We start from the raw sequence: 56,165 nt of genomic DNA, 5'->3' as shown, positions 1-56,165 counted from the left end.
TGGGCGGTTCACGTCACCCAAATCCACCACACGCGGAAAGTGGCTGGCAATGTGCGGATCGTGGCTCACAAACACAATGGTGCTGCCTTGCACCGCTGCCTCTTGGAACAACAAGTTCAGGAAACCGTCACGGGTATCGGTATCCAGTGCCGAGGTCGGTTCATCCGCAATGATCAATTCAGGGCTGCCGATCAGGGCGCGGGCGACGGCGACGCGCTGTTGTTGCCCCACGCTCAGGTCAGTGACGGGGCGTTCCCACAATTGACGATCTAACCCCAGATGTTCCAGCAAGCGGTTAGTAGTGGCTTGCATATCCCCTGCTTGTTGTTTGCGCCGTTTGGAAAAATGGCAGGGTAACTGCACATTTTCCCGCACCGACAGATACGGCAAGAGGTTGAACTGCTGGAAGATCACGCCCATGTGATCGGCACGGAAACGGTCGCGGGCGGAATTGTCCATGCTGTGCAATGCTTGCCCCAGAATAGTCAAGCTACCGCTGGCAGGGCGCAAAATGCCTGCCAGCAGATTGAGAAATGTGGTTTTGCCGCTGCCGCTTGCGCCGCGAATAAACAGGTGTTCGCCTTGGGCAACGTGCAATTCGGCAATTGCCAGCGTGTCACGGGTTTGCCCTTGCCAGCGGTAGTGCAGGTTTTGCAGTTCGATCACGTTCATGGGGTTAGTTTGATGGTGTCATCCTTGTCCAGTTCCAGCGCGGATGCGCCCTTCTCCGTCACCCATTCCGCTTTGATGTGTTGGAAACCGTCGGGGAAAGCGGCGAAGAGTTTCACCGCCACTTCTTTCAGTTCGGCGGGTTGGGTGCAGGCGAATGACCAAGTAACATCCATATCGTTGTGGGCTTCACCAGCAGTCTCGGCGGTATTCCCTAACAAGGCGGAGATGACTTCGGCACTTTTGAGGGTGCAACCTGCTTCGGTATTCATGCTGAACAGTTCTGCCCCTGCTTCGAGCTTTTTCACCGCATCAGCAAGTTTTTGCTTGTCTTCATCGGTGGTGGCGGCGTGTTCAAAGCCGACGATATTGGCGGCGGGGGATTCGAGCATGATTTCCAGCCCTTCTGCTCCGGCGGCGAGGGATAGGGCGGCAGCACCGTGTTCGTGTGCGCCGTGTTCTTCGTGTTCATGCTTGTGGTCATCAGCGTAAAGGTTGCTGGTGGACAGTGCCAAGCACAGGCTTAGGAGGATGCTAGGGTAGTTCATATTATTCTCCAGAATGGGGTATTGGTTGGTTCACGGTTTGGGTAAACGAGGTCAGCAAGTTGCTGACAAACGCTTCGTCGAGGTCGGCGGTGATGAACACAAAACGGCTGCGCTGGTCAGCGTCAGGCCATGCGGGAAGTTCCACCGAGGGGTAAAACAGGTGCTGCACGGCGTGTAGGACGATGGGGCGACCGGGGTATTCTTGCACGTTGACGATGGCTTTCATGCGTAACAGGCGTGCGCTGCAAAATTCCACCAGCGTGTCGAGTGCTTCGGAGACACCTGCCCACGGCAAAGGCTGGTCGAATTGCAGGGAAAAGCTGCGGATGCGCCCGTCCGTGCCGCCGTGCGTGGGGGTGCTGGGGTTGAGAATGCTGGGCTGTTTGAGTGACAAACTCGCACTGACGACGCGGAAGTTTTCCGCCGCAAGCCATTGCTTGGCTTTGACGGGTTCGGACTGGTGGTAAGCACGGAGTTTGAACACATGGTCGGGGTCAACATCACCGTGCTGGACATGCACAATGGGGGCAGCGGGGTTGAGCGTTGCCAGTCGCGTTTCGAGCTGTTGGATCGTGGCAGCGTCGGCAAGGTCGGTTTTGGTCAGCAGCAAACGGTCAGCACCCGCGACTTGGCGCACCGCTTCAAAGTGTTGGTCGAGCTGTCCGTTGCCGAATACCGCATCCACCGTGGTCACAACCCCATCCAGATAATGGCGTTTGGCTACCCAGTCGGAACGTAGTAAGGTTTCGAGGATCGGGGTGGGGTCGGCAATGCCGGTGGTTTCGATGATAATGCGTTCGTAGGGGGGATTTTGCCGTCGCGCCGCCCCATCCACAGGTTTTTCAGGGTGGGGACGAGTGAACCCTGGATTTCGCAGCAAACGCAGCCGCCGGAAAGCAGTGCCATCGTGCCTTGGGTGTTATCGACGAGTTGGTGATCCAGCCCGATGCTGCCGAATTCGTTCATGATCACAGCGGTCAAGGGCGGCACACGTAGTAGGCGTTCCCAGAACGAGGGCTTAAGCAGATTATTGAGTACCGTGGTTTTGCCGCTGCCCAAAAAGCCGGTGAGCAGGGTGATCGGGATACGGACATCCACCGCGTCAGTCATGTTGGATTCTCATGCGAGCCTCTTTTGCAACAAAGTTGCAGGTGATTCTAGTGGGGGAATGACAGGCTTGCAATGGTTGTCTCAGTTAAACCGCGCTTGCGTGGCGGCAATTTTATCGACTAATTCCCAAACTTTAGGGGTGAGTAACTCAAACGATGTGTTCGGTGCCGTTTTCAGGTTCATGAATTCATACAGAATGTGTTCCAAGCGAATCGCCACCATCGAGCCTTGTTGCAGCCATTGCATGTGCCAAGTGGGGAAACGTTGCGTGCAGAGTGTGTCATCCACCACCACACGCCGGATAGTGTGGCGTTCATCGCGCTCAATACGTGCCATTAAAGCGGCGATAGCCTCGGCTTCACCTTCAAGGTATTGCATGAAACGCCCTTTGTCGTAGTACAAATAGCCGCTGATGCCTGCTTGTGCGTTGCGTTGCGTGGAATTTGCCGCGAGTGCGCCTAAGTCGGCGAGGGTAAAGGCATTCTTTGCGGTACTGCTGTAAACCAAGCCTCTCATGGGAGTGATGTCCTTTGTTTTTGTGTGCTCATACGGCGTAGTTTAGCGCTTTCTGGCGGCGATGAGTGCAGGTAACGGATAGTCTTTATTAATTTGATTGATAAAAATATATGAGAAAATATTCCTGAGTAAATCGCTTATAATCAAATGGCTAGGCCGGACCATCCATAAAAATAAGCGACACCCTGGCAAATAATTGACTAGAGAAACCTTAGGAGGAAACCATGAACATGAAGACCCGTATGCGGATCAGCGGCTTTGCCGTCTTCGCTTTATTCTCGGCAACCGCGTTGGCTGATGGTTTGGACGGCAACCGTTACGGACAAGATCGCCAATACCACTCAGAAATCAGCGCTGCACAAACTTACATCGCTTTACAGCATTATTTATGGCCTTACGACCCTGCTCAGCGGCAGCCAATGACCATTATTGATGTGCGTACCATTGAGGAATATATCGGCGGACACCCACCTGCTGCTTACAGCATTCCTTACCCGCACGTGTTTAATCGCGGCAAAGACCCCAACAAAGGTGAATACATTGCCCAGCCGAATGCTGAATTTGTCAAAGCGGTGGATGCGCTGGGTTTGCCGAAAGACAGTTTAATCGTGACGGTATGCCGCACCGGAAGCCGCAGTATCGGTGCCAGCAATTTGTTGGCAGCGGCGGGTTACACCAATGTGCGCAATATGTGGGATGGCTTTGTGGGGCTAACCCGCAAAAACACCTTGGGCGAAGAGCTTGACCTGAATAATGATGGCAAAGTTGACGGCAAAGACCCGTACAGCGGCGATTTGGACGGCTGGGCAAACTTCCAAGGCTTACCGATTGAAATGAGGCTGGATAATGAACGCTTGTTTGCGCCTTATGCAAATTTGTACCACACGGCGAAAGGCGAACGTTAAGTTAGCGTTTGCGTTTTTCCTGTCATTACTGCTGGTGACAGCATTCCCAGTGAATGCTGTTACTGCTGTTAAACAAGTTGATGAACTGGAACATCCGTGGGGCATGGTGTTTCTGCCCGATGGCGAGCTGTTGGTCAGTGAACGGGCAGGCAAATTGCGGCGCATTCAGGACAACAGTTTATTACCCAAGCCGGTGAGCGGTTTGCCTGAGATTGCGGAGCAAGGGCAAGGTGGCTTGTTGGGCTTGGCGTTACACCCGCAGTTTGCGCAAAACCGCTGGTTATATTTGGCGTATGCGGCTGAAGATGACGACGGTTACAGCACGCATTTGGCGCGTGGGCGTTATCAGGATGGCGCATTGACGCAAGTTGAGGTGTTGTTTGCCGCGACGCCACAATCGTTTGGCGGGCAGCATTTCGGCGGGCGGATAGCGTTTGATCGTGCGGGTTACGTTTACCTGACGCTGGGGGATCGGGGGGAGCGTGACAATTCACAGATGTTGGAAAATCATGCGGGTAGCGTGATTCGCTTGCACGATGATGGGCGAATTCCGGCGGATAATCCGTTCGTCAACACCGCTGGGGCGCAGCCGGAAATCTATACCTATGGGCATCGAAATGTGCAGGGCATTGCGTTACACCCCACCACCGGGCAGGTGTGGACGGGCGAACACGGCCCGCAAGGTGGCGATGAAATCAATATTCTGCACGCGGGCGCAAACTATGGCTGGCCGGTGATCACTTACGGCGAAGAATACGGCGGTGGCGAAGTCGGCGCTGGCTTAACCGAAAAGGCGGGCATGGAACAACCGGTACTGTACTGGACACCTTCGATTGCGCCCGCTGGCATGACGTTTTACACCGGGGACAAATACCCCGGCTGGCAAGGCAATTTGCTGGTCAGCGCCCTCAAGTTTGCACTGATTTCCCGCGTTACGCTGGATGGGAATCGCTATGTGGATGAGAATCGCTATGTGGATGAGGAACGTTTGCTGGAAGACGAAATCGGGCGGATTCGGGATATTCAGCAAGCGCCGGATGGGTATTTGTATGTGCTGACGGATGAGAGCGATGGGGCGTTGTATCGGTTGGAGCCGGGTTCATAAATATTCGTGCATATTCACCATGCCGCGTATGTACAGGAGTTCATGCGTGGTGATATTGCCGAATTCTTGGCGGATACCGACCAATACTTTTTCCGCATAGCGTGGCGTGATACCCGATGTGTGCGGAATGCTTTTCATCGGTCTGCCCGTCAGTACGTGTTTGAGCACCGTTTTTTGCGTGGCATTCAAGCTTTCCAATAAGGGCTGGATGAAAAAACGCAATGACTCTTTGGAATTGATCACCGAGGCGTGATAGTCGCTGGCGATGGTGAATAGCCGTGCCAAGTGCGTTTTTTTCAGTTTGAGGAAATGCGCCAAGTTAGCGTCTTTGTTGATGACCGAAATTCCCGCGATTGCAAATGTGCCGCGCAATGCGGGGACAGAAAGACCGTGTTGTATGCCAAAGTTTTGGCGGGCATCTTCGGTCACAGCGCGTTCGGCGGGGGTAACGTGACCGGCGTTAATTTCTTCCCACCAATCAATCGGTTTTTTCCAGTCTTGCAATGCCAAGCGCAGCACGAAATCACGGTTGCCGTAATTGTTCTCAAGGTAGTGGGCGACGAACGGGGCGAAACTGTCACTGTAGTGCAGCACGGGTTGCACGTCTTTGCTTAGGTACATGGGCTTGGGGTAAAACGAATACAGCACGCCGTCGAAACCCAAATCAGTGATGGTTTCGGTCAGCGTCGCGAAGGTTTCACCAAATAACGTGGAACAGGGTGTTGGGGGAGGAATTGGCTCAGTCATGAGGTTACGCCGTGACAGTAAACCTTAAGACTAATAGCAAATTTGCCTACGCTCGTCTATGTTGTTGATGATCTAACGTAATAATCTGAGATGCCTACTGGAAGTGTCCGCTTCTGGCGTAACTAATCCCTATTCCCTCCTCAACTGATATACTCCAACCATGTCATCACTTAACAGGTAAACACCCATGTCTACCATACAAATCACCTCGCAGGTTTCCACCGAAGACCTATTACATGGAGTGGAAAGCCTGCCGACCGAAGAACTTGAGCAGTTTGTTGCACGGGTACTGGCGCTGTGTGCCAGACGCAAAGCCAACAGCCTGAATGAACAGGAAAGCAAGTTGTTACAACTGATCAACCGCCCTGTTCCCGCCACCTTGCAAAGCCATTATGACCTGCTGGCACAGAAACAGCGGACAAATACGCTAAGCGCAGATGAATATGCTGAACTACTTCAAGTTATTGAGAAAATTGAAAATTTTGATGTTGAACGTGTTCAGCATCTCGTGACTTTGGCACAACTGCGTCAGGTATCGCTGGATAAGCTCATGCAAGATTTGGGTATACGGCAGCCCGATTATGTCTGAGTACATTTCTAAAATATTGCGGCTTGCGGTCGCGGAGCGGGCGAAGGGTTTGAAACAGTAAACTAGAAACTTCCACAAACTTGTACTAAACTATCCAAAATGGATAAGTTAATCACGATCAGCGAAGCAGCAGAACGGTTAGGCATCAGCCCGACGACCTTACGGCGTTGGGAGGAGTCCGGCAAACTGATACCGGAACGGACACAAGGCAACCAACGCCGCTACCGCCTTTCACAAATTGAACCCGCCACACACCTGCGCAAACAGGACAGAAAAACGCTCGCCTACGCCCGTGTTTCTAGCCACGACCAAAAAGACGATTTGGAACGCCAAAAGCAAGTGCTGGAACTCTATTGCGCCCAACAGGGTTGGACATTCGAGCTAATATCCGACCTTGGTTCAGGTATGAACTACTACAAAAAAGGGCTGAAACGCCTGCTGAATGAGATACTTATCGGCAACGTCGGGCGGCTAGTCATCACCCACAAAGACCGCCTGCTGCGCTTTGGGGCGGAACTGGTGTTTTCCATCTGTGAAGCCAAACAGGTGGAAGTGGTCATTGTGAATAAAGGTGAGGACACCACTTTTGAAGAAGACTTGGCAATCGATGTGCTGGAAATCATCACGGTTTTCTCAGCGCGGCTGTATGGCTCACGTTCGCGCAAAAACAAAAAGCTGCTGGACGGGGTAAAGAAAGCCGTGGAAGAATCGCAAGCATGATCATCAGCCACAAAATCCGCCTTGACCCCAGCAATAAGCAAGCCACGTACTTGGCGAAAGCAGCCGGTACAGCGCGGTTTGCCTACAACTGGGCATTGGCAGAATGGCAAACCCAATACGCCGCATGGAAAGACGATAACAGCCAGCCCAAACCCAACCAAATGGGCTTGCGCCGCCAGTTAAACGCCATCAAACGAGAGCAATTTCCGTGGATGCTGGAAGTGACCAAAAACGCGCCGCAAATGGCGATTATCCAATTGGGGCAGGCTTTCAATAACTTCTTTGCAGGGCGAGCCCAGTACCCGCAATTCAAAAAGAAAGGCAAAAGCCGCGACAGCTTCACCCTCACCAACGACCAGATCAGCCTTGACGATTGCCGCATCCGCATTCCCAACCTTGGGTTAGTGCGGATGCGGGAAACGTTACGCTTTTCCGGAAAAATCCTCTCTGCCACGATTTCCCGCACCGCTGACCAGTGGTTCGCCAGCATCACCGTGGATACCGCCTCAAACCACCTCCCGCCTGCTGAAAACCAAGGCGCAGTGGGTGTGGATTTGGGCGTATCCGCACTGGCAACCCTGTCAACGGGGGCAAAAGTGACTGGGGCAAAGCCGCATAAAGCCTTGCTTTCTCGCCTAAAACGGCTCTCACGCAGCCTGTCCCGCAAGGTCAAAGGCAGTGCCAACCGCCACAAGGCAAAACAAAAACTGGCAAAACTTCACGCACGTATCGCCAACATCCGCCAAGACAGTTTGCACCAACTCACTACGGATTTAACCCGCCGTTTCCACACCATTGGCATTGAAGACTTAAACGTATCGGGCATGGTGAAAAACCGCCATTTATCCCGTGCCATCAGTGACATGGGGTTTTTCGAGTTCCGGCGGCAACTGGAATACAAGGCGGGAATGCGGGGTGCGGTGGTCGTGGTGGCTGATCGGTTCTTTGCCTCCAGCAAGACCTGTTCTGCCCCCGGCTGTGGGCATAAAGTGAACAAGCTACCACTATCGGTACGTGAATGGACTTGCCCCGTATGTGGCGCAGTCCATGACCGTGACATCAACGCCGCCAATAATTTGGAAAAATACGCCGTGAGTTCCACGGTGTCTGCCTGTGGAGGGGAAGGCGCTGGTCTTGGGCGGAAGCCGAAGACGAAACCAGCCCCAATGAAGCAGGAATTTAACCGCAAACTTGACCTTGGTTAAGTTTGTATAAGTTTAAAGGAACGGCTTCTGCATAATATCCACCAAGTAAGCGTGCGCCGCCGACCACACAATCGTGCCGCCGATCACGAACAAACCCAGAACGTGGAATGCTTCTACCGCTAAATCCCCTACTTTTTCCAAAAAATGGCCTGCGTTACGTATTCTTTGCATGGTGCTACCTCCTCTGTGATAGTTAGGATTAAAGCACAACTATCCCTTGTGGGTTGCTCTATCTTGCAATAGAAAAATTCTATTGATATAGATAATTTTTATTATTGATTCCTTGACCTATCTCAAGCACTATCCATGTAATGCTGTATTTCAGTAATTCCTTATTTAGTTACGTACTGATATGACTACCCAAACAAACCAAGCAACCGAAATTAAAAGCACCACCTGTTACATGTGTGCCTGCCGCTGCGGCATCAATGTCCACCTCAAAAACGGTGAGGTGAAATACATTGAGGGCAACCCTGACCACCCGCTCAATAAGGGCGTGATCTGTGCCAAGGGTTCATCCGGCATTATGAAGCAGTATTCGCCTGCCCGCCTGACCACGCCGTTGCGCCGCAAAGCCAACGCGACCCGTGGCGAAGGGCAATTTGAAGCGATTACGTGGGAAGAAGCCTTCGATACCCTCGAAACCCGCCTGCGCCACATCCGCGCCACTGACCCGAAAAAGTTCGGGCTATTCACCGGACGTGACCAGATGCAAGCCCTCACCGGCTTGTTCGCCAAGCAATTCGGTACGCCGAACTACGCGGCACACGGTGGTTTCTGCTCCGTCAATATGGCGGCAGGCATGATTTACACCATCGGCGGTTCGTTCTGGGAATTCGGTGGCCCCGACCTGCACCACGCCAAATTGTTCGTGATGATCGGCACGGCGGAAGACCACCATTCCAATCCGCTGAAAATCGAGCTGGCAGAGTTCAAACGCAATGGTGGACGCATGATTGCGATCAACCCGGTGCGCACGGGCTACGCGGCGGTGGCGGATGAGTGGATTCCGATCCGCCCCGGCACCGACGGCGCATTGCTGTTAGCGATTACCCGCGAAATTATCGAGCAAGGTTTATACGACCGCGAGTTCGTGGTGAATTACACCAACGGCCCCGAACTGGTCAACCTTGACCCGAAAAACCGCGAATACGGCATGTTCTTGCGTTTTGAAGTACCGCCCGAAGAAGGCTGCTTCGACCCGCAAAACAAGCTGTGGTGGGATCGTGACCTGAACAAGCCGATTTCGACGCATACCCCCGGCGCTGACCCGTTTTTGACCGGCGAATTCAAGCTGAAAGACGGCACGCCGGTTAAGCCCGCGTTCCAATTGCTGCGCGAACGGGTCGAAAGTTATACCGCTGAATGGGCGGAAGACATTACCGGCATTCCGGCGGCGACCATCAAGCGCTTGGCGCATGAGATGGGCATTACGGCGCGTGACCAGAAAATCGAATTGCCGATTTCGTGGACAGACGTGTGGGGCAATGAGCACGATCACGTTACCGGCAATCCGGTCGCATTCCATGCGATGCGCGGCTTGGCGGCGCATTCCAACGGTTTCCAAAGCATTCGCGCCCTCAGCATTCTGATGTCCTTGTTGGGCACGATTGACCGCCCCGGTGGTTTCCGTCACAAAGCGCCGTATCCGCGCCCGATTCCGCCTTGCCCGAAAACAGGTACATCGCCGGATGCAGTGAAGCCGAATACCCCGCTGGATGGGATGCCGTTGGGCTGGCCTGCTGACCCGGATGATTTATTCGTCGATGACAAGGGCGAGCCGGTGCGGATCGACAAGGGTTTCTCGTGGGAATACCCGCTCTCCGTTCACGGTTTGATGCACAACGTTATTACCAACGCCTGGCGCGGCGACCCGTACAAGCTCGATACCTTGCTGATTTTCATGGCGAATATGGCATGGAACTCGTCGATGAACACCACCGAAGTCCGCGACATGCTCAAGGACAAGGATGAGAACGGCGAGTACAAAATCCCGTTCCTCGTGGTGTGCGATGCGTTCCATTCGGAAATGACCGCGTTTGCCGATTTGATTTTGCCGGATACCACGTATCTGGAACGCTACGATGTCATGTCGATGTTGGATCGTCCGATTTCTGAATACGACGGCCCAGTCGACTCCGTGCGGATTCCGATTTTGCCACCGACTGGGCAGTGCAAGCCGTTCCAGGAAGTGTTGATTGAGCTGGGTTCACGCTTAGGCTTCCCCGCGTTTACCGATGCGAAGGGCAAGCGTAAGTTCAAAGATTACCCCGATTTCATTGTCAATTTTGAAACTGCACCCGGCTCTGGCATTGGTTTCTTGAGCGGCTGGCGTGGGCAAAACGGTCAAAAGACCATGCGCGGCGAACCGAACCCGAATCAGTGGGAACAGTACGCCAAGAACAATTGTATGCACCATACCGTGATGCCGAAGTCGTACCAGTACATGCGGAACTGGAATGCAGGCTACCTGCAATGGGCGAAAGAGAACGGCATGGTACGCCACGCTGAACCGATCAATATTCACCTGTATTCCGAGGTGCTGCACAAATTCCGCCGTGCCGCGCAAGGCATTTCGCACGGCAAACAGCCGCCGGAACGTTTGCGTAAACGGGTGGAACGTTTCTTCGATGCGCTGCCGTTTTACCACGAGCCGCTCGAAAACGAGATGATCAATAAGCAAGACTTCCCGCTGAGTGCGTTGACGCAGCGTCCGATGGCGATGTATCACTCGTGGGATTCGCAGAATGCGTGGTTGCGCCAGATTCACGCGCACAACTATTTGCACATGCACCCCAGCGTCGGCGAAAAGTACGGCTTTGAAGACGGCGATTGGATTTGGGTGGAATCCACCCACGGGCGGGTGCGTTGCGAAGCGCGTTACTCGCAATCGGTCGAGCCAAACACGGTGTGGACCTGGAACGCGATTGGTAAAGCCTCTGGCGCGTGGGGTTTGGAAAAAGATGCCAACGAATGCACCCGTGGTTTTTTGCTGAATCACATTATCGGCGAAGAGCTGCCCAATCAGGCGGAAGGTGAACATATCTCCAATTCCGACCCGATCACCGGACAGGCGGCGTGGTTTGATGTGCGCGTCAAAGTCTACAAAGCGGATAAGAAAGACCAAGGTTCGACTTTCCCGCAATTCCCGACTCAGCCGCGTTACCCCGGCATGGCAAAGCCTGTGGGCAAGTGGCTGACCTTCGTGGGTGGTTCTGGCAAATTCAAGAACATGTTCAAAGGGGGTAAGTAAGATGACCCAGTTGGCTTTGGTGATTGACCTGAATGTGTGCGTCGGCTGTAGCGCCTGCGTCACGTCGTGCAAAGAATGGAACACCTCCAGCGAAGGCGGCGGTGGCATGGTGGACAAAAACCCGTATGGCAAAGACCCCACGGGTACGTTCTTTAACCGCGTGCAAACTTTTGAAGTGGGCGAATACCCCAACGTCGAAACGGTGCATTTCCCGAAAAGCTGTTTGCATTGCGAAGACCCGCCGTGCGTGCCAGTTTGCCCCACTGGTGCAAGCTACAAGCGCAAGGAAGACGGCATTGTGCTGGTCGATTACGACAAGTGCATCGGCTGCAAGTATTGTTCGTGGGCGTGCCCTTACGGTGCGCGGGAAATCGACGAAAAGCAGAAGGTGATGAAGAAGTGTACCTTGTGCGTGGATCGGATTTACGACACCAGCTTGCGCGAAGATCGTCGCAAACCGGCGTGTGTGTTGGCTTGCCCAACCAGTGCTCGGCTGTTTGGTGATGTGCATGACCCGATGTCGGAAGTGTCGGTGGCGATTAATGAACGTGGCGGTTATCAGTTGATGCCGGAATGGGGGACGCGCCCGTCTAACCATTACCTGCCTCGGCGCAAGATGAAATCTCAGGTGACTGAGGAATCGTTGAACCGTATTGATAACCCGTTGAAGAAAGAAGAACAGCGTGCGCCAGTCAGTAATGATCTGCCGTCGTTGGACGACTTCCTGTTCTAAGGAGATTGGATTTATGCATCCTGCTTTTTCGGTCATTTTTTTGACCACATTGATTGGTGCGGGTCAGGGCTTGTTTCTGGCACTGTACACGGGTCAGGTTTACAACACGTTTGGGGTGGTGGGTGATGCCATGTCGCCGCAAGCGTTGTACATTGCTGGCACGGTCATCGTGACGGTATTGATGGGCTTGGGTTTGTTTGCCTCGTTTTTCCATTTGGGAAGACCGGAGCGGGCGTGGCGAGCGGCGACCATGTGGCGGACTTCCTGGTTGGCGCGTGAAGTGATTGTGTTGCCTGCGTTTGCGGGCATGGCGTTCGTTTGGGGCGCGTTGCATTATTTGGGTATTGATCCGGTCATCGTTACCACGGGAACGGTGGAAATCAAACTGACGCTGTTGGTGGGTTTGGTGGCGGGTGTGCTGGCGTTCTTGCTGTATATTTGCACGGGAATGATTTATGCGGCGATTAAGTTCATTCAGGAATGGGCGACACCGTTGACGATTGTGAACTACACACTGTTGGGTTTGGCATCGGGGTTTTCGCTGGCGGCGGCGTTGAGTGCGCATTACTGTAGCACGCTGGTGGATGCGTATGCGTTGTGGGCGTTGGTGTTTACCTTGCTGGGCTTTGTGAGTCGTATGTTTGCGTTGCGCCGTAATGGTCGCCTCAAGTATAAGAGCACTGCTTGTACCGCGATTGGGGTACGTCATCCGAAGATTACCCAGATTTCACAGGGGGCAATGGGCGGCTCGTTCAATACCCGTGAGTTTTTCCACCATAAAAGCCTGCAATTCATGCAAGGGATCAAGGTGTTTTTCTTGATTATGGCGTTTATTGTGCCGGTGACGCTGGTGGTGATTGGCTGGTCGAATCAGTTTGCGGTGGTGTTGCTGGCGGCGGCGTTGATTCAGTACGTAGGTTTGCTGGCGGAACGCTGGTTCTTCTTCGCACAGGCGAATCATCCGCAGAATCTTTACTATCAGGCAACGTAAGTGGCTTGGTGGTGAGTGATGGTGAAAACGCCCGCTGATGCGGGCGTTTTTGTGGGTGGTTAAGCTAAAAACGCATTAACCAAGCTAAATTAGATGATATTTTATTACCTATAATCAATGTTTTGTGTTGATTTCAAGCTAAAAGTGCGCTAATTGCCAAGCTAATTTTGCAAAACCCATTTGGCATTTCCCCCTTTCCCTCCTTGATTCATGATCGTCTTCTCTTTGGTCATTTCTTGTAATAGGTTTCTGATTCTGTTTTTCTTTTGCGCGTACTCTAAAACATCAGGGAGCTTATCCAATAGCAGCCGCTCAATATCCGCAGGAGCAGCTTCTTTCCATTCCCGTAAATACTGAATGACTAGGCTTTTGTAATATACCTTATCGAATGCACGATGTCGGATATAGGCGGCTTTTCCTTCCGTAGCCTGCGCGACTGCGGCAGCAACATAGAGGTTGGGTCGCCGCCCTTCCACCAATTTGCGGTGCTTGAGCAGGCGAAATTGCTCATCTGTTAAGGCTTGCCCTTTTTGCAAACGGTCGAGTGCGACGACTTCGTGCAGCAGCAGGTCGGTATTGTTCAGCAAAGCACGGGTATAGTTTTCGTTCAAAATTTTGCCGTACAAACGCACCCGTACCCGTTGTGGATCATGCAAATCGTAATCAGGCAGCGGGAAAAAACGCTCCCGTTGTTTGTTGAATACCCGCCTGATGCCACTACCAATGGTGTCGATCATTTTGAGTTCCACCATTGCTTGGGCAAGAAACGGGTTGCGGTATTGGTCTGGCGGTGAATCGTGTTCAATCACCCATTCCACCGAATCAGGGAGGAATTTCCCCATTGGGTATCTTTTAAGACCCACGTCATTTGGGCTTGGGCAGGGGAAAGCCAGTGAACCGATTCAGGCCGCCCCAACAACAGAATTGCGGTGTTGGTAATGCGCCCTGCGATGGTGATTTTGGCTTTGTTGAGAAAGATCGTGTCATTCCAGCTATCGACCTGTTCAGCCAGATGTGGGTGTTTTTCTTGGTATTGCTGGCGGGCTTTCAGGATAGCTTGGGGCAGCAAATCATCCAAAGTGGCATCCGCGATGGTTTGGGCTGACCAGTCTGGGTGGGCAGGATGGCGGATACGCTCCAGCTCCGACAAAGACAACGGGGAGAGTGATTCATTTTCACGCCCGTAGAAATGACCTTCCCATGCGGTGGGTATTCCGGGCGGTGTGGGTGGAATTTCAAACATGACAACCCGACCTTGCGGGTGTTGCACTTCGTGAATTTCGGTAAAGGTTAACCTGCCGCTGGTTTTGTCGGCGATTTCCTTTTTGAGTTTATCCAATTGGGCGCGGTCGGGACGGTAGTTGCTGCCAACCACTTGATGGTGCGTGTTGATACCAAAAATCAACCAGCCTGCGCTTTGCCGGTTTAGGTTTGCCTCGTTGCTGAGAGCAGAAAAGTATTTACCCAATTTGGTGAAATCGAAATTCTCTTTGGCTTCCTTGAACTCCAGCCACTCGGTTTCTGCGGGGAGCGCCAGTAAACGGGAGAGTAATTGGAGAAGCTCTGCCTGTGTTTTCATGAGGGTTTCCTGTTCGTTTTATCATGGCTCTGACAGCTTGCTTATCATAACAGACAAGGAAAATGACTAACCTCTGATGTTTTGTCAGTGTAATGTTAGTATGCGCACGCACCCTTCCCGCAACACAACAGACAAGGTTAACCGTGGCAATAAAACCAACCATTTACAAAGCCAGAATTTCGTTATCGGATATGGAGCGCAATTACTACGATTCCCTGAATCTGACTATTGCGCAGCACCCCTCCGAAACGCTGGAGCGCATGATGGTGCGTATTTTGGCGTATTGCCTCAATGCTCAGGAAGGAATTGAGCTGACCAAAGGGCTGGAAGACGTGGAAGAACCCGCCATCTGGGTGCGCACGATGGATGAGCAAATCGCGCTGTGGATTGATTTGGGCGAACCCACGCCAGAACGGGTCAAAAAGGCGACGCATCGGGCGCGAGCGGTGCGTGTTTACAGCTTTAACAGCAAGTCGGATGTCTGGTGGTCACAAAATCTGAAGAAGTTTAGCCAGTTGGATGCGGCGTTTTACCGCTTCCCCGCAGAAGAGATTGAAGCGCTGGCGGCGTTGGTGAGCCGCACGATGGATTTGTCGATCACGATTACCGGCGATTCCGCCTATATCGCGGGTGATAAGGGTGAGGTCGAGGTTCATTGGGATGTGTTACAGGCTTAGTTTCTCTATGAAAGATCGACAGTCTCATGTTTGTAATAAAGGTTGATGAGGTTGTCGTGTTTAATCCGAAACTGACTACGCCGCTTGGTGACAGGTTTTGGGGATGAAGCTTTTTCCATCTTGATCGCGGGGTCATAGGAAATGGTTCCGTTTGCTATCGCTTTCAGGAACAGCAAGAAGTCGGTTTCTTCGCATAGCAAAACTTGGCAACCAAAGGCATATTCGGGGGGAGGAGTCCGAAATAGCGACGGAATATAAGCGGCTTGCGCGTGTTTGCGGTTCCAATGATCCAGCATACCGGTAAAGCTCCACGATGCAGCTATTTCTCCAGCTTGGGTTTCAAGACCAATACAGCCTGCCATATCGGTGATTTTCCCCGATTGCTGATCGTAACCATCTAAGATCAAACGTAAGCCTGTGTCGGCGTGGTAGGTGCGACCGATTGTATAAATGCCGCCAAAATTGATGCGGTCAACCTTGCCACTTTTGTCGGGATAGCCGAAGCGCCGCAGGAAATCAGGTACGCCGTTATCACAATAAACACCACCAGTGGGTTCTGGTGTCATCAGTGTGACGGGGCTTTTGGGCTTAAAAGAACGGAAGTCATTGACTCCATACTGTTTGATTTCCCATCCAAGGTAGTCGGGTTCTGAGTTACCATTCGGGGAAATGCCCAATTCTGCCTCTAACGTATAGCCGCCGCCATTTCTGGCACTGTAAGGTGTGATCACACCATCTTTCCCCAGTTTCTGTGAAGCTATCCAGTTTTTCTCACAAATTTCCTTCAAGGCTTCTAATAGCAGAACGCGGGTATTTTGCTTTTTATCAGGCGGGAATAGCTCAATAAGAACACTGCTGACGTTGACGTTATTGCTGGTAAGCGCATAAAGCTCCTTGCTCAACGGGTCATCCGGGGTAGCAGCGTAACCCAATACATCGCCGTTTGGGGTGATACCAAGGAACAATGTCCTGCCTTCATCGCGGGAAGCGATCACGTTTGAGGGGGCATGACGGCAACCTTTTAGAAGCCCAGACATGCGTACTTCTGGGTATTCGGGATACAGAATAAGTTGAGCATTCGGGGAAAGGTAACGTCCATTCTGATCGACCCAATAGAAGGTAACATCGGCTTTTGTGCGTGACGTTTTGCCTTTAGCTATATTGCTATCGTCTACGTAGAGGAAACCATGAGGAATAGTGTGCAAGGCAGAAAAGCCACCTCCAAGGTAGAACTGATTTTTTGAGTTATCGTTAGGCGCTAACTTTTTCGCATAGAAACGGATTGCTCCATGTGATTCCATGAGCTGTAAGAGCGAGTTGATTGATTCCATAGATGTTTCAGTTCTGGTATTTTCGTCTTGCGCCATAAGCTATACCCCTGTGCCAGCCGCTGTTTTATCCGTAAGTGCGGGAATCATTTCTACTGACAACATAGTCTGTCTCCATTACAAATAAAGGGGTTGAGTCATCCTGATTGATCCACATATCAGCCATCAGGGGTTTGTAAGTTTGTTGCATTATCCAAGGTTTCATCACGCGGGCAACTTCGCGGAAGACAGGCATCACCACTGAGTTGCCGAACTGTTTGTACGCCCGTGTATCCGACACCGGAATACGGAAACTGTCCGGGTAGCCCATCAGCCGCGCACATTCTCGCGGAGTGAGGCGGCGCGGGTTTTTGTTTTCACCTTGCCAGACCAGTATTTCCGAGCCGTCTTTGTAATAACGGGCGGAAAGGGTACGGGTCACGCTATTGGCATACGCCAGCCCAAAACCAAAGCCGTTACCCTTAGCCTTGTGCTTGTCAGAGTAATCTTGCAGGTATTTCCAGAGATTGTTGGTTAGGGTGTATTTGTCATGAATCTTGCGGTTGGCATGATCGAAATAGCGACCTTCGTCGTGTTCCAGTACAGGTTCGCTGCCATCGGTCTTGTGCAGGATGTTGCCTAGCGTGATACGCCCTTTGCCCGGCAGTTGCAGTGCATCCCAGCTAAATGCAGTTGGTTCGCGGAAACCGACAATGACCGTGCGTTCACGGTGCTGGGGTGTCCAGTGCTGCCCGTCAATGGTTGTCCAGTGAACCTGATAGCCCAGTTCCTCCCTCAGGGTATGCAGGATGATACGGAAGGTATTGCCCTTATCATGGGATTGCAGATTCTTGACGTTTTCCAGCAAGAATGCACCGGGGCGTTTGGCTTTGATGATGCGTGCCACGTCAAAAAACAGCGTGCCTTGAGTTTCATCCTCAAAACCGTGCGCCCGTCCAAGGGCATTTTTCTTCGAGACTCCCGCAATCGAAAACGGTTGGCAGGGGAAGCCAGCTAATAGTACGTCATGTGCCGGAATGTTCGCTTCGGGTATCGCGGTAATATCCCCGGCAATGGGTTGCCCATCGGCAAAGTTGGCGTGGTAGGTACGTTGGGCGTAAGCATCCCATTCACTGGTAAAGACGCAGCGCCCCCCGCTCAGCTCAAATGCCTTGCGAATGCCGCCAATTCCCGCGAACAGGTCGATGAAGGTGAAATCGGCACTGTCCGCAGGTTTGCCAAACGGCATTAACATCTGTTGCAGGCCGTACAGAATGCCATGTTTAGGCTCAGTTTCATGTTTTAGCCAGCGTCCGACAGTACTGGGGTTAACTCCCAGCTTTTCAGCAATCTCGGAATGATTGTAGTAATGCGCAGCCTCTTCAAGACACTGCAACACCGTTGACGCTCTGACTTCGTACATGATTGACTCCACGGGAAATTTTTTTGCATTTTATGATTATAGTTTCCCTTTAGCAATCAGTGGTTCGTTTTTAGTTCGCCATTTGGATTCACACTTAGGGCATCAGCCAAACTTGAGGTTTTGTTGTACGGGCATCCCCGCAGGCTGAACATCATGCTCACCACATAGCCGATTCAGAAAATCCACGAGTGACAAACCCAGTTCATACGCCATATTGCTGGGCACGGCATTGCCAATCTGCTTGTATTGCGAAGTCAACGCCCCCTTGAATTGCCAATCATCTGGGAAGGTTTGAATGCGGGCATATTCGCGCACGGTAAACGGACGGGTTTCTTCGGGGTGGCAACGTTCAGTCTGTTTTTGTGCGGGAGCGCAGGTCAATGTGAGGCAAGGTTCATCCCAGTGCATCCGCCGTGCCATGCCGATTTTGCCTCCACCGAGGTAATAACTTTGCATCATGTAGGTTTTTTGCACGTCTTCCGGCAAATCACGCCAGTAACCACCGGGGGGAACTTGTGCCATCACTGCGGCTTTTTTGGCAGGGTAGCCTTGCCCAGCGGAGGTTGGAACATGGCAAGGAAACAGTTCACCCGCTTTCAACGCATCTTTGAGCGTGTAGATTTTTTGGTAGGGACGAGGCCAGTGGAATTTGACCAACCCGGCAAGATCGTTGCGGATACCAACCAGTAGTAAGCGTTCACGTTTTTGCGGGACACGGTAGAAAATGGCTTTCATTACGTGCGGCTCAAGCAGCGTGTAGCCCAGTTCGTTGATAACGGAACGGATATTTTCCAGCGTTTTACCATCGTCATGATTGAGTAAGCCCCGCACATTTTCCGCCATGAATAGCTTGGGGTTGGTTTCTTTGATGGCGCGAGCAAACTCGAAAAACAGCGTGCCACGGGCATCTTCAAAGCCCATTTTTTTGCCTGCATAACTAAAGGCTTGGCAGGGAAAACCACCCGTTACCACGTCAATTTGGTTGTGGTACGGCGTGAAATCTAACTTGCCAATATCTCCACATTGCACGTTCCAGTGGGGACGGTTGGCCTTGAGGGTATCGCAGGCATTTTTGTCGATTTCATTCAGTAGTACGGTGTCTAGCCCGGCTTTTTCCAACCCAATCGCTAAACCACCTGCACCCGCGAACAGTTCAATGGTTTTATAGGCGTGGTCTGGGGTGATGTCGGGACGTTTGGAATCATCAAAGATGAAGCGTAATTCCTCGAATTGCCGCAACTGGTCTTTGTCATAAAAGCGGTAATTATTCATAGGGTTGCGCGTAGAGGGTAGCTTCCCGCTGTTATCCCAGCGGCGTAGCGTTTCTTTTGAGACACCTAACATATCGGCAACTTGTGCGACAGAGTACATAATTAACCTTCAACAACCTTACACATGGTTACTATTATAGGTTACATAGGGCGGACTTCTTGAGGGGGGGGGCAAATTCTGTAATGTTGTTCTTGATGGTGTTTTTTACTAAAGTTTTTGCATTTTCTCGCGTCAACATTAATTTTCACCGCCTATTGATCAAGTCTTACATTGGATGTATTGGAAGGTTGGCTTAATGCGAGTATGCCCTCATCAAGCCAATCCTCCAGTCCTGAGAATTAAGTTTTAACCCAACAATTCCTTCATAAACTGCGGTAACGCCGCGCTGCCCTGATGCACACTCGCGTTGTAATACTTGGTTGGGAATGCCAACGCTTCCGCCGCCGCTTGCCGTGCAAATTCCACCTTGCCCGCTTTCGCCGCAATCGTGCAGCTCCACCACCCTGTCGGATAGCTCACCAACTGAAACTGATGCAATTTCGTATCGCTGAAACCCGCCTGACGCATGGTATCGTGCATCGGTTTAATGATCTTTTCCGCGTGAACCAACGGCGATTCGCTTTGCTGTACCAGCAGGCCGTTTTCGCCCAGTGCACGCCAGCAGCCACGGAAGAATTCTTCGCTATACAACACTGCGCCAGGTCCCACCGGGTCAGTGCTATCCACAATCAGCACATCCAACGAACCCGGTTCGGCGTTATTGATCCACGCAATCCCGTCTTCAAACGCCAAGGTCGCACGCGGGTCATTATTGGATTCGCACAATTCGGGGAAGAACATCTCACTAACGCGGGTCACGCGCTCGTCGATGTCGATCTGAATGGCAGCTTCAACTTCGGTGTGGCGCAAGACTTCACGCAATGTGCCGCAATCACCACCGCCGATAATGCACACGCGCTTCGGGGATGGGTGGCTGAACAATACCGGATGCGCCATCATTTCGTGGTAAACGAAGTTATCGCGGGTCGTGACCATTGTGCAACCATCCAGCGTCATCAGCTTGCCGAAGGTTTTGGTGTCGTAGATTTCGAGCTTCTGGAACGGGGTTTGCTCTTCGTGAATTTTGCCCGCATCGGTTAATTCCAGCCCGAAAATCGTGCCGGAATCAGAAAGTTCAGTAAACCAGTTAGGTTGGGTTGTCATGGCAGTGCCTGTTAGTTGTTCACACAAAGGCGCTATCATGCCACAAGCGTTCAGGCGGGTGAATGACTCTTCAGTGAAACACGGGGGCTTCGCCGGAAACGCTCAAGCCTTCTGCCCAGAAAAAGCTATTGCCCTCTTCAGGGCGATTCAGCAATACCATTAATACCACCCATTTGAGGCGGTCGAGGTTAAAGTCTTCGTCTTGTAATTCCAGCACGCGGTCGAGGATTTGTTCGCGGGCTTCTGCGCTGATCACGCCAGCATTTTCTAGGAATATTAAATAGCCTTGGCATTCGCCATCCAGCCAGTAACGTTCTTGCGGGGAAAAGATGCGCGTGGTGCACGAGCGGTAGGTCACTTCCACGCGCTCTGCGTCGTCACCAAGGCTTTCCAGCCAATCGAAAGCGCGGGTAATTTCGCTATTCAGGAAACCAGCGTCTTGCAAATAACCGTGCATGGAGGCGCGGTCTTCCGGCAGGTTATCACCCATGTCGGGATAATTGTCGAAAAGGTAGAAGAGAACGTCCAGCGTATTTTCTTTCATCAGTTTCCAGTTCCTGACCCCAATCGCATGTAATGCCCACCACCACATGCTGCTACAAGGTTGTGCAGTTCAAGCATAAGGAGGATGGATGAAACCGCGTCAGCGGTCAAGCCTGTATTCAGGATAATCTGGTCTATCGGTAGTGGTTCGTAGCCCAACGCATCAAGTACTTGCGCGTATTCGGGATCAAAGGTATCGGTGTCGGGTAATTGCGCAGACAGGTTCAATACCGCTTGTCCGGGTGTTGCCGGATTAGCCTTATCTTGTTGTAACCAAACGTTTAGTTGTGGCGCAATTTCCTCCAAAATATCGTTAGCGGTCTCGACTAATTTTGCGCCTTGGCGGATCAAATGGTGGCAACCGCGTGCCAGTGGGTTGTGAATTGAGCCGGGAATGGCAAATACTTCGCGCCCTTGTTCCATCGCATGGCGGGCGGTGACGAGTGTGCCGCTTTGCAATGCCGCTTCCACAATTAATACGCCGAAACTCATGCCGCTGATAATGCGATTGCGGCGCGGGAAATGTTGCGGGTGCGCAGGAATGCCGATGGGGAATTCGGAGACGATGCAACCGTGTGCGGCGATGCGTTCCGCCAGTTTGCGATTGCGCAGTGGGTAGATAATGTCGAGACCGTTACCGACCACGGCGAGGGTATTGCCCCCTGCGTCTAACGCGGCTTCGTGGCTGTGTGCGTCAATTCCGACAGCTAGACCGCTGGTAACGGTTAAGCCATTCGTGGCGAAATGCGCGGCAAAGGCGCGGGCGTTTTCTTTGCCGCCTTGGGTCGGGTTGCGGCTGCCGACCATGCCGATTTGCGGGTCATTCAGCAAATCGGGGTTGCCGAGGGCAAACAATACCGGCGGCGCGGTGCGGATGCGTTTGAGCAAAGCGGGGTAACGGCTGTCTTCGGGCACGAGAATGTGGTGGTCAGCGGCGGCTTCCAGCCAGCGCCAATCGGGTAGCGCGGCGTCACGGTCTTGCGCACGGTAGGCGGCAATGCCTTCCTGTTTCAAACCCGCTTCCAGCAAGGCACTGTCAGACACGCGCAAGGCTTCCGCTGCCCCGCCAAAGTTTTCCACAATGCGCCGTAGGCTGCTAGGGCCCATGCCTTTGGCACGCCAGAAATGCAGACGAGCGCGAAGTTCTGAATCAGTGAGCATGAAAAAAAGATCCCGTGGTGAAGAGTCTGCATTTTCCGCCAAGCATACGCCCGCGTGCAAACAAATCCGCTGGACTGTGTTTCGCGCCTAACCTACCTTTTATCTCGTTACACCCAAGAGCAGCGCCATTGCATCTATACTGTCAGTGTCAATCAACCATAACAGTGTGAGAATTGTGGTATGCAAAAAATTATTTGGTCTTGTGGCGTTGCCTTATTTTGTCTGGCAACCAGCCTAGCAGCGGCTGTGCCGCCCCCGTCACCGCCTGCCGCCACTGCAACCACGCCACCCGCCGAGCCGGTCAATGTACTGTCTGCCGCCAAACAAGCGGGTGTGTTACGGGTAGCGATGGAACCGGATTTCCCCCCCATGTATTGGATTAACGAAGAAGGCAAGGAAGACGGTTTCGATTACCACTTGGCGTTACTGGTGGCTAAAGAGTTGGGTATTCCGACCGTGCAAGCGGTGGAAGATGATTATTCCAAGTTGCCCGGCTTGGCGGTTGAGGGTAAGGCTGACATGGTGATGGGCGGCTACATCCCCGATGATTCGATTGAGGGTATCGCTTGGTCGGATAGCTATCTGGATTTCGGGCAGTGCCTGATTGTACCGCGTGGTAGCACCATCAAAAACATTAAGCAGCTACGCGGGAAAACCATTGGCGCTTACGAAGACCCTGCTGTTATCAAGTGGATCAACGACACGATTCCCGACAAAAAAGCGTTAGTGACTTACGAAGGCGTGGGCTGGTTTCGTCATCTGGAAAAACGCGATGTCGATGCCATTATTTACGATTACCCGTTTACGGTTGAGGAAATCAAACCGTTTAGCAGCAGTTTGCAAATTGCCGCCTTTAACTTGAATGAAAGCACCTATGCCATTGGCATTAAACAGGGTAACGATGCGATGCGTACCGCCGTTAACACTGCGCTTGCGAAGATCAAAGAATCCGATGAATATGCCGAGTTGATCAAACGCTACTTGCCCTTCAAAATTTCCAATGAAGTGCCGGAAGGCAGCAATACCTACACCGTCCAACCCGGTGATTCACTTGGCAAAATTGCTGCAACAAAATTGGGTACGGCGACCGCATGGAAAACCTTGTGGGAACTCAACAAAAATCGTATTCCTAACCCTAACTTGTTAGAAACCGGCGATATATTGATTATGCCTAAAGCAGCGGAAAAGGTAACACCGTGAAAATTGACCGTTTTTGGATGATACAAATCGTCATTATCATCAGTTTATTTGCGCTGTTGATTGGCAGTTATTTGTTTTCGTTTGGCTGGTTTGCCGATAAGTCCACCAATCTTGCGGCAACCGTAGCGCCAGCGCCTGTTGAAACCGCAGAAATAGCGCCTCCTGCCCCCGCAGTCACTCCTGTAGCGGCTTCCAGCAAACCGCCTGCAACGTGTACGCTTACGGGCGAAACTTTATCCAGTGACACTATCCGTGACAGTTTAAGCAGCAGCGATGCCGTGCGCCAAGCAAGCTGTTTGGAATTTTTGCAAGCGGAAAGCCTTGCCGGTGATAAAGGCGCGGAATTATGGCTGGGGCAAGCGCACCATCAGGGTTGGGGGGTCGTGAAAAACCTTGAGGAAGCCGCCAGCCATTATCGGCAAGCGGCGAGTAGCGATGAGCTGTCAGTGCAAGATTCCGCCCAGCAATGGTTGCAGCAATTGGAACAAGAGCAGGCGGCCTCTAAGTGAATGACTCGGCTTCACGGTTGCCAATTGACGAAATTTTCCAGCAATTTCAAGCCATCATCCGCCGATTTTTCCGGGTGTGCTTGAATTGCAAACACATTGTCGTTGGCAATCGCGGAGGCGTAGCTGATGCCGTATTCGGTCGAGCCTGCAATCAAGTCCGGCGTGACTGGCTCGACATAATAGCTGTGGACGAAATAGAAGCGTGCGCCATCCGCAATGCCTTGCCATAACGGGTGTTCGACTTGATGCCAGATTTGATTCCAGCCCATTTGCGGAATCTTCAGGCGCACACCAATTTCCTGATGCACCGTGCCGAAATAGCGCACATTGCCTTCGTACAACCCTAAGCATTCGATGCCGCCGTTTTCTTCGGAATGCTGCATCAAGACCTGCATCCCCATGCAAATGCCGAGGAAGGGTTTGGTCTGGATGACTTCGCGTACCACTTCCGCCATGCCACGGGTTTCGAGTTCGCGCATACAGTCACGCGCCGCGCCTTGCCCCGGAAATACCACGCGGTCGGCTTTGAGGATCATGTCCGGGTCAGACGTAATCGCTACCGTGGCATTGCCAGCAGCAGCGTGGGAAACGGCGCGTTCCACCGAGTGCAGGTTGCCCATGTTGTAGTCGATGATGGCGATTTTTTGCATTAGCTGTTCTCTTTAAGTGCGGAGAGTCTTTAAAGCTCACCAGCTTGTTGTAAGGCTTTAACAATGATGTTCTCTCCAAGATGAACATCCGAAGCCGATAACGTCATTAATAACGGTTTGATCGCAGGCAACATACCGCGTTGCTTCGCTAACAACAGCACGCCCACACTGCCCATGACTTCTAAACCATTGGCATAGGCAACTTTTTTAGCGCGTTGGTCATCAACCAACAATAAATCAGCGGATATTTCCAGATACAAAGCCATTGCTTCGCGCTCACCCAAGCCTAAACCTTTGAGCGGATGAATCGGAAAATTTGCGGTTGAAGCCATCAATACTTTGTCTTGCAAATACAAACTGAGATTGCTGGCTTCAGGTTTACCTGCTACGCAAACTTCTTGAAAAACAGCATCCGGGACTCGCACCTGCCCAAACAATCTATCCAACAGTGACAGGCAGCCACACACGGACAACGCTACCAATGGCGAGGAATCAGCAATAACAATCATACGGGGTGTAGCCGATTAAAGCGCATCACATCCGCTTCTAAATCATCCGCATCCGTGTTAATAACAGGGATATTGTACTGTTTACACGCGGCAAAAAAGCTATAGATGTCAACCCCGGCAAATTCACAAGCAGCACCACGCGATAATTGCCCAGACTGAAACAGAAGCAATGCCGTGTACAGTTTTGCTTTTTGCGCCAGTGTCGTCGTGTCTTGTTGGGACGGAAAACAATGGTCAGGTATGTCTAATGTCAATTGCATGGTTGTGTACCTCTGCGCGAAATCATACAAATAGATGAGATGACGTTACAAACTCCCCTTGGTCGACGGCATAATCCCCGCCATGCGCGGATCAAGTTCCAACGCCATGCGCAACGCACGCCCGAAGGCTTTGAAAACGGTTTCGGCAATGTGGTGCGAATTGCGCCCTTTCAGATTGTCGATGTGCAATGACACCAGCGCGTGATTCACAAAGCCTTGGAAGAATTCGTAAAACAGATCGGTTTCAAACGCGCCAATATTGGTGCGCGGGTATTCCACCTGATGTTCCAAGCCCGGTCTGCCGGAAAAGTCGATGACCACGCGGGACAGGGCTTCATCCAACGGCACGTAAGCGTGACCGTAGCGGCGAATGCCTTTTTTGTCGCCGACTGCTTGTGTGAACGCTTGCCCCAAGGTAATGCCAATGTCTTCAACGCTGTGGTGATCGTCGATGTGGTGGTCGCCGTTGCATTCGATGTCGAGGTCGATCATGCCGTGACGCGCCACTTGATCAAGCATGTGTTCGAGAAACGGAATACCGGTCGCAAAGCGTGATTTGCCCGTGCCATCGAGGTTGATGGTAATGCGGATTTGGGTTTCGAGCGTGTTGCGTGCCACGCTGGCAGTACGTTCAGTCATAAAGAACCTGTGTAACAGTGAGTTTGCTCGGATTCTACCACAGGCAAGCCGCGCTGCTAGGCTTTAGCCGCCCGTGGCGCTCATGTGGCGAAAAATCATCGGTTGCGCCGCTTGCAGATTAAACTCATGCCCTTGCGGTTTAATAGCCATGGATTCAAGCAACGCTGCTCGCACCCGCGCATCATCGGTTGGGTTCGCCCGCAATACGCGCCGCAAATCCATCGAATGTTCCTGCCCTAAACACAGTAGCAAGCGTCCTTCTGCCGTCACGCGCACTCGGTTGCAGGTATCGCAAAAATTGTGGCTATGCGGTGAAATAAACCCCACACGGTAGGCACTGTCTTCACGGCGAAAATAGCGTGCCGGGCCGCCGGTCTGTTCTTCGATCGCATTCAAATGCAAGTGCTGTTGCAAGTCGCGCAAAATTTCATCGCTGGAATAAAACGCTTCGGCACGGTCGTGATCGCCGATAACGCCTAGGGGCATTTCTTCGATAAAGGTAATGTCCATGCCGCGCCCGTGAGCAAATTCCACCAAATCCAGCACTTCGTCGTGGTTGCGGTGTTTCAAAATGACGGCATTGAGTTTGACGCGCTGGAAACCGGCTTCTAGGGCTGCGTCGATGCCTGCCAGCACTTTATGGATGTCACCCAAGCGCGTTAAAGCGTGAAAACGGTCGGGATTTAAGGTATCGAGGCTGATATTGACGCGGGTAACGCCAGCGGCTTGCAGGTCTTTGGCGTAACGCGCCAATTGCGTGCCGTTGGTGGTCACGGTCAGATCCCGCAAGCCGTCGAGTTGCCCCAAATCTTGGAACAATTTCAAAATATTGCGGCGCACGAGGGGTTCGCCACCCGTAATCCGAATTTTATTCACCCCCAGCTCCACAAAGGCTTTGCCCAAGCGTGTCATTTCTTCTAGGGTGAGTAATTGTTCACGCGGTACGAAGGTCATGTCTTCGGACATGCAATACACGCAACGCAAATCGCAGCGATCCGTCACGGACAGCCGCACATACGTGACTTGCCGCCCGAAACGATCCACCAATTGCACAGGGTTTGCCTTCGTATCCATAATCGCCTCTCTCAACCGCATCCAAACACCTACTGTACACAGCCTACCCCGGAAAAGAAAACAACCGCAATAAGGGATTTCATACTGTGGGGTGCTGCTAATTCTTGTACGATAAGCATTGTGAAAATACAGGAAACCCCGACACATGTTGACAGTAACCTCTAAAACCCTATGGCTGGCGCTTGGCCTGATTGCCATGAGTCTCGCGGCAAGCAGCTTTGTGCTGACCGCTTGGCTGGATCTTCACCCGTGTTATTTGTGCATTTTTCAGCGGTTGTTATTTATGCTGCTGGCGGTGTTTGGGTTGCTGGCGGCGACGGGGTTTGGTGAAAAAGTATGGGGCGGGCTGGTGATTTTGCTGGCAGGCGTAGGAACTGCAACGGCAGGTTATCAGACTTGGCTGCAATTGCAGCCGCCGGGCAGCGCTTCATGCGCAGGCAGCAATCCGAATCTGATTGAGCAATTGGTGTATTTCCTCAGCGATAATATTCCCAGCTTGTTTGAAGTCAGCGGCTTATGCGAAGACGAAGAACTGGTCATTTTGGGACTTTCGCTGGCGAATTGGGCGCTGGTTTCGTTTTTGTCGGCGTTGGTTGCGGCGGTGTGGGCGTTGCGTTTGAGAAAGGTTGCTTAGGACATTCAATCCTCACTGTCGCCAAATCCGTTTGCCCGCAAGTGGGCTATCAGCCACAGACGTAAACATCCAAGTTTGCGAGAGCGGTTGGAGCGTGCCACAATGATCATGTATCTCGTTAGTGGAGAAATCTCATGCAGTTGACGCTCGATATTCCAGAAAAATTCTTTGCTTATCAAACACCAAAAGAGCTTATACGCCTACTTAAACTGAATACGGCTATTGATCTTTATCGACGTGGTAAACTATCGGCGGGTGCTGCGGCTGAATTCGTTGGCGACCTTGACCGCTACGAATTTCTCTACGAATGCCGCCAACGCGGGATTGAGCCACAAACCTACGACAATGTTGAGGAACTGCAAGCCGAAATTGATATGCTGGCAAAGGATTTGGCGTGATTATTATTGCGGACAGCTCGCCTTTAGTCGCTTTGGCACTGTGCGATTGCTTGGATGTTTTGGATTCACTATTTGGCGAAGTCCGAGTTTCACAGACTGTTTATGAAGAAGTTACTGTCGGAAATAAAGCTGGCTCAGCCAAACTTGCTAATTATTTACAAGGAAAAGTGAAAGAATCGCATCTTGATTTGCACATTATCGGTGGCGACACAATCGACAAGGGTGAATTAACCTCTATCGTATTGTACAAAAACATGAATGCTGATTATCTGTTGATTGACGAGAAAGCAGGGCGAAAAGTCGCACAAATCAACCAAGTCAAAATCATTGGCAGTCTCGGCGTTTTGATTGAAGCCAAGCGCAAAGGCATGATTCCTTCACTAAACCCTTATATTGAAATTTTGCGCAACTCCAAAACCCATTTTAGCGAAGAGTTACTGAATTACGCACTGACTGTTGTAGATGAGTAGTAATTTTTTCATAGTGACTCAAGTGGCAAATGTGCATCGACTACAATGTCGTTTCAATGCGTTTGACTTGGGAAAGACGGGCGGCATACGCCAGCACTGCCAGCAAATCCTCGCGTTCCAAGTCTTCGTAATCGTCCAGAATCTCATCGAGACTCATGCCCGCGCTGAATAGCTCCAACATGGTTTCCACGGGGTAACGTAACCCACGGATGGTGGGTTTGCCGTGGCAAATGTTAGGGTTGATGGTGATACGGTTGTGTGCATTCATTTGCTGTCCCTCAGGTGCTTTTCAAAAAGCATATCACTTGGATGTGTAACATGATGGATATAAAATACACTAACCCATCTTATCCAAACGAGTATTGTTGAATGGCACATTTGTATGAAATGCAAAATATACCTTCTGTTGACCAGTATGTCGTTGGACTCACAAAAATCCGGTCATCAATAACTGACCTGCACATCAAAGCCTTTCAAGCCCATTACCAAGCCCCCAATTATTCAGCAACAGCCAAACAGATTGCATTTTGGGCTGGCATTTCTGGCGGACACGCTCAAATCAATTTACTTTATGGTAAATTGGGGCACAGACTTTGTGACGAATTGGGTATCAAACCTGATCTGCGCCCCGATAACACTCATCGTTGGTGGTCAGTCTGGTCATCAGGATGGCAAACCCCCAAGGGATTTATCTGGAAACTTCTTCCAGCAGCAGCGGAAGCATTTGAACAATTGGGCTGGGTTGAAACGGCAGTCTTTGCTTCTACGGATGAAGTCATTTCCAATGAAATCTTACTTGAAGGTGGCTTATACCGCATAGCAGTAAACGCCTATGAACGTAACCCAAAAGCGCGTCGCCAGTGCATTGCTGCACATGGGACAACTTGCTGTCTTTGTGGCTTTAATTTCGGCAACATTTACGGCAAAGTTGCGGAAGGCTACATTCATGTTCATCATTTGCGCCCACTTGCTGAAATCAAAGCTCAGTATGGTGTCAATCCTATCAAAGACTTACGACCTGTTTGCCCCAACTGCCACGCCGTTTTGCACATGCGTAACCCCGCATATAGCATCAATGAAGTGAAAGCGATGCTAAGTCATTCAGAATCAAAAGGATAACAGAAAGCCCCACGCATCCGAGCCTACCCACAACAACTACAATTCCTCTTATACTTCTCCATCTTCCCAATCCCCGGATTAAACGTATTGGTCGGATCAAGCTTTTTGTAAAACTCCCGCAAGCCACTTTCCGCCTCATACAAATGCCCGACATTATGCTCCGCCGGATACTTCGCCCCCCGCGCATCCAGCAACGCCAACATCGCCTTTTTCACCGCATGGGCATCCGCACCCTTTTTCAAAATATAATCCTGATGGAAAACGTGGCACATAAAATGCCCGTAATACAGCGTATGTTCAATCTGGCTGCGAATGTGTTCCGGCAATACTTCCACCCAATCCGCATCATTACGCCGCAATGCAATATCCAACGCCAACATTTCCTCGCCGACCTCATCACTGAACAAAGTCTGGTAACGAATCGCCGCGCCCGCCGCCGCAAACCGCTGCAAAAACGCCTTACTCGCCTCCTGCGGCGTACACTCAAAATACGCCCCCGCATTACCCGTATCCGCAAAGAATTCCGGCAAAAACGCCTGCGCCTCGGCAATCCCGCCCTCGCTCATTTTCAAAATCAAGTGATGTTCATAACGGTCACGGAATTCCAGCAAACGATCCGGTAAATGCTGCGGAAACAAACGGCTTGCCCCCTGCATTACCCGATCACTCAAATATTTGGGCAACACCGGCAACTTGTTCAACGTCGCATCGGTACGCCCCTTGTACGCAAACAACTTCGGCATCACATCCGTCCCCAACTTTTCAATCGTCAGAAACGTATCTTTGCCATACTTTTCCGCAATATTGAAAATATCGCGGTGCATGTATTCGCCCACTTCCGGCACATTCGCAAACTGGCTGAGGATGTGGCGGCGCAAGCGCGTCAACACCTGCGGGTCATTCGTGCCGATGTAAAACGCTTGTTCCTGCTGCACCATCGGAAACGTATCCAAGCGCACCGCAAACACCGCCAATTTCCCCGCGCACCCGCTGGCTTCAAACAAACGGCTTTCATCGGCATTGAAACGCGCTGGTGTTGCCGCATCCACATCGCGCAACCGCGCCACGTAGTCGCGAGCCGATGCCAGCTTACCGCCATCATCCACCCCGTCTTTCGCAAAATTGCCAGACTCCAGCCGCGTAATCATCTCCTCAGGCGACTCACCCAAGGCAATCCCCAAATGGTTAACCATTTCCAGCTTGCCCTGTTCATTCACCTGCGCAAACAACGCCATTTCAGTGTAAGCGGGGCCACGCTTAACCAATGCCCCGCCCGAATTATTCGCCACCCCGCCGACAATCGACGCGCCCAAACAGGACGAGCCGATTACCGAATGCGGCGCACGTTTCAACGGCTTGAGCAGCTTTTCCAACTTGTGCAACGTTGCACCGGGAAAACTCAACACCTGTTCACCACCGTTCAACAGCACCAAATCGTCCATCGCCAGTGTATTGATCACCACCACTTCACGGTCGTAATCGTCCCCGCTGGGGGTCGAGCCTTCCGTCAAGCCGGTTTTCGCCGCCTGCATAATGATAATGGTGTTCGCATCCACACAAGCTTGCAGCACGCGCCACAAATGCAGCAGCGTTTGCGGAAACACCACCGCCAACGCCGTGCCACAGCCCGACCGGAAGCCGCTGCGGTAATACTCGGTTTTACGTGGATTGGTGGCAATGTTGGCTTCACCGACAATTTCGGCTAAGTGCTGCACGAGTGTATGGCTGGGCATTAAGTTTCTCCTCTCGATAGTTCTGCTTTTGGTCTTACCAAATTATCGCGAATTCAGGTGATAACGCTATAGAATCATTGACAATCTGTTGGTTCTGCCCATAGTATCGCAAAACTGGTAATCTGGTAATACCAAAATGCCAGTTTCGGAGGAAATATTACCGCTATGCTCGTTCTCTGTGGAGGAGATTCCCTATGCAAACTTGGGCGCAAGTCTATGACCCGCTAGGCAATATCTGGCTGTCCAGCCTGATTGCTTTGATTCCTATCGCTTTTTTCTTCATGGCACTCACTGTGTTGCGTATGAAAGGGCATATCGCTGGCACGATTACCGTGGTGCTGGCGTTGGCAGTTGCCATTCTGTTTTACCAAATGCCAGTTCCAATGGCGTTGGCATCTGCCGGATATGGCTTCCTGTATGGCTTGTGGCCGATTGCATGGATTATCATCACCGCTGTTTTCCTTTACAAAATCACCGTAAAAACGGGGCAGTTTGATATTGTCCGCAGCTCGGTGCTATCGGTAACGGAAGACCAACGCCTGCAAATGTTGCTGGTCGGCTTTGCTTTCGGCGCGTTCTTGGAAGGTGCGGCAGGCTTTGGTGCACCGGTTGCGATTACCGCCGCCTTGTTGGTTGGCTTGGGTTTCAACCCGCTGTATGCGGCTGGTTTGTGTTTGATTGCGAATACCGCACCCGTGGCGTTTGGCGCAATGGGCATCCCCATTACCGTTGCTGGGCAAGTCACTGGGCTTGACCCGTTCCACATTGGGCAAATGGCAGGTCGTCAATTGCCATTGCTCTCAGTCATCGTCCCGTTCTGGTTGGTGGCGATTATGGATGGCTGGCGCGGTATCAAAGAAACCTACCCCGCAATTTTGGTGGCAGGTGTTACCTTCGCTGTAACTCAATTCCTGACGGCTAACTTCATTGGGCCTGAACTGCCGGACATCACCTCTGCGATTGTGAGCTTGATTAGCTTGACCCTGTTCCTGAAAGTGTGGAAGCCGAAAAATATCTTCCGTTTCCCCGGTCAAGAACGTACCAAAGCCCAGCAACAAGCTGAACCGACCCATTCCGCTGGTGCAATCATCAAAGCGTGGTCGCCGTTCGTTATCCTCACCGTGATGGTGACGATTTGGAGCTTGAAACCGTTCAAAGCACTGTTCGGTAAAGACGGTATGTTGGAAGCTTGGGTGTTCAAGTTTTCGATTCCCTACCTCGATAAACTCGTCACTAAAATGCCGCCGATTGTTGCCGAAGCCAAGCCGTATGAGGCGATGTACAAGTTTGACTGGTTCTCGGCGACGGGTACTGCCATCCTGATTGCTGCCATTATTACCTTGTTCGTATTACGCATGAAGCCGCTGGAAGGGCTGCGTACTTTTGGCGAAACCATCAGCGAATTGAAACGCCCGATCTACACCATCGGCATGGTATTGGCGTTTGCGTTCATTGCTAACTACTCCGGTTTGTCTGCAACCTTGGCGTTGCTGTTGGCGGGTACTGGCGCAATGTTCACGTTCTTCTCGCCATTCCTTGGCTGGTTGGGTGTGTTCCTGACAGGTTCGGATACCTCATCCAACGCGCTGTTCTGTAGTTTGCAGGCGAATACCGCGCATCAAATCGGCGTGCAAGACACCTTGCTGGTAGCAGCGAATACCACGGGTGGCGTGACCGGCAAGATGATTTCGCCGCAATCCATCGCGGTCGCTTGCGCAGCAACCGGGTTGGTGGGCAGAGAGTCGGATTTGTTCCGCTTTACGCTCAAACACAGCCTGATGTTTGCAACCATCGTGGGGATTATTACCACGCTGCAAGCGTATGTGTTCCCGTGGATGATTCCTTGATTGGGTGATTAAAACCTCCTACACTCGGTCTTATCAAAATTGGTAAGACCAGAGTGCATGAAAAAGATCCGACTTTCCGACCAGATTGCCGAGCAACTCGAAACCATGATTGCCACGCAGGGACTCAAACACGGGGATCGTTTACCCGCTGAACGCCAATTGGCTGAACAATTGGAGGTGTCACGCCCATCGTTGCGTGAAGCCATCCAGAAATTGATCAGCAAGGGCTTGTTGGTCAGCCGTGCTGGGGGTGGGACATTTGTGCAACAAGTTACCCAAAACCATTGTGTTGATCCGCTGGTGGAATTGTTTCGCGATAACCCTGAATACCGTTTCGATGTGCTGGAAATCCGCCACGCGCTGGAAGGCAATGCCGCGTGGTATGCCGCGTTGCGGGCGACGGATGAGGATAAAGCCAATATCCGCGCCCATTTCGAGCAGATGATTGCACTGCATGGCAGTGATGACCCAATGGACGAAGCGCGTGCCGATGCGGCTTTTCACTTATCCATCGTTGAAGGCTCGCACAATCTGGTGCTGTTGCACGTCATGCGCGGGCTATTTGAACTGCTGCAAAACAGCATTTCGCACAATCTGGATAAGCTCTACACCATTCCACGGGTATTTGATCCGCTCAAGGAGCAGCACCGTGAACTGATGGAGGCTGTGGTTGCCAGTGACCCCGAACGCGCCCGTAAAGCGGCGCAAGAACATCTGGCTTTTGTGGAAGATTCCCTCAAATCCATCGACGCAGACGAAGCCCGTAAAGTGCGTTCGCTGCGTCACCTAACACTCGTAGGCAGGTAGGCTCTAATGACAACAAAACCCGATACCATCTACTTTTTTGGCACTTGCCTCGTCGACCTGATGTACCCGCAAGCAGGCGTGTCAGCGATGCAATTGATCCAACGTGCGGGGGTGAAAGTCATTTTCCCACCTGCGCAAACCTGTTGCGGACAACCCGCGTGGAACTCCGGCTACCGCGACGAAGCGCGTTCTGTGGCACGGGCGCAAATCGCGCTGTTCCCCAAACCCATCCCTATCGTGATTCCGTCAGGCTCGTGCGCGGGGATGATGAAAGTGCATTATCCTGAATTGTTCGCGGGGCAGCCGGATGAGGCGCAAGCGGTGGATGTTGCCAGCCGCGTGTTTGAACTCACCGAATTCCTCGTCGATGTGTTGCAGATTGAGCTGCAAGATTTGGGCGAACCCGTAACAGTCGCCGTACACACGTCCTGTTCCGCCCGCCGTGAAATGGGTGTTGCCGACAAGATCGAATCCTTGCTGGGGCAACTCAGCAATGTGCAACGGGTGGAACACGCCCGCAAGCCGGAATGTTGCGGTTTCGGCGGCACGTTTGCGGTGAAAGAGCCTGAAATTTCGGCGGCGATGGTGCTGGATAAAGTGACCCATATCCGCAATACCGGCGTGGATCGTTTGATCAGTCAGGAATGCGGTTGCTTGATGAATATTGGCGGGGTAATGGCAAAGCAAGGCGATGCGATTCCGCACCAGCACATTGCCGAGTTTTTGTGGGAAAGAACGGGAGGGAATGCAGTATGAGCAGCGAATTCCGCAATACTGTCCGCGCCAACCTCGCCAAGCCCGAAGTTCGCGCCAATTTCTACCGTGCGATGGATGGCTTGATGACACGCCGCCTCGACCAATTCCCCGATAAGGTGGAGCTGGAACGCTTGCGTACCCAAAGCATGGCGATCCGCGCCAATGCCCTAAGCAAACTGCCGGAATTGCTGGAAACCCTTGAAGCCAACCTGACCCGTAATGGCATCCAAGTGCATTGGGCTGAAACCACCGATCAAGCTAACCAGATCGTGTTGTCGATTTTGCAAAAGCACAACGCCAAGTCGATCATCAAAGGCAAGTCGATGGTGTCGGAAGAAATGGGCATGAACCATTTCCTCGAAGCCTTAGGTGTTGAATGCCTAGAATCCGACCTCGGCGAATTCATTATCCAACTGGATGGTGAAACCCCATCGCACATTATCATGCCCGCGATTCACAAAAACCGCATACAGATTGCCAAGCTGTTCCACGAAAAATTCCCCGACATTCCCTACACCGAAGACGTGGATGAGTTGACGCAAACCGCGCGGCGTATTTTACGCGACAAGTTTTATGCCGCACCCGTGGGGCTTTCCGGCGTGAATTTCATGGTGGCGGAAACCGGTACGCTGTGTCTGGTGGAAAACGAAGGCAATGGGCGGATGTCGACCACCGCGCCGTCGGTGCACATCGCGGTCACGGGCATCGAAAAGGTGGTGGAAAGCTTGCTCGATGTGCCACCACTACTGAGCATTTTGACGCGCTCGGCGACGGGGCAACCGATTACCACCTACTTCAATATGATTTCCGGCCCGCGTAAGCCGGGGGAAAAGGATGGCCCCGAAGAGGTGCATCTGGTGCTGCTGGATAATGGGCGTTCCAATATTTACAGCGATCCCGAATTGCTGGCGACGCTGCGCTGTATCCGTTGCGGGGCGTGTATTAACCATTGCCCGGTATACGTGCGCATTGGTGGGCACAGTTACGGCACGGTGTATCCGGGGCCGATTGGCTCGATTTTAGAGCCGCAAAAAGCCGGGGTGGATGTGCATGGTGAATTGGCGCAGGCTTCGACCTTGTGCGGCGCGTGTAGCGAGGTTTGCCCGGTTCGGATTCCGATTCCCAGTATTCTCAACCGCTTGCGTTATGACGGGGTGCGCAAGGATACCGCAAATACCAACACCGTCGGTTCGGGCAAACGCCGTACTTTGAGTGAAGCGGCGACGTGGAAAACGTGGGCGTGGGCGGCAACGCATCCGACGATTTATCATGCGGGTTCGACGCTGGCGACGCACTTCAAAGGCATGTTGCCGACGAATTTAGGGGCGTGGACGACGGTACGTAGTGCGCCAAAATTGGCGGAATCGACCTTGCACCAACAAGTAAAGCATCTGGGAGTCGACCATGAGTAATACGGCACGCGCTAATATTCTCGCTCGTTTGCGCGAACCGCAACGCCCGGAGTGCGGCTTTAGCGAACGCGATTACCTGAGCCGTTACGATTGGGATGCGGCGGAACGAGTACGCCGTTTTACCGAACGTATGGTGGCAGTACGGGCGGAAGTGCATCACGCCACACCCGATTCATGGCTGGATGTCGTCAGCCAAGTGTGTACAGCCAAGGGTTTGAATAATCTGTTAGTTTCGCCAGAAACGGTGCTGGGTAAACAGATTCACGCGCAAGCCGAACGCTTTCCCACCCTCAAAACTTACGACCAACCGATTGAAAGTTGGAAACAGGAGCTGTTTTACGGGGTGGATGCGGCTTTCACGGGCACGACTGGCGGGATTGCGGAAACGGGAACGTTGATCGTGATGCCGAGTGCGGATGAGCCACGTTTGATGTCGCTGGTTCCGCCCGTGCATATTGCGGTGCTGGAAGTGGATAAGCTTTACACCACGTTTGCGGAAGCGGTGCAGGCGCAAGGCTGGGTGCAAACGGGAATGCCGACCAATGCACTGCTGATTTCCGGGCCGTCGAAGTCGGCGGATATTGAGCAGACGCTGGCGTATGGGGTGCATGGGCCGAAAGAACTTATCGTGATTTTAGTGTGAGGGATGCGCTACTATCCTGATATTGTGCACTTGCTCAAAAATGGATGTGTTAAGACGTAATGCTATATATCCCTATCACCGAAGAGAAGCTGGATAAACTTATTCAGCCGGATGTTGATGTTCAATCAATAATCGTCAACCTACGCCTTGAGGAGTTAGCAGCATTGCTGTTGATACAGGGGCTGCCAACATTATTAGCTGTAGCCAAATCTGATGAGAACTTGCTTTTCCGAGCTGAACAATTTATTTCTAACTTTATCACGTCGTCTGGCAGTTTTACGCTTCAGGAAGTGCAACATGAATTTGTGGATGCATTGAATGTAGAAAAATGCTTAATAGGAAAATCACTTCTCGTCCAATCTCAGATTCAATTAATGAGTGCGGAACAGATTCAGGATAAAAAATATTTAAAGTGGGAAGAACAATGGGTGTGGAACTGGGAATTCAAGAACAGTGAAAAGTCTGATTTTTTTCCTAGTCGACTTTTGAACAAAAAAAGTTCCAACACCAATTTTGCATCCAAAGAGGAAGAACGAATTGTCAATATAATTTTATCTGATAAGGATGAGTCTATTGATATTCAAGGTTATGCGGGCAGTGGTAAAACATGGATAATTTCGCATTTAGTAGATGCCATAGACAAAGAAAAGACATTGTTTCTCGCTGAGACACAGGAACAAATATCAGCATTGAAAGCCCGTATTCCGGGAGTACGCAGCTATACGTTTGCATATATCGCTATATCCTTGATAAACACAGGAGTTTTGAAAACAGTACGAAATATTAATGGCAGATATGGCAAGCAACAAATTGTTTCAGACCAGTATATTTTTTCACATGACAAGCTGGAAGAAAAACTTGAGTGTTACGATATTGGGGAGTATAGACGTGGAGTAATTGCCAAAGATGCCCAATTTGTTGTGAAAAATTTTTGTCTTTCGACTGATCCGGCAATCACTCGTGAACATATTCCAAAACAGTATGTACGTCAACTAACACTTATTCAGCAAGCAGCATTATTGACTGTTGCTAAACACTTATGGGAACTAATTTGTATTCCACGAGATCGTATTCTGCTCCCTATCCGTAATTATCATTTGGTTAAAGCTTTGGCACTAACAGGTATGGGAATACCAAGCCACTGTACACATATTGTTGTTGATGAAGCTCATGATTTATCACCAGCAATCATTCAATTGCTTCAACAAAGTACACAACCTGTATTCACTTTTGGAGATTATTATCAAAATTTACAGGGACTTACTCAGCCCCACAGTTTGCCATCGACTTTAAGAAAAAATACACTTACGCATTCAGTACGTGCTGGATCAAATATGACTGGGCTTTATAATCAATTAATTGAGCGGCATCCTATAAGTCCAACTGTCGAGTTTTCAGGTAATAAAACTAAAACCACTAAATTTATCTCCTACAAAAAATTCCAAATACCGGATGAACCTTGTGCAATATTAGCAAAGAGTTTCTGGTCAGTTTTTTGGATCATATACACATTACATCATCAATCAGCAAAATATCACATTTTTAACACTCAAATAAAAGAAATAGATTGGCTGATTAATAGTGCAATCTCATTCCTCAACAATAGCGATGACAAATCAAGGCATCATGAGTTTGTTGGCTCACATTCTTGGGATGATTTTTTTGATAAAAACCGACAAAGAGAACCCGCTCTTGTTCAGATTGATCGTTTGATTCGTTCTGGATTTAACCGCCAGCAGTTGAATGCTATTTTACAAGGTTCTATGCCTCAACCTCAGGAAGATATTTATCTTGTTCGACGTGTCTGGGATTGCCGGAATATTGAGTTTGATCGCGTTCTTCTTCTAAATGATGTCATTGGTCAATCTGGCGTTATCAACGAGAACTATGCTAAAACGATTAGTCACATCTATACTGGAATATCACGTGCGAAGCATGAGCTTTACATGCCTGAGAGCATTAGCGAATGGATTGACAATTGTTAAATCACTTAACTGCTTCCAAATTATGTCTGTATTTATTGATCGGGTTTTCAGGTAAAAAGAGCTAATAAGCTTTCAAGTTCAGTAATATGTTGGCGTTGTTTTTCTAGGATAGGTGTGGTTATTAGTACACTGTAGGTCATTTCATCCATCAAGTCACCTCCGAAAATTCTGACACAAACCTGTTTACACTCTTCCGAACGATGCGGTGGTGTATGCCCTAAAATACGCAGCAATAACCCTTCGATACAGGGCGTTGCGCCAATCAGGGTGATGTTCCACTTTTTGGCACGTTCGCGGGCTTCTTTCGACCATTCAACATCCGTATCCATCAAAATGGCAACACGATCATAGGCGTGATTTTTGATGATATTTTCGGTGTAGCGCACGATAGCTTCGGGGCTACCACCTGTTGCTGAACGAATGGTAATGGCTAAACCAGAGCCGCGTTGCCCGTATAGGTTTTTGAGGTGTTTCAGAAATGCCTTTTCCGTTGCGCCTTCTCCCATGATCAGGATGGTGCGATTAGCTTTGCGCTTTTTTACAGTTGCCACGCGATTACCTGTCAAAGATTGGGAACTGCGCCATACGCGCCGGAGCGGTATTTGGCATACAAATTATCATCCCGGCGCACGCCTTCCATATCGCTGAGCAACCACGCTTCGCTGTTGCCTTGCGGGTCTTTCTCTACCAACAACACTTGATCTTTGCTCAACATTTCCAGAATTTCGTGCGAATGCGAACTGAAAATAAGCTGTGCTTGCTTGGGATTGGTGGCTGGATTGATAAACAATTCCAGCAGTGGCACTAACATATCAGGGTGTAAATCCGCTTCCAGTTCATCAATGACAGCAACGCCGCCCAAGGTCAAAGCAGGCAATAAAATACTCAGTAACGTGTAAGCGCGTTGTGTCCCACTGGATTCACGCCACAATTCCAGTTGGCGTTCCGCTTGTCCGTTGCGATGAATCCCGTAAGGCGCGCTGATTTCCAAGCTTTTCTGGGTTTTGGGGTCAGTGACGGTTTCAGACTTAATGACGATTCCCCGCAAGCCTAAATCGAGTTTGCACAGCAAGTCAGAGGCTTGTTTGCCCAACGATTTGTTGCGCTGAAACACTTCGGTAACTTCCAGTAATTCATCAATGCGAGAAGCGGTGGAGACGCGCCCAAGGCTATTCACATTGGTGAAAATCTTTCCGCAAACTAGCCGCATCTGCGTAGCAAGTTCTACCCCGTATTGCGCCGCCGTAGAAATCAGACTGGCATTCTGGCGTACCTTGGCAGCTTCTTTCCTGTCAAAGCCGAAATCTTTTTGGGCGATAGTGTATTGGTGGGATTTTTCATTCCATTCCCGCTTAAAGATATAGCTGTACAGCTTGCTGGTTTTGACGAATAACGCTTCGTAGACCACCTGTTGTTTATTTAGGGTCAGTTCGTAGCGGTACAACTGCCCTTGATAGTCGAACACTATCTGGAAGGTGGAATTAGGGTTCTCACTGAAAAAATGGTGTTCGATAGGGATGTCGTCATTCGGCTGTTGCGCAGAAAAAGAATCGGCGACAAACCACTGCAAAAAAGCCAGTGCTTTTAATACATTGGTTTTCCCCGAAGCATTCGGCCCGATAACCGCCAACAGCTTGCTCAACCTGTCGCCGGTATCGGCAAGGCAGGACAGGTCATTCTTCGGACTCTGTCCGCCCAGCACGCAAGAGACTTCTACCGCTGCCGCGAACGAGTAAAAATTTTCAAATTTGAAGTGATGTAGCATAGTTCGGTACGCGAAAAATCCTTATAGAGGCTTAAATCCAACAAAATTTTGTTGTTTTTTACTGTTTATATCAGTTTTTTTAGCCTCTGAGAATAGCAATGTGTGATATTCATTCGACAGATACGCTACTATTACTTGTATCCCTGATTCCGTGACCTATTCGTTGTGCGTATGAAACCCTTGCTCATCATCCTCTTGTGTGGTCTGTTGATCTTTTCAACGGCGAATGCTCCGGCTGTTGAGCAAGCCCCACCCACCACCCGCATCGTTCTGACCAACGCAGAACAAACATGGCTCGACCAACGCCAAGGCGCACCGCTGCGCTATTGCTTCAGCCCCGTCTGGAAACCCTACGACTTCCTAGAAGATGGCAAACACAAAGGCATTTTTGCCGACTACCTCCAACTTTTTTCGCAACGCTTGAATATCCCGTTACAGCCGGTGTTGAGCAGTACGTGGGGTGAAGCCTTGCAGTTTGTCCGCGAAGGCAAGTGCGATTTCTTGTCTGGGGCAGTCAAAACCCCAGAGCGTGAAGATTTTTTGTCCTTCACCACGCCTTATTATCAAACATCGCATGTTTTGCTCGCTAAATCTGGTCGACCGTTTGTGCAGTCGTTGGCGGATATTGCGGATCAAAAAATCGTTATTCCCACCGGCGGCGCAATTGGCACACAGTTGCGCCAAGACTACCCCAATACCCTTTTTATTGAGGCGGAAACCCCCGATGCGCTGTTTGAAAGGGTGGAAAACGGTGAGGCTTACGCTGGCGTGGCTTCGTTTGCGCACGGCATTCAGATTATTCAGCAAGGGCTGTACAACCTAAAAATCATCGGCAAACTCGATTACAACTACCCCATTTCGGTTGCAGTGCGCAAAGATTCCCCGCCATTGCTGGGCATTATGCAAAGAGCCGTCGACTCTTTGACGCAAGCCGATCACGAGGCAGTTAAGCGTAATTGGAATTCGGTCTACGTGGTTGAAACGACGGATTATTCCCTGTTGTGGAAACTCGTTATCGGTGCAACCCTGATTTTGCTGGGCAGCATTTATTGGAATCGTAAACTGACCCGCTTGAATACCGCGCTGCAACAAGCCAAGGAAGAGGCGGAACGTGCCAATCAATCCAAGAGCGAATTTCTGGCGAATATGAGCCATGAAATCCGTACCCCGATGAATGCGATGATTGGTTTGGGGTATTTGCTGCAACAAACGGATTTGACTGCACAACAGGCAGATTACCTGAATAAAATGCAGTCGTCTTCCAAGATGTTGCTGGGCATTATCGACGATATTTTGGATGTGGCGAAAATCGAAGCGGGCAAGTTGGCGTTGAATCCCATGGCATTTCGGCTCAGTAACGTCTTGCAGCAACTCAGCTATTTGTTTGAAGAGCAAGCGCGGCAAAAAGGCTTGGGGTTTCAGATTCACGTCGCTGAGGATGTACCGCCGTGTTTGATTGGCGACCCGCAACGCCTTGCGCAGATTTTGCTGAATCTGGTGAGTAATGCCATTAAGTTCGCGAATGCGGGCGAGGTGTGTATCCGGGTGACGCGCTTGACGGCTGACGCTGCCATTGTCCGCTTGCAATTCAGCGTGACTGACACCGGCATGGGCATCAGTGTGGCGCAACAGGCGAAACTGTTTAAACCCATCTCCTTATACACAAATCAATCCATTCCCAACTCACTAGCCATCTGAATGCCATAAATGCAGTCCAGCACTCGTGAATAGCCTAACCAGATACTTTTAGCCCCCGGTTCGCCATCGGATTTTCTGCCCAAAAAGCCCCCCAGTTCTGCCAGATTGCGGATCACTTGATTGAGGGTAGGTATGCCATCGGGTAGTGCTTTTTTGCCGAGCCGGAAGGAGACTTTCCATTCCAAGGGGTCAAACACCAGATCAGCCGGAAGTTCTGGGCAGGTACGCCCCAACCGCATCAGAAACATAATCCGCCAGGCCACCATGATGTAGAGCGCTAGGGCTTTTTCGATGCGCTCTTTGGTGTCCAGTTGCAGTTTTTCGACGCGACAGCCAACTTTCAGGACATCAAAAAACATTTCGATTTCCCAACGCGCTCGATACCAGTCGATGAGTTCACAGGCAGCATCGGCGGTCTCTACACAACGGTTGGTGACTAAACGCCAAATGAGGGGCGATTTTCCGGCGGGTGGGTTGATTTCTTTGGCTTGAACTAAGGTTAATAGCATCGGATGCTTACTCTTGGGACGCAAGGTATAACGTAACACCTTGATTTCTTGTACCACTTTACGGGGCTTTTCACCCTGCTTGCGCGGTTTGGTAAAGGTGATACGAGTCAACGCCTGTTGTTGATCAATGGCGTCCCACAGTTTGAGGTCATCCCCCAAGGCGCGGTTATGTTGCGCCCGTATCAGCAGGTCAGCCGGGTAATCCAAGGCTTGCGCCCGTTTGAGTAAGTCGTAAAAGTCGCTTTCACGGTCGCCCGCATAGATGAGGCGGTGTTCAGGGCAGCGTGCCGCCAGTTCGGCTACTCGCTCATACCCTTCAATCCAACGGCGGCTTTCTTTGATGCTGGGGTTGGCTTGGTCGGCAGCTTTGCTCAATCCCCGTGACCACATCCACGTATCGGTGATGCCCAACGGCAAACGTTCTGGGGTGATACACAAGGTCGGATGCAGGTACATCCCGCGTTGCTTGTCGTAGGATAACCGCCCTAAACCCTCGGTTTCCTGTCCATTGAAGTCCAGTTCGGTCGTATCTTGAATACACAGGATAATCCGCGAATCTTGTTGACGAATTCGGCACTCTGTCGCTTCAAAGTGGGATGCCATCAAAGCATCATGGCTCACCGCTTCATTCCAGAAGAAACGGTACGTCGCCAAGGTGCTTGACCAACTTTGGCAAGCCTTAGGGATGCTGGACTGGGGGGCTTTCAGCATGGCTTTGAGGATATGAGCGGCTCGTGTTTCGAGACGCTTGTCTCCCAAATCAAGATCGGTGAGTTCGGTAGATGACCAGTTCATGAGTGAAAATTGCTTATCTTACATCAGCTTGGGAACTTGTGTATAAGGAGATGGTTTAAACCGTTTGCGCAAGCGGATAGCTCCTTTTCGCGGCGGCACGGCGGTAGCGGTTTGGGTTTAGCCATCAGTCAATCGCTGGCGCGGCTGATGGGCGGTGAAATCAGGCTGGAAAGCGTGGAAGGGCGCGGTAGCACGTTCAGTTTTGGCGTGGCGTTTGCGGCATGTGTCGATATTGTGCCGATTAATACACCCTTCGCGCAAGCCACGGGGCTATTCAAAGCGGCACAGGTCTTGTTGGTGGAAGATGACCTGTTGAATCAAATAGTGGCGGGTGAATTATTGCAGCGTTTAGGTGTGACGGTCACGGTGGCGAATAATGGCCTCGAAGCGCTGGAAGCTTTGGAGAAAAACACCTTTCATCTGGTATTCATGGATATTCAAATGCCACAAATGGATGGCTATCAAGCGGTTAAATTGATTCGCCAACAGCCGCAATGGGTGCATTTGCCGATTGTTGCCATGACTGCCCACGCGATTTCCACCGAACGGGCGAAGTGCATTGCAGCGGGGATGAACGATTATTTGAGCAAGCCTATCGACCCTGCCGGGTTGGTAACGATGCTGGCGAAGTGGGTAGTCGTGGTTTAAGCCCGGCAATACGGTATTTTCGTCGTACTCATGTCAAAACATCCATTGAATGTTTGCCGCTTGACCCGTAACGTTATATCCACAGCGCTGCCAGCGAAATTTCTATGGCGTCAAACGGTGGGATGCGTGCCACGTCGTCGTCGCCCCACGCACCCAGCAAAATCCAATGCCCGCCCGATGATTGGTAGGCTTCCAAGGTTTTGTGTTCGGGGTCAACTATCCAGAACCATTCCACCCCTTCGGCGCGGTAGATAGGCATTTTGAGGATTCTGTCTTTGCTGGCAGTGGAGGGGGAGAGGACTTCACATGCCCAGTCAGGGGCAAGTTCCAGCCATGCGGTATCCGGTAGGCTGGGCAGGCGTTCGCGTCGCCAGCCTGCCAAGTCGGGGACGAGGATGTGCGGTTTGTCACCGAGGTGCAGTTCAGGTTCAAATAAGATTAGCCAGCCGTCTGAACCTGTGTTGTCAAAGTCAAACGTTGGCGCTAATTTGCCAGATAGCACGGAGGAGGCGCGGGCATGGCGAATGGCGGGGCGCGGCATGGTGTGCAGTTCGCCGTTGAGGATTTCACCCGTGAGGTGTTCCGGCAGTTGCAATAGGTCGGCGTAGGTTGCGGGAGGGGTGTCGTGTTTGCGTGCTGGTTGAGCCATTGCTAGGTGTCCTTTTGACTCGATACATAAAAATCTCGTGTTATTTAGCGAGCTTACGCTTAAAAAATCAAGGCTATTTTCTGAACGACCAGCAATTTCGTGCTGAGCGGGTGTCACTACCGTGAACGCAAAGAATGGCTACGGCAACACGGCGTGAGCTTGAATTTGTAGCGGCACCACAAACGTCCCCAACTGTTCCAACACCACCGTGGCATAAGCCCCCGCTGGTAAGGCAAAACTCAGGCGCAAGGTGCTGTCATCCACCACCTCAAACCCCACCGTACCCACATTGACACGCAATGCACGGCGTTCCTGTTTCAGCCCCTGTTTTTCCAACCCGGCGCAAAAGATCGGGAAACGTGCGGCTTGTTCGGCTTCTAACTCGCGTGCTTCGCCTGCTGTGGGCAATTCGCCACGTCCCCACAACACGCCGGTCGGGTGGATGGCTTGCGTTGCCAACCGTGCAGGCAATTCCGCACTCGCATCGTCGGCAAACCAGGCGCTGCCGCCTTCAAACATAAACACATCGCCCGGCACGCGCTGATTCCAGGTTCCGTCTGCGACCCGTTGCGCCAACACATTATTGAAAATCCACGAACGCGCTGCCGACAAATACAAGCTGCGCTGGTTACGTTGCTTCGGCTCTACACCCGCTGCAAACCAACGTTCGGCTTTGCGCAAATTCCCAAAGTTATGCCCGAAACGCTGGTCGCCGTAGTAATTGGGAATGCCGTGCTGGCTGATTTGTTCGCAAATCGCAGCGGCTTCGGCGAAATCGCCGCTGCAATGCCGCAAGGTAAGGATGAAACGGTTGGCTTCCAACGCGCCGCGTCGTAGCTTTTTGTCATGCCGCTGTTGCTGGAGGACTTCGATTTCAGCAGGCAATGCCGCAAAATCCGGGTCAGCCATGCCCGGCAATTGCAGGCTAAACCATTGCGTGGTGACGGCATGGCGGTCTTTTAGCCCCGCGTAACCGACTTCCTTGGCAGGCACACCGGCACAGCGGGCGAGTTGCCCCGCTACCCAGTCGGTATTCGCGCCGGTTTTGCGGACTTGCACCCACAAATGTTCACCACTGCCGGTGAGGGCAATCTCCATTTGTTCATCGACGATAAAATCTTCCGGCAGACTGCGGAATTCGCCGCGTAACGGGGCAGCATAAGCGCGGGCAAAGCCCGTGGTATCAAAGGTAGTTGGGTTCATGCGCGAACTATACCAGCCATAACGCCAAGGACAACAGCACGCCGTGCAATACCGCGCTGCCAATCGTCATTTTAATCGCCGGTTCAAGCTTGTGCGGCGCGTGGGCGTGTTCCACCAATTGCAAACCGGCACGCAACGCAATTCCCAACGGCAAAGCACTCAGCAACGCCATCGGTGGTAATACATCCAGCATTACCCACGACACCAGTAACAGCGTTGCCAGCAAGACTGCGGCTAGGTAAACTTTTGCCGCCATATCCGCCCCAAAACGCACCACCCAATGGTGTTTGCCACTGGCAGCATCGGCTTCGCGATCGGGAAACTGGTTAATCAGCAAAATATTCATGATCAACAACGACAAGGGCAAACTGATCACGATCGGATACCACGCCAACGTTCCGGTTTGCACAAACCACGCGCCCAACGGGGTAAGAATCCCAAAACTCAGGGCAATCGTCGGTTCGCCCAAGCCCCGGCTATTCAAACTCAACGGCGGTGCGGAATAACCCCAACCAATCACTAAACCCGCCAGACCAATCCACAACAAATCCATCCCGCTTTGCCATGCCAAGCCCACTCCGATCAGCATTGCCACCGCCAGCAACCACGCGCCGAACACCAAGGTTTCCCCCGCGCTCAATACGCCGTTCTGGATAAAGCGGCTACCGCCGGTAAATGGGAACAAGCGTTGGGTATTGCGCCGATCCGTGCCATTTTGCTCGTCGTAGTAATCGTTCAGCACATTCATGCCCGCGTGTACCAGCATCACCGCCAGCAATGTCCACACGAGTAACCAGCCGTGCAAGGCATACCCTTGCGCCCAGGCTGCTGCCGCGCCCACCAGCGCAGGCACGACACTTGCCGCCAGAAAAGCGGGGCGGGTTGCCAGCCAATAACGTAACAACGGCTGCTGCCGCAAACTCAGATCGGGTTCTTGTGCCATCGTGTTGCCTACTATTGCGCTGCAAAAAACCGGATTATACGCAAGCTCATAGTCAGCTTAGGAAAATTTCCGCTATTATCCTTGCCATGAAATACCATGACCTACGCGACTTTATCCAACAACTGGAAAAAATGGGTGAACTCAAACGCATTAGCGTGGAAGTTGACCCGTATCTGGAAATGACCGAAATCGCCGACCGCGTATTGCGTGCGGGTGGCCCCGCCTTGCTGTTTGAAAATCCCAAAGGGCATAACACGCCGGTACTCGCCAACTTGTTTGGCACGCCGCGCCGCGTGGCATTGGGCATGGGTGAAGAATCCACTGATGCCTTGCGCGAAGTGGGCAAATTGCTGGCGTTGCTCAAGCAGCCTGATCCGCCGAAAGGGTTTAAGGATGCGCTGAATGCGCTGCCGATTTTCCGCAAAGTGCTGGATATGGCTCCGAAAGTGGTCAGCAAAGCGGCGTGTCAGCAAGTGGTGGTGGAAGGCGATAAAGTCGATTTGAGCAAACTGCCGATTCAGCATTGCTGGCCGGGGGATGCCGCACCGCTGATTACGTGGGGATTGGTGATCACCAAAGGCCCGCATCAGAAACGCCAGAATCTGGGGATTTACCGCCAGCAAGTATTGGGCAAAAATCGCGTGATTATGCGCTGGTTGTCGCATCGCGGCGGGGCCTTGGATTTTCGCGAGTTTCAGCAGGCAAATCCGGGCAAGCCGTTTCCGATTGCGGTGGCGATTGGGACTGATCCGGCAACGATTTTGGGTGCAGTCACGCCTGTGCCGGATACGCTGTCGGAATATGCGTTTGCGGGGTTGTTGCGCGGTTCGCGGACGGAATTGGTGAAAGCTATCGGCTCGGATTTGCAGATACCGGCATCGGCGGAATTTGTGTTGGAGGGGCATATTTACCCCGACGACATGGCTCCTGAAGGGCCTTATGGCGACCATACCGGCTATTACAATGAGATTGATAGCTTTCCGGTGTTTACCATTGAGCGCATTACGCACCGCAAAGACCCGATTTACCACAGCACGTATACCGGGCGACCGCCGGATGAACCCGCGATTTTGGGCTTGGCGTTGAACGAAGTGTTTGTGCCGATTTTGCAGAAGCAGTTTCCTGAAATTGTGGATTTTTATCTGCCGCCGGAAGGCTGTTCGTATCGCATGGCGGTGGTGAGCATCAAGAAGCAATACCCCGGTCACGCCAAACGGGTGATGATGGGGGTGTGGTCGTTCCTGCGCCAGTTCATGTACACCAAGTTCATTATCGTGGTGGATGATGATGTGAATACGCGCAAGTGGGAGGATGTGATCTGGGCGATGACGACGCGCATGGATCCGGCGCGGGATACCACGCTGATCGAACATACGCCGATTGATTATCTGGATTTCGCCTCGCCCGTGTCGGGCTTGGGGTCGAAGATGGGGATGGATGCGACCAATAAATGGCCGGGGGAAACCACGCGGGAATGGGGTACGCCGATTGTGATGGATGCGGCGGTGAAATCCCGCGTGGATGGGATGTGGGAGAAGTTAGGACTCTAACTATTTATTCAGCCCCGCTATTATCGTGTGATAAGATTCGACCATTTTAGACACATCCTCATCAGCTAATATCTTTTTGATAGTTACATTTACTGTAGCCTCAAATTTACCACCTGATGAGCAAGGTCTAGTTATCGTACTTACACCTTCACAATATCCGTATAGCTCAATAGCTGAATGAGACGACATATATCTACTCCTTGCATCAAGTAAACTTTCCATATCAGATCTTATTTTTGCCGATATCTCTTTAGCTTTATTCCCATCTTTAATATTAGCAGCAGCATCCAAAAGAGAATTAAAACTGGTTTTAATATAGTTCTCCGAAACTGTTGTTTTATTTCCAGCAGATGTAGATACATTGTGCCTGGTTTTTCCAAATGTACCTATTATATTTAGATTATGACCTAAAATTTCCCACCCTGACGGAGCCTCCCATCTTGATCTATCATCATCCGAGTTGTAACAATTTGATCTAACTTTCAAACTTATAACATTAGATACTACTTTTTCAGCACCTATTGGATCATAAGCTTCGCTAATAGACGTAAATGCGAAAAAAAACGTCGCGACTATCAGTGAATAAATATTCTTTCTCATTAGATTTCTCCAAATTTTCCATCAAGTTCATATTAAAAACTTAGTCATTTATTTCCTGAATCCTATTTATAAATAGCTGAGGATGATTATAGAATCCTTCAGAATCTGGTGTTTTCAATCCAATAGCTTTTGCTGTTAAGTCGACAAAATCCACGCAGCTTTGATTGAATAGATTGTATGAAACAACTTGTTTTCTAATGTTTTCTGAATTACTCCAAGTATAATCATATATTTTCTTTGAAACTTTCACTGCTATGCCGTTATCAGCAGACAATAAGCTACTTGAACTTTCCTGAATTAATTTTCCTGTTACTGTTCCAAACAGAATTTTAACGTTATTGTCGAGATCAGGGTAAATACCAAACGAATGATCATTTCGTAATGAACCTGTATTATTATTCTGGCTGTTCCACATCACAAACGCATGACCAGGAATATAATCTCTGGCGACAAAATACACCCAGTAACTTGTCGTAGATGTATCAAAAGGATCAGATTTGTCAATATGCTTATACACAGAATCACCCTCTATTCAAGATTACATCTGAACGAACAGAGATGAAAAGTCATAAACCTGCTTATTCATGACACACGTCCATTGAATAATTAGAAGCCTTTTATCTCTCAAATTCATTGATAATCATGGTAAATAATATGGTCATTATTTACCATACAGCGTTAGCCATAGACTTTATAAATATAAATTCATCCAAAAATGAACACTTAGTCCACTGCCATTTTCATGATCTGCATTCCTTAATGTAAACTTTACTCCTCCTTGAATGCAGGTCTGCCGCACAAACCCCAGCCCCAACCCATGCCCATTCACCTTAAAACTCTGCCCATTCCCCCGCATCACCGCCTCGATCTGCTCCGCCGTCATCCCCACCCCATTATCTTCCACCGCAATAACTATCTGATTACTAAAGACTTCAGCCGTAATCCTAACCTCGCCCCCCAACTGTTCCCCGAACCGCTCTTCCACCGCCTCCAACGCATTCTTCACCAAGTTATGGATAATCAGATAAGTCGCCCCGGTGCGTTCCTCAAAACGGTACTGTGCCGCATCCACCGGGAACACCACCGACAACGCCACCTGCGGGTAAGATTGCCCATGCCCTATTAATAAACGCACATCATCTTGCAGTTCTGCCAGCGAAAGCGTGCGGGTAGTCGCGTGCTTATTACCTATCCCATCCAGTATTAAATGGGTTACTTGGGTCATATACCCCAAGGCTTTTTCCAAGCGGTCTATGTCTTTTGGCATAGCCACCGGGGAATAGCGCAGGTTATCCACCGACATTTTAGCAATGCCGATCAGGTTATTAATTTCATGGGTAACAACGCGGACAGAATGCCCAACAGCAGCATCGCGCTGCAAACAATGCGCTTCGCGTTCAATCACGGTGCAGTGCAATTGCGCCGCAAACAATTCCTGCAATTCGGCGTGTAAAGCGTGCCCGAATCGAAACAATAATCCCGCCAGCCCCACATAGCCCAGCAACCAATACCACCACGAAATAACGCTACAAAAGACCCCGCCCAGCACAAACACCACCGTCGTCAGGATCAGCGGCAAAATTACCTGCACCAGCAAACGGTAATAATGCCGCCGTAAATACGTGTCCCACGCCTCATCCTGAATCGGTGGTTGTGCCTGCATGAATCCTCACTGGGTCAATTACAACACCCCTAAACGTGTTGCGGCCTGCACCGCTTCTGTCCGATTACGCGCATGGAGGGTGCGCAAAATCGCACTCACATGCAGTTTCACCGTGCCATCCGAACAATTCAGCTCTCTGGCGATGGATTTATTGGGTAAACCCCGCGCCATCAAGCGAATGACATCGCGCTGACGCGGCGTCAATCCGCTGTGATCAGTCGGTGGTGGCAAATTCGGGGGTGGTGGGTCTTTCGGTTCAGCGCGTTGGCGCACCTCGGCTAACATCGACGGCGAAATATAAATTTCCCCCGCTAAAATCAAATGCAACGCATTTTTCACATCGCCTACGCCCGCTGACTTCGCGATATAACCTCGCGCACCCTTGGCAAGTGCTTGATTCATCATCTCTGAATTGTCCGAGCCGGACATAATCACAATCGGGGTCTCCTCTGCAACACTGGCGTGCAACGTCTCTAAGCCCGCCACACCGCTTTGCCCCGGTAGAAAAACATCCAACATAATCAGATCGAACGGTGCATATTGGCGCACCACGCCTGCGGCTTCTTCCACCGAACCGACTTCAAATACCGCTGCACTGGGGTAAAAACGTTCAAGCAGACTGCCTAAAGCCTCACGGAATAACGGGTGATCATCCACAATCAAAATACGCATGATTAAGCCCCTTGACACACGTCACACAACACTCAAAAGGTATGCCTAATCATATAGATATTTCGGGATAAATTTCGACAACAGATATAACTATTAGCAGCTTTTTTAATGACTATTTGACTTATCGCATTATTTTTAGACGTTAATCCTCGTCTCTATTTTACCAACCTGCGTTTACGATGATTAAGTGATCATCATCACGGCGGTGAGCGGTGGAGTTCGTTTAGAATTTACCCTCATGCAATCCACCAACTTTGCGTTCCTGCGCCCGCATCACGACACGCTTGCTAACCTTGGCGGTTTGGCAGAAGCGGTGTTGTTCCTTGATCCCGGCAGTGCTTTGACGCGCTTGCGGGGTTTTGCCGAAGAAGTTACCCGCACGATTTATCACCTCGAACGTTTGCCGCGTTTACCCCAAGCCAGTTTTTACGACTTGTTGAAAGACAGCGTATTCACAGGTTGTGTCAGCCGCGCTTTGCTCGACCAACTGCATTTTTTGCGGGTGCAGGGCAATGATACCGCGCACGGTGGCAACGGCGATGCCCGCAGTGCGCACGTTGCGCTGGGCAAAGCCTATGAAATTGCCGCGTACATGGCAGTGCGTTACTACGACTATTCACCCGCCAAGATTGCGCCGTTTAGCAGCGTTGCCGACCCGCGCATCAGTGCCAAGCAACTCAAAAAGCTCGAAGACGAGTTGCAGCAAACCCGCGAAGCATTGGAACGCGAACGCACCCAACACAGCGAACGCCTTTCCCCACCCTCGCCGCCCGAAGCCACCCAACGCCAAGCCGCCAGCCAACAAGTCGCCAATTCCCTGCACTGGAACGAAGCGCAAACCCGCGCTTTGCTGATTGATGTCATGCTGCAAAAAGCCGGTTGGGATGTGGGCAAGCCTGCACAAGTCAGTGTGGAATTCGTGGTGGATTACCCCGATAACGTCTCCGGCAAAGGTCGCGCCGACTACGTGCTATGGGGTGACAATGGGCAACCGCTGGCGGTGATCGAAGCCAAAAAGTCCGGCAATAAAAGTCTGCAAGCGGGGCGAGAACAAGCGCGTCTGTATGCCGATGCGCTCGAACACATGGGCTACCAGCGTCCGGTAATTTTTTACACCAACGGCTACGAAACCTTTATCTGGGACGATCACCAGTACAATACCTACCGCCCCGTATACGGTTTTTACAGCAAAGACAGCCTCGATTACCTGATCTACCAGCGCCATTACCGCGTCGCCGCACTGGAACAACACAACCCTGAACTGAAAATTGCCGACCGCCCTTACCAGATTGAGGCGATTAAAACCGTGGCGGCACATTTCCAGCAACAACGCCGCAAAGCCTTGATTATCCAAGCCACAGGCACGGGTAAAACCCGCGTGGCGATTGCGCTGGCGGAATTGCTGTTACGCACCGGCTGGGCAAAACGGGTGCTGTTTTTGTGTGATCGCAAGGAATTGCGCACCCAAGCCGATGAAGCCTTTAAGCACAATTTGCCGAGTGAGCCGCGTTGCGTGATTGGCGAAACCAACCGCATCGACCAATCCGCACGGATTTACATTGCCACTTACCCCGGCATGATGAGCCGCTTTGCCCAGCTTGATGTGGGCTTTTTCGACCTGATCATTGCCGATGAATCGCACCGCAGTATTTACAACCGCTACCGTGATTTGTTCGATTATTTCGACGCGCTGCAATTGGGCTTGACCGCGACACCCGTGAAATTCATCAGCCGCAACACCTTTGACATTTTCGATTGCGAAACCACTGACCCGACCTATGAATTCGGACTGGATGCGGCAATCAATAACGATCCGCCGTACCTTGCCCCGTTCCGTGCCAAGGATTTAACCACCGAATTCCTGCGTAACGGCATTCACTACAAGGATTTGAGCAAGGAACAACAGCAGCAACTCGAAGCTGATTTGGGCGAGGAACAAGCGCGTATCACCACGATTGCAGGCAAAGATATTGGGCGCAAAATATTCAGCGTAGACACCGACCGCGCCATTCTCGAAAACCTAATGAATCACGGCATCAAAGATGAAACCGGCTCGCTGGTAGGCAGAACCATTATTTTTGCGCAACGCCAAGACCACGCGGAACACCTCGAAGCCTTATTCTGCAAGCTCTACCCGCAATACGGCAGCAAAGTTTGCAAGGTGATTCACAACCAGATTCCCAAGGTCGAAAGCCTGATCAAGGAATTCAAAAAGAAGGGCAACCACGATTTCCGCATCGCCATCTCGGTGGACATGCTCGACACCGGCATTGATGTGCCGGAAGTGGTCAATCTGGTGTTTGCCAAAAAAGTGATGTCGTGGGTGAAGTTCTGGCAAATGATTGGGCGCGGCACACGCCTTTGCCCCAACTTGTTTGGTACTGGCAAGCACAAAACCGAATTCCGCATTTTTGACCATTACGACAATTTCACGTTTTTTGAGCAGGAATATAAAGAGCCGGATGACGTGGGCAGCAAAGCCTTGTTGCAAACCTTGTTTGAGGCACGGCTGGAATTGGTGGATGCGGCACTTAAAGCCAATCATGCGGCGGCATTGGATACGGCACTTGCCTTGCTGCGGGCGGATTTGAACGACTTGCCGGAAGACAGCATTGCGGTGCAGCGCGAGTTGCGCAATGTGCGGGTGCTGCAAGAAACCGATGCCTTGCAGCGCATGACTGCCGCAACCCGCCATTTGCTTGCCAGCAAAATCGCGCCATTGATGGCGGCACGGGTATTGCGCGACAAACACGCTACCCAGTTCGACAAACTCATGGCGACGTTGCAACGCTGTTGGGTGGAACAAGCGAGTTGTTTGGCGGATAAGCGCGATGCTTTGCTGGCGGAACTGGATAAACTCGCCGTCAATATTCAGGCAGTGCGCCAGAAAGACGCGGTAATTGCCGAAGTGCGCCGCGCCGAATTCTGGCAAGCCTTGAGCATGGAACGGCTGGAATGGGTGCGCACTGAATTGCGCGGCATTATGAAATACCGCCAAACGGGTGATAGCGTGAGCTACGGCACGCCGACCACGAAAACCAAGGATGGCGGATTAGAAAAAGCGGAGCGTGAGGTGAAGATTGCGGGAGTAAACGAGGCATTGCTGTACCGTCGCCGCCTAAAAGTGCTGCTGGATGGAATGATTACAGAGAATCCGATTTTTCAGAAAATCCGCAATGGTCAGGCGATTGCTGCGCTTGAATTGCAAACCCTGACCTCGACCATTCTGACCAGTCACCCCGGTGTGAGTTTAGAGGTGTTGAATCAGTTTTATGGGCGTACCGCCGAACAGTTGCAGGAAACGGTGCGCGAATTGGTGGGGCTGGATGTGCAGGCGGTGGAACAGCATTTCACCACCTTTTTGCATCAGCACCCGACGCTAACGGCGCAACAGGTGCGCTTTATGAATTTGCTGAAAAACTACATTGCGGAACACGGCAGCATTCCGGTGGATACGCTGTATGACGCGCCGTTTACCAGCGTGGATTATCGCGGGATTGATGGGGTGTTTAGCGAGGCGGATGCGGGGGAATTGTTTGCGGTGTTGAAGCCGTTTTTGCGGAAGAAGTCTTTACTCCCCCGCACGCTGTAACACTTGTTCGATTAGCAATGGGTTCAAGTAAGCGTTGGAATGTTCCAATAGGCGAACACGGGGAGTAATTTCGGTTAACAGCCCTTCGTCTTTTGCTAGTAGCAGCAAACCTAAGCTACCCATCGTTTCCAAGCCATTGGCAAAGGCTGATTTCTTTGCGCGTTGGTCATCAATCAATAAAACATTGGCAGACACCGACTTGTAGAGGAGCATCGCTTCCAATTCTCCCTTACCCAAGCCAGCGGTCTTGTGCAACCGTTGCTGGCTCATGTCGATGCTACGAACTTTACCCGATAGATAACTTTTCAAGGCTTCCGACTGTGGTTTGCCCGGTGCGCATACTTCATCATAAACCGCCGTTGGCACTAATACCGTTCCAAACAGTGCATCCAGTAAACCAAGGGCTTGGCAGGTGGAAACGGCAACCAGTGCTGAGCTATCCGCGATAATGATCATGCAGCGGCACGAAGCTGTTTAAATCGCGTTACTTCGGCTTCGATTTCGTCTATATCGGTACTGATGGTTTCGATACGGTACTGTTTGCAAGCGGCAAGAAAGCTATAAATATCAATACCTGCAAATTCACACGCAGCCCCGCGTGACAGTGTACCCGCTTGGAACAGCAGCAATGCGGTATGCAGTTTCAGTTGTTGGGCAAGCGAGGTTTTGTCTTGCTGTGGAGGTAGCAGATGATCAGGTATTTCGAGCGTGATTTGCATGGTTCGCCCTCTAGGACGTGAATAGATGGCTCTGATTGTAGGAGTCTGCTTATGGAAAAGCTACACTGTCGAGCTGAAGCCTGACCTACAGAAGATGTTTCGTGCATGTTCCTAACTCTCACCCGCTAACATTTTTGCTTGTTGGATTAGCGCAGGTGCAAGGCGGTAATCGTGTTTGAGCATAGCATCCAGAAGGCTGCTGATTTCTGGGATTAGCCCCGCCTGTTTTGCTTTGAGCAGCAAACCGACTGTACCTAA

At 51.2% G+C, this 56,165-nt stretch carries 60 protein-coding genes (2 of these 60 only partly in view); 25 read left to right on the top strand and 35 right to left on the bottom strand.

The genetic code is table 11. The features are described from left to right. The 5 genes from HMY34_RS09900 to HMY34_RS09880 form a co-directional block, all read right to left on the bottom strand. On the bottom strand, window positions 1-672 hold the 5' portion of the coding sequence (locus HMY34_RS09900) for an ABC transporter ATP-binding protein (RefSeq protein WP_202719072.1). 3 nt of this gene lie to the left of the window's left edge; only the first 672 of its 675 coding nucleotides appear in the window; it begins with the start codon at window positions 670-672; its stop codon lies beyond the left edge, outside the window. After that, window positions 669-1,217, bottom strand: a complete 549-nt coding sequence (locus HMY34_RS09895) for a DUF2796 domain-containing protein (protein WP_202719071.1) — start codon at window positions 1,215-1,217, stop codon at window positions 669-671. The genes HMY34_RS09900 and HMY34_RS09895 overlap by 4 nt, the downstream gene beginning before the upstream one ends. Before the next feature lies 1 nt (window position 1,218). Next, entirely contained in the window at window positions 1,219-2,052 is an 834-nt protein-coding gene (locus HMY34_RS20380) for a CobW family GTP-binding protein (RefSeq protein ID WP_202719070.1), read from the bottom strand. Further along, window positions 1,938-2,327 (bottom strand): GTP-binding protein, encoded by a 390-nt coding sequence (locus HMY34_RS09885; protein ID WP_202719069.1) that lies wholly within the window; start codon window positions 2,325-2,327, stop codon window positions 1,938-1,940. The genes HMY34_RS20380 and HMY34_RS09885 overlap by 115 nt, the downstream gene beginning before the upstream one ends. Window positions 2,328-2,408: 81 nt before the next feature. Further along, the gene (locus tag HMY34_RS09880) at window positions 2,409-2,843 is read right to left on the bottom strand and encodes a BLUF domain-containing protein (RefSeq protein ID WP_202719068.1); all 435 of its coding nucleotides are present in this window, start codon (window positions 2,841-2,843) and stop codon (window positions 2,409-2,411) included. Between the two features lie 224 nt (window positions 2,844-3,067). On the opposite strand from HMY34_RS09880, the gene HMY34_RS09875 reads away from it, so the two are divergent. Together HMY34_RS09875 and HMY34_RS09870 are read left to right on the top strand one after the other, a co-directional pair. After that, complete coding sequence (locus HMY34_RS09875; RefSeq protein ID WP_202719067.1) at window positions 3,068-3,748, top strand: rhodanese-like domain-containing protein; 681 nt, start codon at window positions 3,068-3,070, stop codon at window positions 3,746-3,748. After that, the gene (locus tag HMY34_RS09870; protein WP_202719066.1) at window positions 3,711-4,853 is read left to right on the top strand and encodes a PQQ-dependent sugar dehydrogenase; all 1,143 of its coding nucleotides are present in this window, start codon (window positions 3,711-3,713) and stop codon (window positions 4,851-4,853) included. Before HMY34_RS09875 ends, HMY34_RS09870 begins: the two co-directional genes overlap by 38 nt. Here the strand turns inward: HMY34_RS09870 and HMY34_RS09865 are convergent. After that, the gene (locus HMY34_RS09865) at window positions 4,848-5,600 is read right to left on the bottom strand and encodes an autoinducer binding domain-containing protein (RefSeq protein ID WP_202719065.1); all 753 of its coding nucleotides are present in this window, start codon (window positions 5,598-5,600) and stop codon (window positions 4,848-4,850) included. The two genes, HMY34_RS09870 and HMY34_RS09865, sit on opposite strands and share 6 nt — an antisense overlap. Window positions 5,601-5,787: 187 nt before the next feature. Here HMY34_RS09865 and HMY34_RS09860 point away from each other — a divergent pair, with 187 nt between their 5' ends. The 3 genes from HMY34_RS09860 to HMY34_RS09850 all read left to right on the top strand — a co-directional run bounded on the left by HMY34_RS09860 (window position 5,788) and on the right by HMY34_RS09850 (window position 8,114). Further along, window positions 5,788-6,189, top strand: a complete 402-nt coding sequence (locus HMY34_RS09860) for a hypothetical protein (protein WP_202719064.1) — start codon at window positions 5,788-5,790, stop codon at window positions 6,187-6,189. Window positions 6,190-6,288: 99 nt separating this feature from the next. Beyond that, window positions 6,289-6,909 carry an IS607 family transposase gene (locus HMY34_RS09855; RefSeq protein ID WP_202719063.1) on the top strand — a complete coding sequence of 207 codons (621 nt, stop codon included), beginning with the start codon at window positions 6,289-6,291 and terminating at the stop codon, window positions 6,907-6,909. Then, window positions 6,906-8,114, top strand: coding sequence for an RNA-guided endonuclease InsQ/TnpB family protein (locus HMY34_RS09850; protein WP_202719062.1), 1,209 nt, complete (start codon window positions 6,906-6,908; stop codon window positions 8,112-8,114). Before HMY34_RS09855 ends, HMY34_RS09850 begins: the two co-directional genes overlap by 4 nt. 12 nt (window positions 8,115-8,126) lie before the next feature. Here the strand turns inward: HMY34_RS09850 and HMY34_RS09845 are convergent, their stop codons facing one another. Then, entirely contained in the window at window positions 8,127-8,285 is a 159-nt protein-coding gene (locus HMY34_RS09845; protein WP_202719061.1) for a hypothetical protein, read from the bottom strand. A gap of 181 nt (window positions 8,286-8,466) precedes the next feature. Between HMY34_RS09845 and HMY34_RS09840 the strand changes: the two genes are divergently transcribed. The 3 genes from HMY34_RS09840 to HMY34_RS09830 are packed head-to-tail and all read left to right on the top strand — an operon-like array spanning window position 8,467 to window position 13,091. Beyond that, complete coding sequence (locus HMY34_RS09840; RefSeq protein WP_202719060.1) at window positions 8,467-11,367, top strand: molybdopterin oxidoreductase family protein; 2,901 nt, start codon at window positions 8,467-8,469, stop codon at window positions 11,365-11,367. A gap of 1 nt (window position 11,368) precedes the next feature. Continuing rightward, window positions 11,369-12,100 carry a 4Fe-4S dicluster domain-containing protein gene (locus HMY34_RS09835; RefSeq protein ID WP_202719059.1) on the top strand — a complete coding sequence of 244 codons (732 nt, stop codon included), beginning with the start codon at window positions 11,369-11,371 and terminating at the stop codon, window positions 12,098-12,100. A gap of 13 nt (window positions 12,101-12,113) precedes the next feature. Beyond that, on the top strand, window positions 12,114-13,091 hold the full coding sequence (locus HMY34_RS09830) for a dimethyl sulfoxide reductase anchor subunit family protein (protein WP_202719058.1): 978 nt from the start codon (window positions 12,114-12,116) through the stop codon (window positions 13,089-13,091). A gap of 161 nt (window positions 13,092-13,252) precedes the next feature. On the opposite strand, the gene HMY34_RS09825 is transcribed toward HMY34_RS09830, so the two are convergent. Continuing rightward, window positions 13,253-13,933 carry an ATP-binding protein gene (locus tag HMY34_RS09825; protein WP_202719057.1) on the bottom strand — a complete coding sequence of 227 codons (681 nt, stop codon included), beginning with the start codon at window positions 13,931-13,933 and terminating at the stop codon, window positions 13,253-13,255. Further along, window positions 13,897-14,670 (bottom strand): AlbA family DNA-binding domain-containing protein, encoded by a 774-nt coding sequence (locus HMY34_RS09820; RefSeq protein WP_202719056.1) that lies wholly within the window; start codon window positions 14,668-14,670, stop codon window positions 13,897-13,899. The genes HMY34_RS09825 and HMY34_RS09820 overlap by 37 nt, the downstream gene beginning before the upstream one ends. Before the next feature lie 143 nt (window positions 14,671-14,813). Here HMY34_RS09820 and HMY34_RS09815 point away from each other — a divergent pair, with 143 nt between their 5' ends. Next, window positions 14,814-15,347, top strand: a complete 534-nt coding sequence (locus tag HMY34_RS09815) for a YaeQ family protein (RefSeq protein WP_202719055.1) — start codon at window positions 14,814-14,816, stop codon at window positions 15,345-15,347. A 5-nt stretch (window positions 15,348-15,352) separates the two neighbouring features. Here HMY34_RS09815 and HMY34_RS09810 read toward each other — a convergent pair whose 3' ends face one another. From HMY34_RS09810 to dprA, 6 genes are all read right to left on the bottom strand, one after another. Continuing rightward, entirely contained in the window at window positions 15,353-16,714 is a 1,362-nt protein-coding gene (locus tag HMY34_RS09810) for an MvaI/BcnI family restriction endonuclease (RefSeq protein ID WP_202719054.1), read from the bottom strand. A gap of 28 nt (window positions 16,715-16,742) precedes the next feature. Next, on the bottom strand, window positions 16,743-18,077 hold the full coding sequence (dcm, locus tag HMY34_RS09805) for a DNA (cytosine-5-)-methyltransferase (protein ID WP_202719053.1): 1,335 nt from the start codon (window positions 18,075-18,077) through the stop codon (window positions 16,743-16,745). A 102-nt stretch (window positions 18,078-18,179) separates the two neighbouring features. Further along, on the bottom strand, window positions 18,180-19,448 hold the full coding sequence (gene dcm, locus HMY34_RS09800) for a DNA (cytosine-5-)-methyltransferase (protein WP_202719052.1): 1,269 nt from the start codon (window positions 19,446-19,448) through the stop codon (window positions 18,180-18,182). 246 nt (window positions 19,449-19,694) lie between these two features. Further along, window positions 19,695-20,552, bottom strand: a complete 858-nt coding sequence (gene speE / locus HMY34_RS09795; protein WP_202719051.1) for a polyamine aminopropyltransferase — start codon at window positions 20,550-20,552, stop codon at window positions 19,695-19,697. A 70-nt stretch (window positions 20,553-20,622) separates the two neighbouring features. Beyond that, window positions 20,623-21,096, bottom strand: coding sequence for a Smg family protein (locus HMY34_RS09790; protein ID WP_202719050.1), 474 nt, complete (start codon window positions 21,094-21,096; stop codon window positions 20,623-20,625). Then, window positions 21,096-22,256: a DNA-processing protein DprA gene (gene dprA / locus HMY34_RS09785; protein WP_202719049.1), complete on the bottom strand. Its 1,161-nt coding sequence runs from the start codon at window positions 22,254-22,256 to the stop codon at window positions 21,096-21,098. The genes HMY34_RS09790 and dprA overlap by 1 nt, the downstream gene beginning before the upstream one ends. A gap of 180 nt (window positions 22,257-22,436) precedes the next feature. Between dprA and HMY34_RS09780 the strand changes: the two genes are divergently transcribed. Together HMY34_RS09780 and HMY34_RS09775 are read left to right on the top strand one after the other, a co-directional pair. Further along, window positions 22,437-23,456, top strand: a complete 1,020-nt coding sequence (locus HMY34_RS09780) for a transporter substrate-binding domain-containing protein (RefSeq protein WP_202719048.1) — start codon at window positions 22,437-22,439, stop codon at window positions 23,454-23,456. Beyond that, window positions 23,453-23,965 (top strand): SEL1-like repeat protein, encoded by a 513-nt coding sequence (locus HMY34_RS09775; RefSeq protein ID WP_202719047.1) that lies wholly within the window; start codon window positions 23,453-23,455, stop codon window positions 23,963-23,965. Before HMY34_RS09780 ends, HMY34_RS09775 begins: the two co-directional genes overlap by 4 nt. A gap of 11 nt (window positions 23,966-23,976) precedes the next feature. On the opposite strand, the gene hisH is transcribed toward HMY34_RS09775, so the two are convergent. From hisH to moaA, 5 genes are all read right to left on the bottom strand, one after another. Then, entirely contained in the window at window positions 23,977-24,615 is a 639-nt protein-coding gene (hisH, locus tag HMY34_RS09770; protein ID WP_202719046.1) for an imidazole glycerol phosphate synthase subunit HisH, read from the bottom strand. A 29-nt stretch (window positions 24,616-24,644) separates the two neighbouring features. Next, window positions 24,645-25,124, bottom strand: coding sequence for a PIN domain-containing protein (locus HMY34_RS09765; protein ID WP_202719045.1), 480 nt, complete (start codon window positions 25,122-25,124; stop codon window positions 24,645-24,647). Further along, window positions 25,121-25,384, bottom strand: coding sequence for a UPF0175 family protein (locus HMY34_RS09760; RefSeq protein ID WP_202719044.1), 264 nt, complete (start codon window positions 25,382-25,384; stop codon window positions 25,121-25,123). Before HMY34_RS09760 ends, HMY34_RS09765 begins: the two co-directional genes overlap by 4 nt. 45 nt (window positions 25,385-25,429) lie before the next feature. Next, window positions 25,430-26,023 carry an imidazoleglycerol-phosphate dehydratase HisB gene (gene hisB / locus HMY34_RS09755; RefSeq protein WP_202719043.1) on the bottom strand — a complete coding sequence of 198 codons (594 nt, stop codon included), beginning with the start codon at window positions 26,021-26,023 and terminating at the stop codon, window positions 25,430-25,432. Window positions 26,024-26,086: 63 nt separating this feature from the next. Next, window positions 26,087-27,097 (bottom strand): GTP 3',8-cyclase MoaA, encoded by a 1,011-nt coding sequence (moaA, locus tag HMY34_RS09750; RefSeq protein WP_202719042.1) that lies wholly within the window; start codon window positions 27,095-27,097, stop codon window positions 26,087-26,089. A 145-nt stretch (window positions 27,098-27,242) separates the two neighbouring features. Between moaA and HMY34_RS09745 the strand changes: the two genes are divergently transcribed. From HMY34_RS09745 to HMY34_RS09735, 3 genes are all read left to right on the top strand, one after another. Next, the gene (locus tag HMY34_RS09745; protein ID WP_202719041.1) at window positions 27,243-27,731 is read left to right on the top strand and encodes a disulfide bond formation protein B; all 489 of its coding nucleotides are present in this window, start codon (window positions 27,243-27,245) and stop codon (window positions 27,729-27,731) included. Between the two features lie 134 nt (window positions 27,732-27,865). After that, entirely contained in the window at window positions 27,866-28,129 is a 264-nt protein-coding gene (locus HMY34_RS09740; protein ID WP_202719040.1) for a UPF0175 family protein, read from the top strand. Further along, complete coding sequence (locus HMY34_RS09735; RefSeq protein WP_202719039.1) at window positions 28,126-28,599, top strand: PIN domain-containing protein; 474 nt, start codon at window positions 28,126-28,128, stop codon at window positions 28,597-28,599. Before HMY34_RS09740 ends, HMY34_RS09735 begins: the two co-directional genes overlap by 4 nt. A gap of 40 nt (window positions 28,600-28,639) precedes the next feature. Here the strand turns inward: HMY34_RS09735 and HMY34_RS09730 are convergent, their stop codons facing one another. Continuing rightward, window positions 28,640-28,867, bottom strand: coding sequence for a DUF433 domain-containing protein (locus tag HMY34_RS09730; RefSeq protein ID WP_202719038.1), 228 nt, complete (start codon window positions 28,865-28,867; stop codon window positions 28,640-28,642). A 101-nt stretch (window positions 28,868-28,968) separates the two neighbouring features. On the opposite strand from HMY34_RS09730, the gene HMY34_RS09725 reads away from it, so the two are divergent. Further along, entirely contained in the window at window positions 28,969-29,718 is a 750-nt protein-coding gene (locus tag HMY34_RS09725; RefSeq protein WP_202719037.1) for an HNH endonuclease, read from the top strand. A 23-nt stretch (window positions 29,719-29,741) separates the two neighbouring features. Here HMY34_RS09725 and dld read toward each other — a convergent pair whose 3' ends face one another. After that, window positions 29,742-31,451, bottom strand: a complete 1,710-nt coding sequence (dld, locus tag HMY34_RS09720; protein WP_202719036.1) for a D-lactate dehydrogenase — start codon at window positions 31,449-31,451, stop codon at window positions 29,742-29,744. 194 nt (window positions 31,452-31,645) lie between these two features. On the opposite strand from dld, the gene lldP reads away from it, so the two are divergent. The 6 genes from lldP to HMY34_RS09690 are packed head-to-tail and all read left to right on the top strand — an operon-like array spanning window position 31,646 to window position 38,901. After that, complete coding sequence (gene lldP, locus HMY34_RS09715; protein ID WP_202719035.1) at window positions 31,646-33,298, top strand: L-lactate permease; 1,653 nt, start codon at window positions 31,646-31,648, stop codon at window positions 33,296-33,298. A gap of 57 nt (window positions 33,299-33,355) precedes the next feature. After that, entirely contained in the window at window positions 33,356-34,105 is a 750-nt protein-coding gene (lldR, locus tag HMY34_RS09710) for a transcriptional regulator LldR (RefSeq protein ID WP_202719034.1), read from the top strand. A gap of 6 nt (window positions 34,106-34,111) precedes the next feature. Continuing rightward, complete coding sequence (locus HMY34_RS09705; RefSeq protein WP_202719033.1) at window positions 34,112-34,861, top strand: (Fe-S)-binding protein; 750 nt, start codon at window positions 34,112-34,114, stop codon at window positions 34,859-34,861. Then, on the top strand, window positions 34,858-36,273 hold the full coding sequence (locus tag HMY34_RS09700) for a LutB/LldF family L-lactate oxidation iron-sulfur protein (protein WP_202719032.1): 1,416 nt from the start codon (window positions 34,858-34,860) through the stop codon (window positions 36,271-36,273). The genes HMY34_RS09705 and HMY34_RS09700 overlap by 4 nt, the downstream gene beginning before the upstream one ends. After that, a complete protein-coding gene (locus HMY34_RS09695; RefSeq protein WP_202719031.1) occupies window positions 36,266-36,916 on the top strand; it encodes a LutC/YkgG family protein in 651 nt (216 codons plus the stop codon). The genes HMY34_RS09700 and HMY34_RS09695 overlap by 8 nt, the downstream gene beginning before the upstream one ends. A gap of 59 nt (window positions 36,917-36,975) precedes the next feature. After that, a complete protein-coding gene (locus HMY34_RS09690) occupies window positions 36,976-38,901 on the top strand; it encodes an AAA family ATPase (RefSeq protein WP_202719030.1) in 1,926 nt (641 codons plus the stop codon). Window positions 38,902-38,948: 47 nt separating this feature from the next. On the opposite strand, the gene HMY34_RS09685 is transcribed toward HMY34_RS09690, so the two are convergent. Both HMY34_RS09685 and HMY34_RS09680 read right to left on the bottom strand, forming a co-directional pair. Further along, window positions 38,949-39,452: an RloB domain-containing protein gene (locus HMY34_RS09685; RefSeq protein ID WP_202719029.1), complete on the bottom strand. Its 504-nt coding sequence runs from the start codon at window positions 39,450-39,452 to the stop codon at window positions 38,949-38,951. Window positions 39,453-39,463: 11 nt separating this feature from the next. Next, on the bottom strand, window positions 39,464-40,666 hold the full coding sequence (locus HMY34_RS09680) for an AAA family ATPase (protein WP_202719028.1): 1,203 nt from the start codon (window positions 40,664-40,666) through the stop codon (window positions 39,464-39,466). 171 nt (window positions 40,667-40,837) lie between these two features. Between HMY34_RS09680 and HMY34_RS09675 the strand changes: the two genes are divergently transcribed. Continuing rightward, entirely contained in the window at window positions 40,838-42,364 is a 1,527-nt protein-coding gene (locus tag HMY34_RS09675) for a histidine kinase dimerization/phospho-acceptor domain-containing protein (RefSeq protein ID WP_202719027.1), read from the top strand. Here the strand turns inward: HMY34_RS09675 and HMY34_RS09670 are convergent. Further along, complete coding sequence (locus HMY34_RS09670) at window positions 42,334-43,668, bottom strand: IS4 family transposase (protein ID WP_202718142.1); 1,335 nt, start codon at window positions 43,666-43,668, stop codon at window positions 42,334-42,336. The two genes, HMY34_RS09675 and HMY34_RS09670, sit on opposite strands and share 31 nt — an antisense overlap. 9 nt (window positions 43,669-43,677) lie before the next feature. Between HMY34_RS09670 and HMY34_RS09665 the strand changes: the two genes are divergently transcribed. Further along, on the top strand, window positions 43,678-44,316 hold the full coding sequence (locus HMY34_RS09665) for an ATP-binding response regulator (protein WP_202719026.1): 639 nt from the start codon (window positions 43,678-43,680) through the stop codon (window positions 44,314-44,316). Between the two features lie 73 nt (window positions 44,317-44,389). Here the strand turns inward: HMY34_RS09665 and HMY34_RS09660 are convergent, their stop codons facing one another. From HMY34_RS09660 to HMY34_RS09650, 3 genes are all read right to left on the bottom strand, one after another. After that, on the bottom strand, window positions 44,390-44,965 hold the full coding sequence (locus tag HMY34_RS09660; RefSeq protein ID WP_202719025.1) for a Uma2 family endonuclease: 576 nt from the start codon (window positions 44,963-44,965) through the stop codon (window positions 44,390-44,392). Between the two features lie 138 nt (window positions 44,966-45,103). Continuing rightward, window positions 45,104-46,168 (bottom strand): tRNA pseudouridine(13) synthase TruD, encoded by a 1,065-nt coding sequence (truD, locus tag HMY34_RS09655; RefSeq protein ID WP_202719024.1) that lies wholly within the window; start codon window positions 46,166-46,168, stop codon window positions 45,104-45,106. A 7-nt stretch (window positions 46,169-46,175) separates the two neighbouring features. Beyond that, window positions 46,176-47,111: a prenyltransferase gene (locus HMY34_RS09650; protein ID WP_202719023.1), complete on the bottom strand. Its 936-nt coding sequence runs from the start codon at window positions 47,109-47,111 to the stop codon at window positions 46,176-46,178. Between the two features lie 86 nt (window positions 47,112-47,197). Between HMY34_RS09650 and ubiD the strand changes: the two genes are divergently transcribed. After that, window positions 47,198-48,661 (top strand): 4-hydroxy-3-polyprenylbenzoate decarboxylase, encoded by a 1,464-nt coding sequence (gene ubiD / locus HMY34_RS09645; protein WP_202719022.1) that lies wholly within the window; start codon window positions 47,198-47,200, stop codon window positions 48,659-48,661. Here ubiD and HMY34_RS09640 read toward each other — a convergent pair whose 3' ends face one another. The 4 genes from HMY34_RS09640 to HMY34_RS09625 form a co-directional block, all read right to left on the bottom strand. Continuing rightward, on the bottom strand, window positions 48,662-49,261 hold the full coding sequence (locus tag HMY34_RS09640; protein ID WP_202719021.1) for a hypothetical protein: 600 nt from the start codon (window positions 49,259-49,261) through the stop codon (window positions 48,662-48,664). 40 nt (window positions 49,262-49,301) lie between these two features. Then, entirely contained in the window at window positions 49,302-49,778 is a 477-nt protein-coding gene (locus HMY34_RS09635; protein WP_202719020.1) for a hypothetical protein, read from the bottom strand. Between the two features lie 174 nt (window positions 49,779-49,952). Then, window positions 49,953-50,924 carry a sensor histidine kinase gene (locus HMY34_RS09630; RefSeq protein WP_202719019.1) on the bottom strand — a complete coding sequence of 324 codons (972 nt, stop codon included), beginning with the start codon at window positions 50,922-50,924 and terminating at the stop codon, window positions 49,953-49,955. A gap of 18 nt (window positions 50,925-50,942) precedes the next feature. Beyond that, window positions 50,943-51,596 carry a response regulator gene (locus HMY34_RS09625; protein WP_202719018.1) on the bottom strand — a complete coding sequence of 218 codons (654 nt, stop codon included), beginning with the start codon at window positions 51,594-51,596 and terminating at the stop codon, window positions 50,943-50,945. A gap of 187 nt (window positions 51,597-51,783) precedes the next feature. Between HMY34_RS09625 and HMY34_RS09620 the strand changes: the two genes are divergently transcribed. After that, window positions 51,784-55,188: a DEAD/DEAH box helicase family protein gene (locus HMY34_RS09620; RefSeq protein ID WP_228288033.1), complete on the top strand. Its 3,405-nt coding sequence runs from the start codon at window positions 51,784-51,786 to the stop codon at window positions 55,186-55,188. Here the strand turns inward: HMY34_RS09620 and HMY34_RS09615 are convergent. From HMY34_RS09615 to HMY34_RS09605, 3 genes are all read right to left on the bottom strand, one after another. Continuing rightward, window positions 55,168-55,644 carry a PIN domain-containing protein gene (locus HMY34_RS09615; RefSeq protein WP_202719017.1) on the bottom strand — a complete coding sequence of 159 codons (477 nt, stop codon included), beginning with the start codon at window positions 55,642-55,644 and terminating at the stop codon, window positions 55,168-55,170. The genes HMY34_RS09620 and HMY34_RS09615 overlap by 21 nt on opposite strands. Next, window positions 55,641-55,907, bottom strand: a complete 267-nt coding sequence (locus HMY34_RS09610; protein WP_202719016.1) for a UPF0175 family protein — start codon at window positions 55,905-55,907, stop codon at window positions 55,641-55,643. Before HMY34_RS09610 ends, HMY34_RS09615 begins: the two co-directional genes overlap by 4 nt. A 111-nt stretch (window positions 55,908-56,018) precedes the next feature. Continuing rightward, on the bottom strand, window positions 56,019-56,165 hold the final stretch of the coding sequence (locus HMY34_RS09605) for a PIN domain-containing protein (RefSeq protein ID WP_202719015.1). It continues 345 nt past the right edge of the window; only the last 147 of its 492 coding nucleotides appear in the window; the start codon falls outside the window, past its right edge — the gene reads right to left on this strand; it ends in the stop codon at window positions 56,019-56,021.

Origin of the sequence: Thiothrix subterranea, assembly GCF_016772315.1 — a bacterium.
Classification (GTDB): Bacteria; Pseudomonadota; Gammaproteobacteria; order Thiotrichales; family Thiotrichaceae; genus Thiothrix; species Thiothrix subterranea.
This window is presented reverse-complemented; position numbering and strand designations above follow the sequence as displayed.

Bases quoted from the DNA above. Each gene is read 5' to 3' on its own strand.
- HMY34_RS09895 (WP_202719071.1), bottom strand. From the start codon at position 1,217: ATGAACTACCCTAGCATCCTCCTAAGCCTGTGCTTGGCACTGTCCACC.
- HMY34_RS09885 (WP_202719069.1), bottom strand. From the start codon at position 2,327: ATGACTGACGCGGTGGATGTCCGTATCCCGATCACCCTGCTCACCGGC.
- HMY34_RS09880 (WP_202719068.1), bottom strand. From the start codon at position 2,843: ATGAGAGGCTTGGTTTACAGCAGTACCGCAAAGAATGCCTTTACCCTC.
- HMY34_RS09875 (WP_202719067.1), top strand. From the start codon at position 3,068: ATGAACATGAAGACCCGTATGCGGATCAGCGGCTTTGCCGTCTTCGCT.
- HMY34_RS09870 (WP_202719066.1), top strand. From the start codon at position 3,711: ATGCAAATTTGTACCACACGGCGAAAGGCGAACGTTAAGTTAGCGTTT.
- HMY34_RS09865 (WP_202719065.1), bottom strand. From the start codon at position 5,600: ATGACTGAGCCAATTCCTCCCCCAACACCCTGTTCCACGTTATTTGGT.
- HMY34_RS09860 (WP_202719064.1), top strand. From the start codon at position 5,788: ATGTCTACCATACAAATCACCTCGCAGGTTTCCACCGAAGACCTATTA.
- HMY34_RS09855 (WP_202719063.1), top strand. From the start codon at position 6,289: ATGGATAAGTTAATCACGATCAGCGAAGCAGCAGAACGGTTAGGCATC.
- HMY34_RS09850 (WP_202719062.1), top strand. From the start codon at position 6,906: ATGATCATCAGCCACAAAATCCGCCTTGACCCCAGCAATAAGCAAGCC.
- HMY34_RS09845 (WP_202719061.1), bottom strand. From the start codon at position 8,285: ATGCAAAGAATACGTAACGCAGGCCATTTTTTGGAAAAAGTAGGGGAT.
- HMY34_RS09840 (WP_202719060.1), top strand. From the start codon at position 8,467: ATGACTACCCAAACAAACCAAGCAACCGAAATTAAAAGCACCACCTGT.
- HMY34_RS09835 (WP_202719059.1), top strand. From the start codon at position 11,369: ATGACCCAGTTGGCTTTGGTGATTGACCTGAATGTGTGCGTCGGCTGT.
- HMY34_RS09830 (WP_202719058.1), top strand. From the start codon at position 12,114: ATGCATCCTGCTTTTTCGGTCATTTTTTTGACCACATTGATTGGTGCG.
- HMY34_RS09825 (WP_202719057.1), bottom strand. From the start codon at position 13,933: ATGGGGAAATTCCTCCCTGATTCGGTGGAATGGGTGATTGAACACGAT.
- HMY34_RS09820 (WP_202719056.1), bottom strand. From the start codon at position 14,670: ATGAAAACACAGGCAGAGCTTCTCCAATTACTCTCCCGTTTACTGGCG.
- HMY34_RS09810 (WP_202719054.1), bottom strand. From the start codon at position 16,714: ATGGCGCAAGACGAAAATACCAGAACTGAAACATCTATGGAATCAATC.
- dcm (WP_202719053.1), bottom strand. From the start codon at position 18,077: ATGTACGAAGTCAGAGCGTCAACGGTGTTGCAGTGTCTTGAAGAGGCT.
- dcm (WP_202719052.1), bottom strand. From the start codon at position 19,448: ATGTACTCTGTCGCACAAGTTGCCGATATGTTAGGTGTCTCAAAAGAA.
- speE (WP_202719051.1), bottom strand. From the start codon at position 20,552: ATGACAACCCAACCTAACTGGTTTACTGAACTTTCTGATTCCGGCACG.
- HMY34_RS09790 (WP_202719050.1), bottom strand. From the start codon at position 21,096: ATGAAAGAAAATACGCTGGACGTTCTCTTCTACCTTTTCGACAATTAT.
- dprA (WP_202719049.1), bottom strand. From the start codon at position 22,256: ATGCTCACTGATTCAGAACTTCGCGCTCGTCTGCATTTCTGGCGTGCC.
- HMY34_RS09780 (WP_202719048.1), top strand. From the start codon at position 22,437: ATGCAAAAAATTATTTGGTCTTGTGGCGTTGCCTTATTTTGTCTGGCA.
- hisH (WP_202719046.1), bottom strand. From the start codon at position 24,615: ATGCAAAAAATCGCCATCATCGACTACAACATGGGCAACCTGCACTCG.
- HMY34_RS09765 (WP_202719045.1), bottom strand. From the start codon at position 25,124: ATGATTGTTATTGCTGATTCCTCGCCATTGGTAGCGTTGTCCGTGTGT.
- HMY34_RS09760 (WP_202719044.1), bottom strand. From the start codon at position 25,384: ATGCAATTGACATTAGACATACCTGACCATTGTTTTCCGTCCCAACAA.
- hisB (WP_202719043.1), bottom strand. From the start codon at position 26,023: ATGACTGAACGTACTGCCAGCGTGGCACGCAACACGCTCGAAACCCAA.
- moaA (WP_202719042.1), bottom strand. From the start codon at position 27,097: ATGGATACGAAGGCAAACCCTGTGCAATTGGTGGATCGTTTCGGGCGG.
- HMY34_RS09745 (WP_202719041.1), top strand. From the start codon at position 27,243: ATGTTGACAGTAACCTCTAAAACCCTATGGCTGGCGCTTGGCCTGATT.
- HMY34_RS09740 (WP_202719040.1), top strand. From the start codon at position 27,866: ATGCAGTTGACGCTCGATATTCCAGAAAAATTCTTTGCTTATCAAACA.
- HMY34_RS09730 (WP_202719038.1), bottom strand. From the start codon at position 28,867: ATGAATGCACACAACCGTATCACCATCAACCCTAACATTTGCCACGGC.
- HMY34_RS09725 (WP_202719037.1), top strand. From the start codon at position 28,969: ATGGCACATTTGTATGAAATGCAAAATATACCTTCTGTTGACCAGTAT.
- dld (WP_202719036.1), bottom strand. From the start codon at position 31,451: ATGCCCAGCCATACACTCGTGCAGCACTTAGCCGAAATTGTCGGTGAA.
- lldP (WP_202719035.1), top strand. From the start codon at position 31,646: ATGCAAACTTGGGCGCAAGTCTATGACCCGCTAGGCAATATCTGGCTG.
- lldR (WP_202719034.1), top strand. From the start codon at position 33,356: ATGAAAAAGATCCGACTTTCCGACCAGATTGCCGAGCAACTCGAAACC.
- HMY34_RS09705 (WP_202719033.1), top strand. From the start codon at position 34,112: ATGACAACAAAACCCGATACCATCTACTTTTTTGGCACTTGCCTCGTC.
- HMY34_RS09700 (WP_202719032.1), top strand. From the start codon at position 34,858: ATGAGCAGCGAATTCCGCAATACTGTCCGCGCCAACCTCGCCAAGCCC.
- HMY34_RS09695 (WP_202719031.1), top strand. From the start codon at position 36,266: ATGAGTAATACGGCACGCGCTAATATTCTCGCTCGTTTGCGCGAACCG.
- HMY34_RS09690 (WP_202719030.1), top strand. From the start codon at position 36,976: ATGCTATATATCCCTATCACCGAAGAGAAGCTGGATAAACTTATTCAG.
- HMY34_RS09680 (WP_202719028.1), bottom strand. From the start codon at position 40,666: ATGCTACATCACTTCAAATTTGAAAATTTTTACTCGTTCGCGGCAGCG.
- HMY34_RS09675 (WP_202719027.1), top strand. From the start codon at position 40,838: ATGAAACCCTTGCTCATCATCCTCTTGTGTGGTCTGTTGATCTTTTCA.
- HMY34_RS09670 (WP_202718142.1), bottom strand. From the start codon at position 43,668: ATGAACTGGTCATCTACCGAACTCACCGATCTTGATTTGGGAGACAAG.
- HMY34_RS09660 (WP_202719025.1), bottom strand. From the start codon at position 44,965: ATGGCTCAACCAGCACGCAAACACGACACCCCTCCCGCAACCTACGCC.
- truD (WP_202719024.1), bottom strand. From the start codon at position 46,168: ATGAACCCAACTACCTTTGATACCACGGGCTTTGCCCGCGCTTATGCT.
- HMY34_RS09650 (WP_202719023.1), bottom strand. From the start codon at position 47,111: ATGGCACAAGAACCCGATCTGAGTTTGCGGCAGCAGCCGTTGTTACGT.
- ubiD (WP_202719022.1), top strand. From the start codon at position 47,198: ATGAAATACCATGACCTACGCGACTTTATCCAACAACTGGAAAAAATG.
- HMY34_RS09640 (WP_202719021.1), bottom strand. From the start codon at position 49,261: ATGAGAAAGAATATTTATTCACTGATAGTCGCGACGTTTTTTTTCGCA.
- HMY34_RS09630 (WP_202719019.1), bottom strand. From the start codon at position 50,924: ATGCAGGCACAACCACCGATTCAGGATGAGGCGTGGGACACGTATTTA.
- HMY34_RS09625 (WP_202719018.1), bottom strand. From the start codon at position 51,596: ATGCGTATTTTGATTGTGGATGATCACCCGTTATTCCGTGAGGCTTTA.
- HMY34_RS09615 (WP_202719017.1), bottom strand. From the start codon at position 55,644: ATGATCATTATCGCGGATAGCTCAGCACTGGTTGCCGTTTCCACCTGC.
- HMY34_RS09610 (WP_202719016.1), bottom strand. From the start codon at position 55,907: ATGCAAATCACGCTCGAAATACCTGATCATCTGCTACCTCCACAGCAA.